The 56,893-nt window shown below is 52.1% G+C and carries 53 protein-coding genes, 2 tRNA genes and 1 pseudogene (1 of these 56 cut by a window edge); 38 read left to right on the plus strand and 18 right to left on the minus strand.

All coding sequences use genetic code 11. The annotated features are described in order from the left end of the window. Nucleotides 1-125: 125 nt before the first annotated feature. Together DWB84_RS14550 and DWB84_RS19115 are read right to left on the minus strand one after the other, a co-directional pair. Nucleotides 126-1,352 (minus strand): annotated as a pseudogene (locus DWB84_RS14550) (MFS transporter); the annotation flags it as partial. After that, nucleotides 1,234-1,599 (minus strand): hypothetical protein, encoded by a 366-nt coding sequence (locus DWB84_RS19115; RefSeq protein WP_255429042.1) that lies wholly within the window; start codon nt 1,597-1,599, stop codon nt 1,234-1,236. The pseudogene DWB84_RS14550 and the gene DWB84_RS19115, both read right to left, overlap by 119 nt. Nucleotides 1,600-1,738: 139 nt before the next feature. Between DWB84_RS19115 and DWB84_RS14555 the strand changes: the two genes are divergently transcribed. Both DWB84_RS14555 and DWB84_RS14560 read left to right on the plus strand, forming a co-directional pair. Then, a complete protein-coding gene (locus DWB84_RS14555; protein WP_370589725.1) occupies nt 1,739-1,909 on the plus strand; it encodes a DUF3012 domain-containing protein in 171 nt (56 codons plus the stop codon). A 61-nt stretch (nt 1,910-1,970) separates the two neighbouring features. Next, on the plus strand, nt 1,971-2,750 hold the full coding sequence (locus tag DWB84_RS14560) for a DUF1461 domain-containing protein (RefSeq protein ID WP_187410550.1): 780 nt from the start codon (nt 1,971-1,973) through the stop codon (nt 2,748-2,750). A gap of 37 nt (nt 2,751-2,787) precedes the next feature. On the opposite strand, the gene DWB84_RS14565 is transcribed toward DWB84_RS14560, so the two are convergent. From DWB84_RS14565 to mobA, 3 genes are all read right to left on the minus strand, one after another. Beyond that, a complete protein-coding gene (locus DWB84_RS14565) occupies nt 2,788-3,996 on the minus strand; it encodes an alginate export family protein (RefSeq protein WP_187410551.1) in 1,209 nt (402 codons plus the stop codon). A gap of 631 nt (nt 3,997-4,627) precedes the next feature. Then, nucleotides 4,628-5,440 (minus strand): RICIN domain-containing protein, encoded by an 813-nt coding sequence (locus tag DWB84_RS14570; protein ID WP_187410552.1) that lies wholly within the window; start codon nt 5,438-5,440, stop codon nt 4,628-4,630. A gap of 260 nt (nt 5,441-5,700) precedes the next feature. Continuing rightward, a complete protein-coding gene (mobA, locus tag DWB84_RS14575) occupies nt 5,701-6,303 on the minus strand; it encodes a molybdenum cofactor guanylyltransferase MobA (protein ID WP_187410553.1) in 603 nt (200 codons plus the stop codon). 205 nt (nt 6,304-6,508) lie between these two features. Between mobA and pdxH the strand changes: the two genes are divergently transcribed. The 3 genes from pdxH (at nt 6,509) to DWB84_RS14590 (ending at nt 8,624) form a co-directional block, all read left to right on the plus strand. Further along, on the plus strand, nt 6,509-7,147 hold the full coding sequence (gene pdxH, locus DWB84_RS14580; RefSeq protein WP_187410554.1) for a pyridoxamine 5'-phosphate oxidase: 639 nt from the start codon (nt 6,509-6,511) through the stop codon (nt 7,145-7,147). Continuing rightward, nucleotides 7,144-8,142, plus strand: coding sequence for an NAD(P)H-quinone oxidoreductase (locus DWB84_RS14585; RefSeq protein ID WP_370589726.1), 999 nt, complete (start codon nt 7,144-7,146; stop codon nt 8,140-8,142). Before pdxH ends, DWB84_RS14585 begins: the two co-directional genes overlap by 4 nt. Before the next feature lie 164 nt (nt 8,143-8,306). After that, a complete protein-coding gene (locus DWB84_RS14590) occupies nt 8,307-8,624 on the plus strand; it encodes an STAS domain-containing protein (protein WP_187410555.1) in 318 nt (105 codons plus the stop codon). Between the two features lie 57 nt (nt 8,625-8,681). Here the strand turns inward: DWB84_RS14590 and DWB84_RS14595 are convergent, their stop codons facing one another. Then, on the minus strand, nt 8,682-9,785 hold the full coding sequence (locus DWB84_RS14595; protein WP_187410556.1) for a phosphoribosylaminoimidazolesuccinocarboxamide synthase: 1,104 nt from the start codon (nt 9,783-9,785) through the stop codon (nt 8,682-8,684). A gap of 263 nt (nt 9,786-10,048) precedes the next feature. Between DWB84_RS14595 and DWB84_RS14600 the strand changes: the two genes are divergently transcribed. The 4 genes from DWB84_RS14600 to ggt all read left to right on the plus strand — a co-directional run bounded on the left by DWB84_RS14600 (nt 10,049) and on the right by ggt (nt 17,009). Continuing rightward, entirely contained in the window at nt 10,049-11,419 is a 1,371-nt protein-coding gene (locus tag DWB84_RS14600; protein WP_187410557.1) for an MATE family efflux transporter, read from the plus strand. 34 nt (nt 11,420-11,453) lie between these two features. After that, entirely contained in the window at nt 11,454-12,836 is a 1,383-nt protein-coding gene (locus tag DWB84_RS14605; RefSeq protein WP_187410558.1) for a PQQ-dependent sugar dehydrogenase, read from the plus strand. A gap of 11 nt (nt 12,837-12,847) precedes the next feature. Beyond that, entirely contained in the window at nt 12,848-14,899 is a 2,052-nt protein-coding gene (locus tag DWB84_RS14610) for a TonB-dependent receptor (RefSeq protein ID WP_187410559.1), read from the plus strand. Nucleotides 14,900-15,299: 400 nt separating this feature from the next. Then, nucleotides 15,300-17,009: a gamma-glutamyltransferase gene (ggt, locus tag DWB84_RS14615; RefSeq protein WP_187410560.1), complete on the plus strand. Its 1,710-nt coding sequence runs from the start codon at nt 15,300-15,302 to the stop codon at nt 17,007-17,009. Nucleotides 17,010-17,063: 54 nt separating this feature from the next. On the opposite strand, the gene DWB84_RS14620 is transcribed toward ggt, so the two are convergent. Further along, the gene (locus tag DWB84_RS14620) at nt 17,064-18,017 is read right to left on the minus strand and encodes a tRNA-dihydrouridine synthase (RefSeq protein WP_187410561.1); all 954 of its coding nucleotides are present in this window, start codon (nt 18,015-18,017) and stop codon (nt 17,064-17,066) included. Nucleotides 18,018-18,258: 241 nt separating this feature from the next. On the opposite strand from DWB84_RS14620, the gene DWB84_RS14625 reads away from it, so the two are divergent. The 4 genes from DWB84_RS14625 to pyk all read left to right on the plus strand — a co-directional run bounded on the left by DWB84_RS14625 (nt 18,259) and on the right by pyk (nt 23,354). Next, on the plus strand, nt 18,259-18,510 hold the full coding sequence (locus DWB84_RS14625) for an OadG family protein (protein WP_187410562.1): 252 nt from the start codon (nt 18,259-18,261) through the stop codon (nt 18,508-18,510). 76 nt (nt 18,511-18,586) lie between these two features. Beyond that, nucleotides 18,587-20,371, plus strand: a complete 1,785-nt coding sequence (oadA, locus tag DWB84_RS14630; protein WP_187410563.1) for a sodium-extruding oxaloacetate decarboxylase subunit alpha — start codon at nt 18,587-18,589, stop codon at nt 20,369-20,371. Between the two features lie 10 nt (nt 20,372-20,381). Further along, nucleotides 20,382-21,695 carry a sodium ion-translocating decarboxylase subunit beta gene (locus DWB84_RS14635; RefSeq protein WP_187410564.1) on the plus strand — a complete coding sequence of 438 codons (1,314 nt, stop codon included), beginning with the start codon at nt 20,382-20,384 and terminating at the stop codon, nt 21,693-21,695. A 204-nt stretch (nt 21,696-21,899) separates the two neighbouring features. Then, nucleotides 21,900-23,354, plus strand: a complete 1,455-nt coding sequence (pyk, locus tag DWB84_RS14640; RefSeq protein ID WP_187410565.1) for a pyruvate kinase — start codon at nt 21,900-21,902, stop codon at nt 23,352-23,354. Nucleotides 23,355-23,562: 208 nt separating this feature from the next. Here the strand turns inward: pyk and DWB84_RS14645 are convergent, their stop codons facing one another. Next, nucleotides 23,563-23,781, minus strand: coding sequence for a hypothetical protein (locus tag DWB84_RS14645; protein ID WP_187410566.1), 219 nt, complete (start codon nt 23,779-23,781; stop codon nt 23,563-23,565). 195 nt (nt 23,782-23,976) lie between these two features. On the opposite strand from DWB84_RS14645, the gene DWB84_RS14650 reads away from it, so the two are divergent. Beyond that, a complete protein-coding gene (locus DWB84_RS14650; protein WP_187410567.1) occupies nt 23,977-24,288 on the plus strand; it encodes a BolA family transcriptional regulator in 312 nt (103 codons plus the stop codon). Nucleotides 24,289-24,561: 273 nt separating this feature from the next. Here DWB84_RS14650 and DWB84_RS14655 read toward each other — a convergent pair whose 3' ends face one another. Both DWB84_RS14655 and DWB84_RS14660 read right to left on the minus strand, forming a co-directional pair. Continuing rightward, nucleotides 24,562-24,771, minus strand: coding sequence for a cold-shock protein (locus DWB84_RS14655; RefSeq protein ID WP_187410568.1), 210 nt, complete (start codon nt 24,769-24,771; stop codon nt 24,562-24,564). A 365-nt stretch (nt 24,772-25,136) separates the two neighbouring features. After that, nucleotides 25,137-25,670, minus strand: coding sequence for a DUF3806 domain-containing protein (locus DWB84_RS14660; protein WP_187410569.1), 534 nt, complete (start codon nt 25,668-25,670; stop codon nt 25,137-25,139). Nucleotides 25,671-25,888: 218 nt separating this feature from the next. Here DWB84_RS14660 and DWB84_RS14665 point away from each other — a divergent pair, with 218 nt between their 5' ends. After that, nucleotides 25,889-27,289, plus strand: coding sequence for a YdgA family protein (locus tag DWB84_RS14665; RefSeq protein WP_187410570.1), 1,401 nt, complete (start codon nt 25,889-25,891; stop codon nt 27,287-27,289). Beyond that, complete coding sequence (gene rrtA, locus DWB84_RS14670) at nt 27,261-27,887, plus strand: rhombosortase (RefSeq protein ID WP_187410571.1); 627 nt, start codon at nt 27,261-27,263, stop codon at nt 27,885-27,887. The genes DWB84_RS14665 and rrtA overlap by 29 nt, the downstream gene beginning before the upstream one ends. A gap of 139 nt (nt 27,888-28,026) precedes the next feature. On the opposite strand, the gene DWB84_RS14675 is transcribed toward rrtA, so the two are convergent. Further along, nucleotides 28,027-28,311 (minus strand): pyrimidine/purine nucleoside phosphorylase, encoded by a 285-nt coding sequence (locus tag DWB84_RS14675; protein WP_187410572.1) that lies wholly within the window; start codon nt 28,309-28,311, stop codon nt 28,027-28,029. Nucleotides 28,312-28,431: 120 nt separating this feature from the next. Between DWB84_RS14675 and DWB84_RS14680 the strand changes: the two genes are divergently transcribed. Then, nucleotides 28,432-29,220 carry a methyltransferase domain-containing protein gene (locus tag DWB84_RS14680; protein ID WP_187410573.1) on the plus strand — a complete coding sequence of 263 codons (789 nt, stop codon included), beginning with the start codon at nt 28,432-28,434 and terminating at the stop codon, nt 29,218-29,220. Between the two features lie 6 nt (nt 29,221-29,226). Here the strand turns inward: DWB84_RS14680 and DWB84_RS14685 are convergent, their stop codons facing one another. Together DWB84_RS14685 and DWB84_RS14690 are read right to left on the minus strand one after the other, a co-directional pair. Beyond that, entirely contained in the window at nt 29,227-29,910 is a 684-nt protein-coding gene (locus DWB84_RS14685; RefSeq protein WP_187410574.1) for a molecular chaperone DnaJ, read from the minus strand. Nucleotides 29,911-29,921: 11 nt separating this feature from the next. Continuing rightward, complete coding sequence (locus DWB84_RS14690; RefSeq protein ID WP_187410575.1) at nt 29,922-31,403, minus strand: Ppx/GppA phosphatase family protein; 1,482 nt, start codon at nt 31,401-31,403, stop codon at nt 29,922-29,924. 178 nt (nt 31,404-31,581) lie between these two features. On the opposite strand from DWB84_RS14690, the gene msrA reads away from it, so the two are divergent. Then, nucleotides 31,582-32,208: a peptide-methionine (S)-S-oxide reductase MsrA gene (msrA, locus tag DWB84_RS14695; RefSeq protein ID WP_187410576.1), complete on the plus strand. Its 627-nt coding sequence runs from the start codon at nt 31,582-31,584 to the stop codon at nt 32,206-32,208. On the opposite strand, the gene DWB84_RS14700 is transcribed toward msrA, so the two are convergent. Both DWB84_RS14700 and DWB84_RS14705 read right to left on the minus strand, forming a co-directional pair. Further along, nucleotides 32,205-32,516, minus strand: a complete 312-nt coding sequence (locus DWB84_RS14700; RefSeq protein ID WP_187410577.1) for an EscU/YscU/HrcU family type III secretion system export apparatus switch protein — start codon at nt 32,514-32,516, stop codon at nt 32,205-32,207. The two genes, msrA and DWB84_RS14700, sit on opposite strands and share 4 nt — an antisense overlap. After that, nucleotides 32,516-34,144 (minus strand): flagellar hook-length control protein FliK, encoded by a 1,629-nt coding sequence (locus DWB84_RS14705; RefSeq protein ID WP_187410578.1) that lies wholly within the window; start codon nt 34,142-34,144, stop codon nt 32,516-32,518. Before DWB84_RS14705 ends, DWB84_RS14700 begins: the two co-directional genes overlap by 1 nt. 309 nt (nt 34,145-34,453) lie before the next feature. On the opposite strand from DWB84_RS14705, the gene ccmA reads away from it, so the two are divergent. The 11 genes from ccmA (at nt 34,454) to DWB84_RS14760 (ending at nt 43,811) form a co-directional block, all read left to right on the plus strand. Then, nucleotides 34,454-35,116, plus strand: a complete 663-nt coding sequence (gene ccmA / locus DWB84_RS14710) for a cytochrome c biogenesis heme-transporting ATPase CcmA (protein WP_187410579.1) — start codon at nt 34,454-34,456, stop codon at nt 35,114-35,116. Further along, nucleotides 35,113-35,805: a heme exporter protein CcmB gene (gene ccmB / locus DWB84_RS14715; RefSeq protein WP_187410580.1), complete on the plus strand. Its 693-nt coding sequence runs from the start codon at nt 35,113-35,115 to the stop codon at nt 35,803-35,805. Before ccmA ends, ccmB begins: the two co-directional genes overlap by 4 nt. 40 nt (nt 35,806-35,845) lie before the next feature. Beyond that, nucleotides 35,846-36,586, plus strand: a complete 741-nt coding sequence (locus DWB84_RS14720) for a heme ABC transporter permease (protein ID WP_187410581.1) — start codon at nt 35,846-35,848, stop codon at nt 36,584-36,586. A gap of 3 nt (nt 36,587-36,589) precedes the next feature. Beyond that, entirely contained in the window at nt 36,590-36,811 is a 222-nt protein-coding gene (gene ccmD / locus DWB84_RS14725; RefSeq protein ID WP_187410582.1) for a heme exporter protein CcmD, read from the plus strand. Between the two features lie 27 nt (nt 36,812-36,838). Then, a complete protein-coding gene (locus DWB84_RS14730; RefSeq protein ID WP_187410583.1) occupies nt 36,839-37,303 on the plus strand; it encodes a cytochrome c maturation protein CcmE in 465 nt (154 codons plus the stop codon). Beyond that, a complete protein-coding gene (locus DWB84_RS14735; RefSeq protein ID WP_187410584.1) occupies nt 37,293-39,269 on the plus strand; it encodes a heme lyase CcmF/NrfE family subunit in 1,977 nt (658 codons plus the stop codon). Before DWB84_RS14730 ends, DWB84_RS14735 begins: the two co-directional genes overlap by 11 nt. A gap of 28 nt (nt 39,270-39,297) precedes the next feature. Further along, a complete protein-coding gene (locus DWB84_RS14740) occupies nt 39,298-39,819 on the plus strand; it encodes a DsbE family thiol:disulfide interchange protein (protein WP_187410585.1) in 522 nt (173 codons plus the stop codon). 8 nt (nt 39,820-39,827) lie between these two features. After that, the gene (locus tag DWB84_RS14745) at nt 39,828-40,304 is read left to right on the plus strand and encodes a hypothetical protein (protein ID WP_187410586.1); all 477 of its coding nucleotides are present in this window, start codon (nt 39,828-39,830) and stop codon (nt 40,302-40,304) included. A gap of 120 nt (nt 40,305-40,424) precedes the next feature. Then, on the plus strand, nt 40,425-41,426 hold the full coding sequence (locus DWB84_RS14750) for an agmatine deiminase family protein (protein ID WP_187410587.1): 1,002 nt from the start codon (nt 40,425-40,427) through the stop codon (nt 41,424-41,426). 23 nt (nt 41,427-41,449) lie between these two features. Next, nucleotides 41,450-42,370 carry a carbon-nitrogen hydrolase gene (locus DWB84_RS14755; RefSeq protein WP_222868205.1) on the plus strand — a complete coding sequence of 307 codons (921 nt, stop codon included), beginning with the start codon at nt 41,450-41,452 and terminating at the stop codon, nt 42,368-42,370. A gap of 148 nt (nt 42,371-42,518) precedes the next feature. Further along, the gene (locus tag DWB84_RS14760) at nt 42,519-43,811 is read left to right on the plus strand and encodes a polyhydroxyalkanoate depolymerase (RefSeq protein WP_187410588.1); all 1,293 of its coding nucleotides are present in this window, start codon (nt 42,519-42,521) and stop codon (nt 43,809-43,811) included. Between the two features lie 74 nt (nt 43,812-43,885). Here DWB84_RS14760 and DWB84_RS14765 read toward each other — a convergent pair. Together DWB84_RS14765 and DWB84_RS14770 are read right to left on the minus strand one after the other, a co-directional pair. Further along, a tRNA-Asp gene (locus tag DWB84_RS14765) sits at nt 43,886-43,962 on the minus strand. A gap of 36 nt (nt 43,963-43,998) precedes the next feature. Then, nucleotides 43,999-44,074, minus strand: a tRNA-Val gene (locus DWB84_RS14770). A 133-nt stretch (nt 44,075-44,207) separates the two neighbouring features. Between DWB84_RS14770 and DWB84_RS14775 the strand changes: the two genes are divergently transcribed. From DWB84_RS14775 to DWB84_RS14815, 9 genes are all read left to right on the plus strand, one after another. After that, on the plus strand, nt 44,208-44,696 hold the full coding sequence (locus tag DWB84_RS14775) for a cytochrome c-type biogenesis protein CcmH (RefSeq protein ID WP_370589727.1): 489 nt from the start codon (nt 44,208-44,210) through the stop codon (nt 44,694-44,696). 15 nt (nt 44,697-44,711) lie between these two features. Next, nucleotides 44,712-45,959 carry a c-type cytochrome biogenesis protein CcmI gene (gene ccmI / locus DWB84_RS14780; RefSeq protein ID WP_187410589.1) on the plus strand — a complete coding sequence of 416 codons (1,248 nt, stop codon included), beginning with the start codon at nt 44,712-44,714 and terminating at the stop codon, nt 45,957-45,959. A 132-nt stretch (nt 45,960-46,091) separates the two neighbouring features. Beyond that, nucleotides 46,092-49,598 (plus strand): chromosome segregation protein SMC, encoded by a 3,507-nt coding sequence (smc, locus tag DWB84_RS14785; RefSeq protein ID WP_187410590.1) that lies wholly within the window; start codon nt 46,092-46,094, stop codon nt 49,596-49,598. Nucleotides 49,599-49,610: 12 nt separating this feature from the next. After that, nucleotides 49,611-50,633, plus strand: a complete 1,023-nt coding sequence (gene zipA, locus DWB84_RS14790; protein WP_187410591.1) for a cell division protein ZipA — start codon at nt 49,611-49,613, stop codon at nt 50,631-50,633. Between the two features lie 5 nt (nt 50,634-50,638). Continuing rightward, nucleotides 50,639-52,663 carry an NAD-dependent DNA ligase LigA gene (ligA, locus tag DWB84_RS14795; protein WP_187410592.1) on the plus strand — a complete coding sequence of 675 codons (2,025 nt, stop codon included), beginning with the start codon at nt 50,639-50,641 and terminating at the stop codon, nt 52,661-52,663. After that, nucleotides 52,660-53,268, plus strand: a complete 609-nt coding sequence (locus DWB84_RS14800) for a transglycosylase SLT domain-containing protein (RefSeq protein ID WP_187410593.1) — start codon at nt 52,660-52,662, stop codon at nt 53,266-53,268. The genes ligA and DWB84_RS14800 overlap by 4 nt, the downstream gene beginning before the upstream one ends. 3 nt (nt 53,269-53,271) lie before the next feature. Next, entirely contained in the window at nt 53,272-54,126 is an 855-nt protein-coding gene (locus DWB84_RS14805) for an HAD-IIB family hydrolase (RefSeq protein ID WP_187410594.1), read from the plus strand. Further along, nucleotides 54,123-54,374 carry a hypothetical protein gene (locus DWB84_RS14810; RefSeq protein WP_187410595.1) on the plus strand — a complete coding sequence of 84 codons (252 nt, stop codon included), beginning with the start codon at nt 54,123-54,125 and terminating at the stop codon, nt 54,372-54,374. Before DWB84_RS14805 ends, DWB84_RS14810 begins: the two co-directional genes overlap by 4 nt. 176 nt (nt 54,375-54,550) lie before the next feature. After that, nucleotides 54,551-56,329, plus strand: coding sequence for an acyl-CoA dehydrogenase C-terminal domain-containing protein (locus DWB84_RS14815; protein WP_187410596.1), 1,779 nt, complete (start codon nt 54,551-54,553; stop codon nt 56,327-56,329). Nucleotides 56,330-56,398: 69 nt separating this feature from the next. Here DWB84_RS14815 and egtD read toward each other — a convergent pair whose 3' ends face one another. Further along, nucleotides 56,399-56,893: the 3' portion of an L-histidine N(alpha)-methyltransferase gene (gene egtD / locus DWB84_RS14820; RefSeq protein ID WP_187410597.1), read on the minus strand. 483 nt of this gene lie beyond the right edge of the window; the window shows 495 of its 978 coding nt (coding positions 484-978); its start codon lies beyond the right edge, outside the window — the gene reads right to left on this strand; its stop codon occupies nt 56,399-56,401.

Raw genomic sequence — 56,893 nt, forward strand, 5'->3', positions numbered from 1 at the left:
GTTCAAACATCAGCCCAGAGCGAAAACCGTGGAGGATGTGGAAAAGCTGCTGCCGTGGAATGTGGATATCGAGCAGCTGAAGCAAAGCTTTGGGGCTGTCAACCGGGTGCTTTGTTGAGCGCTTACCGTTTTACTAGGGGGACTACGGCGAAGACGGCGCCGGCGCCGGCTTGGACGAAGAGGGAGCAGAAAATAACGGTGATTACCGCGAATAAGAGGGGCCATTCGGGGGTGATTTGGGATAAGGCGAAATAGCCGAGTCCGGAGCCGATTACGCAAATGGAGAGCGCTTTTCTTCTGCCGATTTTATCGCTGATGTAACCGCCGCCGGGGCGCGCAACTAAATTCATAAAGGCAAAAGAGCCACCGAGTAAGCCGGCAATGGCCAGGGACATGTTGGGGAATGTGTCGATAAAAAATGCGGGCAGCATGGAAACCACTGCCAGTTCGGAACCGAATGTTACGAAATAGGACCAGTTGAGCACGGCTACTTGGGAGAATTTATATGGTTCCTGCGTGGTTACACCTTTCAGCATGTCTTTATTGACTTTGTAGATTTGGCTGAAGTGGTAGACGCATAAGACAACTAAAATCGCGTACAAAAAATAGGTTGTGGTATTGCTTAATAGGCCTATTTCCGCTGGCGAAAGCTTCCAGGCCAGAACGGCTAAAATCAAATACATAGGGATATTCATCGCTAGGTAAAAATAAAAATCCCTGCGATTGCTGACGGCTAATCCGCCGGATTTTTTAGGTTTTAAATAGGCGGTGTTTTTGGGAGTATTGCGAGCTCTTAAGTAAAAGAAAATGCCGTAAGCGATAGCTACAACGCCGATCATTCCTATCGCATAGCGCCAGCCGTTTTTTCCACCAAATACCATGACAGCAATAGTTGGCAAAATAATGGCTGCCGCTGCCGCGCCGAAGTTTCCCCAACCGCCATATATGCCTTCTGCAAGACCTACCTGACGTTCTGGAAACCATTCGCCCACCAGGCGAATGCCTATAACAAATCCGGCGCCGACAAAACCGAGTAGAAACCGAAATAGGGCGAGTTGTTCGAATGTTTGTGCGGCTGCGAATGCGATGCACATTAATCCGGAGATTGTTAGAAGCACACTGTAAATAATTCTGGGGCCAAATTTATCGACGAGAATGCCTATTACGATTCTGGCCGGTATGGTGAGTGCCACGTTTAAAATCAACAGCGCCTTCCATTGATCCGCTGTCATATTAAAACTTTCCATAATCAATGGTTTCAGCGGGGCGTGGGCAAACCAAATGACGAAGGTTAGAAAAAACGCGAACCAAGTGAGATGTAATAAACGAATGTTGGCCTGAGAAATATCCAGTAAGTTGAGTTTGTGCGATTTCATCGGATTGCCCTGTCTGGCTGTGAAACGTGCATTCCATGTCGTTTTGCCGTTGCGACAAATCAGGCTGGAACACATTGGTGCGAGTTACTGGGGAAATTGCGATTGCAAGCTCTACGCCAGGGCGGATAAAAATTAAAATAAGCGCCAAAAATGGGCTTTTTTGTAGCAATTTGATTGAAAATAAGTCACGAAAATTTCTATTTGATGATTTATTTGTGTGCATATATGGCTTGCCTGCACCTTTGTAGAACTCTTGTTGGCGGCTATTTCTGCGTAAACGTTAACTCTTTTGATCTCTCGATTTGCCGACTTCCGCCTCGGCCATTAATATGAGGCTCCCGTTAAACCTGGAGTTGTCTAAAGTGATCCGAAGAGTTTTGAGCAGTTTGATGGTGGTTTGTGTATTGGCCCTGACGGCTTGCAGCCCAGAGGTTGGCAGCCAGAAGTGGTGTGACAATATGAAGAAGAAGCCAGAAAAAGACTGGACCATGGCGGAAGCGAAGGATTTCGCCAAGCACTGTCTGTTCAAATAAGCATGCTTCGCCTTGCCTCATCTATCTCATCCTCAGTCAACCGGAATCACGAACATTGACCATGAAGTCATCCAAGATTCACCCTAAGCCCAAGTCGAATGCCGTTCGGTGGAGCAATCTCTGGCGAGATCTCTTGAGAGCCACGCCGCTGGCGCTCAGCGGTTTGCTCGTGGCTTTGGCGGTCAGTTGGATCCTGTTAGCGCTGGCCAACTTTTCCTATGGGTTTTGGCATGACCACGGAGGGGTAGGTGAGGCAATCGATCGGTTCGCGTCTTCCAATCAATACCGCTACGGATTTGATCAGACCACCCGCGAGCAGCGCATAGAGCTGTTCGCAGGGATTGTTAAGGCGATCCACCAAGGCGGCAAAGGATTGGAGGACCTGAGCTATACAGTTCCTGGACATGCGCCCCAGACCTTGTTGCGTGAGCCGGAGATTGTCCATTTGCAAGACGTTGCCAATCTGATTGATTCGGCAATTTATCTGGTGGTGGTTGCAGCAGTTATTTGGATTGGTTTGTTGGTTTATTTCGCCAAAGCGAGAAAACCTGTTCCGTCTCTTAAACTTCAATTAATAGGCACATTTATATTAATTGCGTTGATCACAGTCGTTGTGATGCTGATAGGCCCGGTTAAAGTTTTTTACGCTCTGCATATCTGGTTGTTCCCGCCGGATCATCAATGGTTTTTTTATTATCAGGAATCCTTGATGGCGAATATGATGCGGGCGCCTATTTTATTTGGCTGGATCGCGTTGGAGTGGTTATTGGCCGCATCAATCTGTTTTGTATTGCTTCAGACTGCAGCAGCCAAACTAGTTGCTCGTATTCAATCATCTTAATTTGACAGCGCATCCTGCGCCGCCAATCTTCCTTCTATTAAAAGGTTACAGCTGCCATCAGCCACAATTTTTTGGTGTCGTGGGTAAAGCCGACGGCTGTCGGTGCATCCGCGTCTGCGCTGTAGTCTGCGTATTTCAAAGTCAGCCCCACTGGACCCGCTTTTGTCTCTGCCACCAGTCCGTATTCCTTGCCGTAATTCAAGTAGCCTTCATTTGCGGAGTAGGTGTGATACACAAAACCCAAGGTGACACTTTTGACGGTGGTGCCGATACTGAAGTAGATGTCTTCAATTCCCGCAGCTGGAGTCGTCAGGAATTTGTCCGCCCATCCTTGAAACGCGTGCAAGGTGGCCAATGAGGTGGTAAATGCGGCTACGCCATCATCAGAACCCAGCACTTCGTAACCAACACCCAAATTAATTTTGTTGGCGGCAACCGGAATGCTGCCGTTGATTTCCGCCAGCATGTAGTCGGTGGAATAATCGACGGGATTTTCTGCGGCGTCTTTTTGCTGTGCGTATTCGAGGTTATAGGTGAGGTAGGTACCGGCTTTACCTTGCCAGCGCAAGCCGAAGGTATCGCTGGACAGTGTTTGGTTGGTTTTGTTTTCCAATAAATATCCGTAACCAATCACGGAGCCAAATGGTGTGTCATAACGTGCATTCAATAAATGGCTTTCGTGGTTGTGGTCTTGTGCTTCGGCAAATACACGGTTGACGTCGGTGATATAGCCGTAAAAAAGTGAAAGTCCTGCAACCGGTTTGCTCGCAATGGTAAAACCGTCAAAAGTCTGCTCGTCCTGGCGCCAGCCGACGCCGCCAACAAAACGTTGGTTATCGAGGATAATGCGCTGACGACCGTATTTTGCTGTGGTTGCGCCGTGGGTATAGCTGATAAAAGATTGGTTAACTTCTGTGACTTCTGGATCGCCTATAACCGCTGTGCCGCGATTGGTGACGCCATCGCTGTAATCCTGTTTGCCTATTTCGGATGTGTCGTCCATTTCCAGTGTCAAGCCAAATCCTTTGTAGCTTCCGGATGTGTAGGTCAAGCGAGTTTTTAACGTTGTCGCTGCAGCATCTTCCAGAGTGTCTTCGTCGACACTCTCATAGCGAAAACGCAGATGGAGTTGGGTTTTTCCGGATTTAAGGGCCTCAGTAATCGACGCTGCCTCTTGCGCAAAAGCGGGTGTTGACGCAGCAACGGTGCAGGCTAAAGCAAGAATTTTTTTGCAAAACGATCTCATGGATATTCACCCCAATGGACAAGTCAAACGGATTTTTTAAGAAGTGCAGAAGTGGATTTTTCCGATTTCTATTTCATAACAGCTCCAAATGTGAAGCTCGGAATTATCACGCCGGGTTTATCATTCGTTTTGCACAACAATTGATGTACAGCTTTTTAATTGCTGTTTAAAAATTGAGATGCATTTAAGAATGCCGCTCACTGAATCATTTTCGTGCGCGGGATATGATTGGCTGATAACAAAATTCACTGGCGCAATTTTCTTGCCAGCTTGAAAGAAAAATTGGGGTGGGAAAATTAATTCCCAAAAATCAAAAGCTTGGTGTTGATTTTTCATCACTTGAGCAAATCGGAAGAAGAAAATCTTCGCACCAAAAATGTGATTATTAGGGGAGGTAATGAATCAAAAAATTGCGTTTGGGTTCGCGAGATATGTTCTTTTTTGGTGCTCTGACCAAAAATGATTGTGCGCACTAGGCAATATAGTGGTGGGAGCAAAAGGCAATAGGTACGAAAGGTAAAGTATAAGAGTGAGAAACAGCCCCTATAAGAGGGGCTGTGAGAGAGATTTAAGGGGCCTTTAACTTTAAGGGGTAGGTGCGTTTAACTTTATGGGGTAGGTGCGTTTAACTTTATGGGGTAGGTGATAGCTGCGCGGGTTCAGCGGTAGTGGCTTGGGCAACTTCAATGGGCAGCAAGCGCCATTGTTGGTTTTCGCCACCCCAGTAGGTCCAGAGGGAGACGGGGCCGCCGTGTTTTTTGTTCAGTTCGTACACATCCAGCACTTGGCTGCTGTGGCGTGCGCTTATGCGGTAAAAACCGCCGTTGAGTTTTTGCAACGACCAGTGCTGATCCCAGCCATTTATCCACGGTTGTTGCAGCACTTTGATGCCATCTCTATTGGAGAAGTCCTGAATTTCCAGGGCTTTGGCGCTGTGGTAGGCGGTCAGGGAGTAATAACCGTTGCCGAGATCTTCCAATTGCCACAATTGATGTGGATCTTCGATAAAGTCTTGTTGCACCAGGAGTGCACCGTCTCCGGTGCTGCCATCAGCTATCGCCAGGGCTTTGCCACTGGAGCGGGAGACAATGGCATATACCCCACTGGGCACTTTGGCATCCGCTTCGGCCACATCTTGAACCGTGCCAGAGCTGGATGAGCTGGCGACGCTGTTAATGGCAGGGTCCAGTGTCATACAGGTGGAATTAGCTGCAGGCTTGCCTGCCACACCAAAGGTTTTGCCGTTGCAAATGAAATTTCCGGACAGGGTTCTATAGGAAAACTTGCCGTTGTTGTTGAACGCAACCAAAGTGGAGGATTCAACGGCGCAGCTCTCGTCAAGCGTACAGATAGTGGTGAAGCCTTCAGGGGCGGCGGCGTAGGCCGCATAAGATGTGGCAAGAGCAGAAGTGGCAAGAGCAAGGACAGACAAACGACTTTTCATGCTGTTTTCCCGGTTCGCTGGGGCTTATGGTTATTCAATTTTTCATCGGTGGTAGACATGGTGAGTATGGCCTAAGTTTCTTCGGCATACCCAGCATTCGCTGTCTTCCATCGTCAGCGTTGGCCTGTTTTAGCACGATTTTATTTAAAGGAATACATAGACCCGGTCTTGTCAGGTCGAATTATGATCAGTTCGTGAAGGAGTAAACATTTCGGCATAAAAATCTGTGGTGGCTGCTTGAAAAAGGATAAGGCTGGCTTCTAGGGCGCTTGCTTTCCTTTTAACCGGTCCCAGTCATCCGGAGTATTCAGATTGAAAAAACAAGCTTCTTCCGCAAAGAAAACATAGCTGGCCTTGAGCTGCTGAATAACCCGGTGCAGACTTCTCTCCCCGGAATTAAAGGCTTCCAGAAGGTTCGGCAGCAATGACATAGACCAGAGGGCAAAGGTGTAATGAGCGTCCTCCTGGCTGCGAGCGACGGCTACCAGGCTCTTGTTGGCGTCGATGCTTTGGCGCAAACGCAGAACCAAATGGGCGGGGAAATTGGGTGTGTCTGTCGCGAAGGTCGCCAGCCAGGCGTGACGCTTTCGGGCTTTTTGCGCCCACGACATTACACTTATAATGCCGGCCAGCGGGCCAGGGTGGTCTGGCCAAAGATCGGGCACAATGGGCAGCATGTAGTTTGCCAGGCGGGTAGGGTCGCCATTGGCGTTGATGACCAGTTCTCCAACCTGAGGACGGGCCAAGTCCAAGCAGTGCTGCAGCAAGGTGCGGTTGTTGTGCTGCAGGAGAAATTTGTCCGCTTGTCCCATACGCAGACTTTGTCCTCCAGCCAAAAGCACTCCCAATGTATCGTTGGCCAATTTTGTCTCCGTATTGAATTGTTAAGCGGGAATTTTGCTACCGCGAAAATTATTTATTCAGATACATAGAAGCAAACAACAAATAGAAGTAAACAACAAGTAGAAGCAACAAGGTGGCGCATCAACTGGTGACATGCGCATAACAAGAAACGCCGCTCTGCTGTAAGGAGCGACGGTTCATCTATTGATAAAGAAGAGAGAATCGATGGATCTTGAACAGATTCGGCGTGAGTATCTATTAGGCGGTTTACGCCGCGACCATTTGAACGACAATCCCTTTATTCAGTTTAAATCTTGGCTCGAACAAGCCGTCGCCAGTGGAATTCCCGATCCGACTGCGTTGGTACTTGCGACTGTGGATGCGGATGGCCAGCCGGATCAGCGTATCGTTTTGCTCAAGCACCTGGACGATCAAGGTTTCGTTTTTTACACCAATTACAACAGTAAAAAAGCACGCGACATTATTTCCAACCCTAAAGTCAGCTTGCACTTCCCTTGGCATATGATGGAGCGTCAGGTGCGGGTTAACGGTACGGCTTCGCGGTTAAGTGCAGCTGAATCGCTTAAATACTTCGTTTCCCGCCCGCGAGATAGTCAAATTGCCGCCTGGGCGTCGCAACAAAGCCAACGCATCAGCTCCCGGCAGTTTTTGTTGGAGCAATTTCAGCGTATGAAGGAAAAATTTGCCGATGGCAAAGTTCCTTTGCCGGATTTTTGGGGAGGTTATCGAGTGGTACCTCATCGTTTCGAGTTTTGGCAGGGCGGCGGAAGCCGCTTACATGACCGCTTCGAATATGTGTCGACGTCTACCGGAGATTGGGATATCGGGAGGTTGGCGCCATGATGAGATTTATTGATATCGAAAGACCCGGTGGTCCCGAGGTTCTGCAATTAAAGCGCGGTGCTCTGCCGACATTTGAGCAGGACGAAGTCTTGATTCAGGTAGCGGCGATTGGCGTTAACAGGCCAGATATTATGCAGCGCCAGGGGCGTTACCCTGCACCTGAGGGCGCTTCGCCCATTTTGGGGTTGGAAGTGGCGGGGGTTGTGGCTGCCGTTGGACGCGACGCGGGACCTTGGCGAGTCGGCCAGCGCGTTTGCGCACTGACTAACGGCGGAGGTTATGCGGAATTTGTCAGCGTGCCTGCCAAGCAATGTATGGCGGTGCCGGAGGCGCTGGATTTTGTTGTCGCTGCAGCTTTGCCAGAAGCGTTGTTTACAGTGTGGAGCAATGTTTATGACCGCGGTGCATTGGGCGTTGGCGAGACATTGCTGATTCACGGCGGCAGCAGCGGCATTGGCACTATTGCCATTCAAATGGCTCGCATTACCGGTGCACGTGTTTACGCAACGGCAGGCAGCGAGGCCAAATGTCGTGTATGCGAAAAATTAGGTGCACTGCGCGGAATTAATTACAAGGAAGAAGATTTTGTTGAAGTGATGAAACAAATCACTGGTGGCCGCGGTGCAGACGTTATTCTCGATATGGTAGGCGGCAGTTATATTCAAAGAAATATTCAAGCTGCTGCTAAAGATGGTCGCATCGTCAATATCGCGTTTCAGGAAGGTGCTGTGGCGGAAGTCAATTTTATGCCGGTGATGATGAAACGCCTTACCTTGACTGGTTCGACTTTGCGCGCGCGCAGTAAAGATGAAAAGGCCAGCATAGCGCGCCATGTCAGTCGAAAAATCTGGCCCGCCGTTTTAGCGGAACGTATAAAGCCGATTATTCACAAAGTATTTCCTTTGGAAGACGTTGCGCTGGCGCATAAAGAATTAGAGGCAGGCAACGTTATTGGCAAAATTGTTCTGGTAACCGATAAATACGGCGTTTTTTGATTTTGTGCGCCAGCTTTGCTGGCTTTTTGGCGGCGCGTCAAATATTCCGCAAAAAATCTGTGTCAAAAATAAAATATTGACACTCTCTTCCTCTTTACTCCCTTCCTTACATGGAGCGGACCTCGGTGATGAACTAGGCTTTTTGAATAAGCTGAGGATCCGCCATGCAGATCAAATACGATAAAGACTTGGGAATTGTGATTCGGCCTGACCGTTTGTTTGATTACATGGCAGGTAATGAATGCATCGAGAAAACCGAGGCGTATTTGAGAGCTCATGGGTGTGTGCAGATCACCATTGATTTCCGCGAAACCCTATTTATGGACAGCTCAGGTATAGGTGCGCTAATCGCGTTGATGCACAAACTCCCGCCTCAATCCCCAGCAATTCGCTTGATTCATCCCAGCAAATCCATTCACAAGTTAATTGAAGTGTGTTGCTTGCATCGATTGTTTGCGATTGAAGCGGAGAGTGATATTTAAAGGTGGGATTGAATGGGCGAGACCCCTCCCGTCGTGGGAGGGGTGGAGAAGGCGGATTTAGTCGATCAATTTATATTCACGCCGCAAAATATCGCAAATTTCCGCTTTGGGATTTTCTGGCACTGCAATTTTTTCACCCGTAATACGCTCGGCGATGTCCAGATAGGTGCGTGACACTTCCATCAAAATGTCGCGTGGCAGAGCATTGTCGCGCGCCAGCGCGATTCGTTCGCGCATGCGGTTTTTATTCAACAGAATATCTGGATCTGGGAAATAGCTGAGCAGAAGCTGGCGGAACGCTTCTTTGGATTGCTCAACGATTTTGCCTTCGCGGAAGGAAGGGCCATCCCAAATGCGGGAGGAATCCGGCGTGCCGACTTCATCCATATAAATCAATTTTTCTTCGCCGTTTTTATCCGTAACGTAACCGAACTCGAATTTGGTATCGACAAAAATCTGATCGAGTTGCGCGAGTGATTCCGCAATTGCGGTAAAGCCTTGCTTCAGCAATTTTTCATACAGGTCGATATCGGCGGTGGAGCGGAAGTTAAATGCAGCGTAATTGGCGAACAGATCGTCGCGCGTAATATTGGCGTCATCTTGTTCGGGTACGCCAGGAATGCCGCGCAAGATGCCCTTGGTTGAAGGGGTGATCAGCAGCTCTGGCAAACGCTGATCTTTTTGCAAACCGTCGGGGAGACGGATGCCACAGAATTCCCGTTCGCCATTAGCGTAGGCGCGCCACATGGAGCCGGTGATGTACTGGCGGCAGATGGCTTCGATTTTGATCGGTTTGGCTTTTTGTACGACCCAGACAAATGGGTGAGGAATATCGAGAATATGGCTATCGGCCAGACCCTTTTCGCGGAACAGGCGGAACCAATGGTTGGAAATGGCATTGAGCGCTGCGCCTTTACCGGGAACGCCGCGCATACCACCTTCGCCGTGCCAGATGCAGTCGAATGCAGAGATGCGGTCGCTGATCACCATAATGGCGAGCGGGGCATCCGCCGGGACTGGATAGTTTTTCTCCTGAATCAATCGTTTGCTGTCAGCTTCCGTCAGCCAGTACACCGAGCGCACCTTGCCGCTGTGGACAGGTTTGTCGGTACGGATAGGAAGATCGTCATTGACGGCGAGAACTTGATCGGCAAGATTCATGGAGATATTCCGCTGAGCTGATGAACTGAAGGGGCAATGGACCAAAAAAACGAACGCGCGATCATAGCAGAACTCAGCTGTGTCGCCCAAACGCAGGCCGCTTATCGGTATGGAAAACGAAGCGCAGTACATGCTTTCTTGTGGTGGTTTATAAAGCTTCTATAATTTGTGCCAAATTGGCTTTACCACTCTATAAATTGTCAGCTGCCAAGCGAGATCGGACTTGCTTGAGTGCCGGCAGAGTCTTCCGGGTTCCCTTTATTATGCAAACTGCTTTTTGGCGGCGTATCGCCGTACTTGCCATTCCTGTAGCCTTGCAAAGCTTGTTACAGGCGCTTCTCGGAATGGCGGATGTGGTGATGGTCACGGGCTTGGGGGCCAATGCGGTGGCGGCGGTTGGCCTTGCGGCCAAGTTGCACTTTTTGATGCTGGTTATGGGCTTTGGCATCGCGGCATCGAGCAGTATCTTGATTGCGCAACACTTTGGTGCCGGCAATCACGAGCAGTGCCAGCGCACCCTGGTGATCGCGTTGTTCTGGGGAACCCTCATAACCTTGCCGTCGGTGTTGTTGTTTGCCATATCGGCCTATTGGCTCGGATGGATCAACCCCGATCCCGAAGTGGTTCGTCTCACGGCTCGCTATCTTTTAATTACTGCGCCTGCGTTGTTGTTGACGCAATACATCATTGTTTACGAAGCCTCTCTACGTTCGACTGGCAATGCCATCATGCCTTTGCTTGTGGGTGTAGGAGCTGTACTTAGCAACGTCTTTTTTAACTATGTGCTGATTTTCGGCCATTTCGGCTTTCCCGCCTTGGGTGTCGAAGGGGCCGCCTGGGGTACTCTGATCTCCCGAATTCTGCAGCTGTTGGCGATCTGGTTAGCCTTGGCTTATTCGCACCATTTGTTTGCTCTCAGTCGCCACCATCTGCGTTATTTGTCGAACAAAAATGCAGCTAAGCACTTCCTGCAGTTCGCATTTCCCGTGATGCTCAACCATGTGCTTTGGGCTGTAGGCAATTCGACCTATCACATAGCAACCGGATTCGCCGGCACTGAAGCGCTCGCCGTTATGGGCGTTATGGTGCCGGTGGAGAGCGCGTTTTTTGCCTTATTTATCGGGCTGGCAAGTGCTGCGTCTGTGATGATCGGGCAGGCATTGGGGGCGGATCGCCAAGAGCAGGCATTACAGCTGTGCAAATTGTTTAATCGCACAGTAATTGTTTTAGTGATAACGCTGGCCGCTATCTTGTGGTTAGCGCGCGGCTGGATTTTGCATGTATTCGACGGGTTGGATGCGCAAACTTCCAGCCTGTTGGTCTATACGCTCGCCATTTTCTGTCTGGGCGTGTGGGTGAAAGTACTGAATATGCTGCGTATTCTCGGCATTTTGCGCGCGGGTGGCGATACGCGTTTTTGCCTGATCACCGACACGATTGTGATGTGGGGAGCGGGGGTGCCGCTGTTCCTGTTGGCCGTGTGGTTTGGAGCTCCATTCCCGATTTTGTATGGATTGATGTTTTTAGAGGATTTTCTCAAATGGATTCCGGTCAGACTGCGCGTCGGGAAAGGCATTTGGATGAAAAACCTCACTGTCGATTCTGATCCGAAAGCCGGTGTTGTGGCCGTTTAACGACTCCGATAATTCAAAAAAGCAGGAGAATCTTATGCATTTGAAGTCCATTGGCTCGATAGGAGCCTGGTTGTTTGCTTTGGCTGCAACTGGCATTTGTGGCAAAACCTGGGCAGCCGGTTCTGCTGAGCAGATGTATCAAAGCTTTTGCGCCAGCTGCCACGGTCCGGATATGTCAGGCGGCTTGGCGCCGCCACTGGCCAATGGTCAATGGAAATACGGCAAAACCGATGAAGAGATTGCACAGGTGATCAAAAAAGGCATACCGAAAGTAGGTATGCCGGCGTGGGAAAAAAGTCTTTCCGATGCGGATATTCGGGCGCTGATCATTCTGATTCGCGAACGCGTGGCGCAGGGCGCAGAGAAGAAAGCAGCAAAACCGCAAACTTCTACCATTACCGCTGCAGGCTACTCTTTTGCATTGGAAAAAATCGCCGAGGCCCCGGGCGAATTGTGGTCCATGGATTTTCTCGCTGATGGGCGCATTATTTCTACGCAAAAAGACGGCAAATTATGGGTATTTGATAAAGGCCAGCGCACGGAAATAAAAGGTATTCCGCAGGTCTGGTCGAAAAGCCAAGGCGGTTTGCTGGAAGTGCAGCAGCATACGAGTGGATGGATTTATTTGACCTTTTCTCACCCAGATAAAAAAGGCGCTATGACCAAGGTTGTGCGCGGCAAAATCGATGGCGATCGCTGGGTGGATGAGCAGACAATTTTCGCCGCGGACAGCAAGTTTTATACGGACTCCGGTGTGCATTTTGGTTCCCGTCTGGTATTTCAGGACGATTATGTTTTCTTCAGTATCGGTGAGCGCGGTCAGCAGGAATTGGCGCAAGATCTCAGTTATCCCAACGGCAAAATTCATCGCTTGCATCTCGACGGGCGAATTCCCGCGGACAATCCCTTCGTAAAAGATGCGAAAGCATTGCCTTCCATTTGGAGCTATGGCCATCGCAATCCGCAAGGTTTGGCATTGCAGTCGGGTACTGGTCTGCTGTGGGATGCTGAGCACGGCCCGCGCGGTGGCGATGAAATCAATTTGATTATCAAAGGCGCTAATTACGGCTGGCCGGTGATTACCTACGGCATGAATTACAGCGGCACGCCTATTACCAATCTCACTCATAAAGAGGGGATGGAGCAGCCTAAACATTATTGGGTGCCCTCCATTGCAGTTTCCGAAATCGATTTTTACACCGGTGAGCGTTTTCCGAATTGGCGTGGTCATTTGCTCGTAGGCAGTTTGGCGAAAGAGCAACTTCGCCTGGTGCGTGTGGACGGTGATAAGGTGGTCGGTGACGAGCTGCTATTTCAGGGGCGCGGGCGTATCCGCGATGTTGCCGACGGTCCTGATGGATATCCGTACGTTGTGATTGCGGGTGAGATTTTTAGATTGGTACCTACTTCTAAATAGGGTATTTCTCAATGATGAAAAGGAAGGGTTTCATCAGAGCTTTAACTGCAATGGCGAGCGGTGTTGTTGCTGCAACCGCTTTAGCCTCTGAACGTTTGCAGACCGTGGTGGTGTTAGGTGAGCGCAGCGAGCGCTTTTTGAGTGAAACCTCGTCGCTCAGTCATGTATTAGACCGGGAACCACTGGAGCATCCGGGTTTGGAACACGCAAGCCAAGTGTTATCCACGGTTCCCGGCGTATGGGTCAGCCGCGGCGGCGGGCAGGAACAACTTGTCGCCATACGTTCGCCGGTGTTTACCGGTTCCGGCGCTTGCGGAGCTTTTTGGTTGGCGGAAGATGGTATTTCCTTGCGTGCCATGGGCTTCTGTAATGCCAATGAATTTTTTGACAGTCATTACGAAGCCGCCGATCAGCTCGAAGTTTTTAAAGGTCCTCACGCATCCATTGTCGGCGGCAATGCGCAATATGGCGCGATTAATGTGCGTTTGCCGCAGGCAGGGGAGATAGAAGATCAAATCTCTCTCACGGCAAATTCCCAAGGATATAGACGTTTGCAACTGCTCGGCGGTTTTTCCGGCGAGCGCCACTCCGCCGGATTGTTGTTTACCGGCATCGAAGATGATTCCTACCGCGCTGAATCCGGAGTCAAACAGCAAAAACTGTCTTTGCGGCATCAATGGGAAGGCGACGACTGGATTACCGTGGAAAACGGCCTGACGCTTATGCATCTGGAACAGGAGTCGGCTGGTTATCTGGAAGGTATCGATTCCTATCGCGATAAATTGCAGCGCCGCGGCAATAACTTTCCGGAAGCTTATAGAGATGCAGATTCGCTGCGCGCCTATAGCCGTTTGCGCATGCGCAAATTGGATTCGCAATGGACATTTACGCCATTCCTGCGCAGCAATCGCATGGATTTTTTGATGCACTTCGTGCCCTGGCAGCCGACCGAGCGCAATGGTCACGATTCAGTTGGCTGGCAATTGCAATGGAAGCGTTTTTTAGCGCGCAACACCGAGGTGTATTGGAGCCACGAGTTCGAGCAGACCTGGGGCGATCTGGTGGAAGTGCAACACAACCCCGCGCCGTTTTCGCCTGCGCAGATTCCCCAAGGCGATCATTACGATTTCGGCGTTCGTGCGCGCACCACGGCGTTTAATGTCGGCGCTTATTGGCAGATCACCCATAGCCTTGCCCTGGACCTCGCCGCTCGTTGGGACCATACCTTTTACGATTACACCAATCATTTATCTACGGGCAGCGCATGCGCGCCCGGCGTCAATGGCTGTCGGTTTTATCGACCGGAGTCGCAGAACAATCACTTCAGTGAACCGTCGCTGCACACGGGTTTTGTCTATCAAATCTGGAATGGCCTTTTCAGCTTCGGCAAATTCTCCACCGGCTTTCGCATCCCTCAGGTAACCGAGCTTTATCGCACCCAGTCGCCCGATCCGACAGATGTTGAGCCAGAGCACATCACCTCATTCGAATTGGGTATGCGAGGGGAGAGCGGTCCCTGGTTTGCGCAGGGGGCAATTTATTGGATGCGCAATCGCGACGGTATTTTTCAGAATACCGATCGACTCTACGTCAATGGCGTGGATACGGATCACCGCGGTTTTGAATATGAAGTCGGCTTTAACAACGGCGTGGTTTCGGCGGCCTTTAACGGCCAAATTGCCGATCACACCTATCGCAACAACCCGCAATTATCCGGTGCGCCTTTAAATCTGCGTGGCCTACAAGTGGATACAGCGCCTGAGCATATGCATCAGTTTGCGGTGCATTGGCGAGGGGGCTCGCGGGTCAGATTTGGTTCCCAGGTGTATCACATGGGGCGCTATTACATGGATGTTGGAAATCAATTTTCCTATCCCGGACATACCCTGGTTGATTTCGATGTGGTGGCCGAACTGTCGCCGTCACTGGAATTGCGCTGGGCGCTGCTCAATGCATTTGATAGGGATTATGCCGAGCGCGCGGATATCGCCAACACCGATACCCATCGCTACTTCCCCGGCCTTGAACGGCGGTTAAGTGCCAGTGTTCGTTACAGGTTCTAGTGATCTAAGCAAAGACAAAAACGTCTTTGCTTAGATTGAAAGCCGCTGTCTTATTTTTCATCAATTTTGTCTTGCAATTGCTCTTCGGTTTTGTAGAATTGCGCGCCGCAGCGGGACCCGGTCCTGCGTCTCACCGATGTGTCCAGATCTGGTTGTCTCATTTCTGATCGAGTAAGCGAGGTTGATGTGTTTTACCTGCAAGAGTTGTTGTTGCAGCACCGTGTTTTAAGCCGTGGAAAATTGGTCGGCAGCTTACAGATAACCGGTCATCGTGCTGGCAGTTTCTGGTTCTAATATCTCCCTTTCTTCTGATGCAGCCGTTTTCGGGTTGCACTCTTTATTTCGGTTGCACTCTCTTATAAGGCTGTTACCCTTGCGCCTTTCGGCGAGGAGACGACCTATGGCAACGGCTTTACGTATTTGGCTTTTATTTGTCGTCGTTTGTACTGCAGCCTGCGCGCATCAAACGGCAGAGCTCCAACCTCAAGTTCCGCAATATGCCGCTGTATATGGAAATAACAAAGGCGCCATTGCCAGTGTTAATCCTTTTGCTACTTCTGCCGGACTGGCTGCATTTGCTGCGGGTGGCAATGCTATAGATGCCGCTCTCGCGGTGGCTTTTACTTTGGGAGTGGTGGATAGCCATAACTCCGGTATTGGCGGTGGCTGTTTTATTCTTGTGCGCTTGGCGGATGGCCGAGTCCTGGCGATTGACGGGCGGGAGATGGCTCCCATGGCCGCCACGCCGGAAACCTTCCTTGTCGACGGCAAAGTCCAGCCAGCACTGAGTAGAACCGGGCCTCTGGCGGTTGGCGTACCGGGTTCTGTTGCGGCTTATCACCATTTGCAATCTCTCGGCGGTCGTCTGTCGTGGAAGGATGTGATTCTTCCGGCTGCGCATCTGGCGGATCAAGGCTTCCCCATCGACCGTACTATGTCTCTTCGTTTGAATGGGGTGAAAGGGGATTTGCAGCAATTCCCTGCATCTGCCTCGATTTATCTTTTGCCCTCCGGCGAAGCTCCGCAACCGGGTTATCAATTGCGTCAGCAGGACTTGGCTGCGAGCTACAGAGCACTTGCCCAACAGGGACCGGATTGGTTTTACAAAGGTGATTTTGCCCGGCGCCTCGCGAATTGGATGAGTGCGAACGGTGGCCTGATCAGCTATCAGGACTTTGCCAACTACCAGTTGAAAGTCCGTGAACCTCTGGTCACCCATTTCAAAGGTTTTGAAATCTACGGCTTCCCGTCACCGAGTTCGGGCGGCACTCACGTTGCCCAGATTCTCGCCATGCTCGAACCCTTGCCTCTGCAGGAAATGGCGGAAGCCGATTTTTATCATGTGCTCGCGGAGGCTATGCGTCTGGCGTTTGCCGATCGCGCTCACTGGATGGGCGATGCGGACTTTGTTCCTGTGCCGGCAGGTCTGTTGGATGCGGACTATCTGCGTAAACGCGCAGCCCAGATCGACCGCTCCCGCGCAGCCCCTTCCGTTCAGCACGGTCTGCCGCCGGATGCAGAAGCTCTGTTCAACAAACACACCACCCATATAGCTGCGGCGGATGCCGAAGGTAACTGGGTCGCCATTACCACTACGCTCAATACCAGCTTTGGCAGCAAGGTGGTTGTTCCAGGCACAGGTGTATTGCTCAACAACCAGATGGACGATTTTTCCCTGGATCCAGGCTTGGCCAATGCGTTTGGTTTGGTCGGAGCTCACGCCAACAGCGTCGAACCTGGCAAGCGCCCGTTATCCAGCATGTCGCCCACCATAGTGACACGCGCTGGCAAGCCGGTGATGACGCTGGGGGCTGCAGGTGGGCCCACGATTATTTCCCAGGTGACCCAGGTGCTATTGCGTCATCTGGCGCTGCAGCAGCCTTTGGAAGACGCCATGGAAGCGCCGCGCATTCATCACCAGTGGAAACCGGAGTTGTTATTTGTTGAGCCGGGTATTTCAGATGCGGTGCGCAAGTCGCTGCAGGAACGCGGTCATGTATTGAAGGATATGGGTTCCTTTGGCGGAACCCAGGCGATTGTGGTGGAAGAGGGGCGGTTTCTGCCGATGGCTGAGCCTAGAGTTATTCGGCGCAATCAGGAAGAGAATTAGTCATCTCAAAAATGCCGTGTTCGGCTGATTTTTGAGATGACTCACGCTAGGAGATTAAGCGGCGCAGGCCAAGTCGCGGGCGTCGCGAACGGCGCTCTCGATAATGTGTGGATCGCGGCTTTTCTTAATAGTCTCGAACAGGGTGTGCGCTTGCGGATATTGGCGCTGCAGATACATCAACCACTGCTTTAACCGGTTGCCACAAAATTGCAGCGGGTAAGAGTCTGTGGTTTCGCGCTGGAACTTCAACAGTAGCTCTGCGATATGTGGCCAAGTCATAGGCTGATAGGCTTCTCCTGCTTGATCGGCCCGAATCGCGAGAGCAAGGTCTGGGCAGGACAATAAACCTCGTCCGAGCATGACATGGTCGCAGCCGGATTCTTCCCGGCAGCGCCGATAGTCGTCCACTGTCCAGATTTCCCCGTTGGCGATAACCGGAATGGCTAGGCGTTCGCGAATTTCTCCTATGCAGTTCCAGTAGGCTGGCGGACGGTATCCGTCGGTTTTTGATCGACCGTGGACCACCAGTTCTGCTATACCGCCTTCCGCCAAAGCGAGGGCGTTTTCCACATAGCGCGTCCGGCTTTCATAGCCCAGGCGGATCTTGGCGGTTACCGGGATAGAATTGGGCACGGCTTGGCGGACTTGTCGGGCAATTTCGAACAGCAGCTCCGGCTCATTCAATAGGCAGGCACCACCGCGGTTTTTATTGACGGTTTTTGCCGGGCAACCGAAGTTGAGATCAATTCCCGGAGCACCGTAGCGCGCTGCGGCGTAAGCATTGATCGCCAACATTTCAGGATCACTGCCCAGCAGCTGGACGCGCACCGGAATCGGCAGCGGGTCGCTCATTTCCGGACAGTAGCGCCGGAACATTTTTTCCGGCAGTCGGGTGTGGGTGACGCGGATGAATTCGGTCACGCACAGGTCGATACCGCCGATATCGGCGTAGATCTTCCGCAAGTGGTGATCGACAACGCCTTCCATGGGGGCGAGATAAATACGCATGGAGTTCTGGTCTAGGTAAAAGGCGGCAATCTTACCACTGAGAGCGGCTCAGGTTGTGACGGCGGATAAGATCAGTGATTTGTCACGCGATTTATCACCTTTTGGGTTGTTTGTGGCGCGATCCTGCTGCACTATTCCGCCCCTTCACTTTTTCGAGTAAACCGTCGGCTTTGATTTCGGCGTAGTTGTACGGCTCTGGCCCAGGGACAGAGCCGATTAATCGATGAATCATGAGGAGTTTATGCAAGAGTCGCTTTGGAGCCAGGGTATATCCCTGATGATTTATGGGATGGGCACTGTCTTCGTCTTTCTCGCGATTCTTATCGTGGTGACTTCCGCGCTCTCCAAAATTGTGTCGCGTTTTTTCCCGGAAGCTCCTGCCAGTGCTAAACCCATCCGCACGCCAGGAGCGCAGCCCGCTCCTGTTGTGGAACCCGCAGTTCTTGCAGCCATCAAGGCCGCCATCGAGCAACATCGAGCCAAGCGCCGCTGAGCGCACGTTTTCTCGGGCCCTGAATTGACGGTATTCACGGCCTGTAAGATTCACTCGCTTATAACAAGGTCCTCGTATGACTGGAAACAACTCAACTCGATTGGGTATCACCGAGGTGGTGCTCAGAGATGCGCATCAATCGCTCCTTGCCACCCGTATGCGCATTGACGACATGTTGCCGATTGCTGAGAAACTCGACCAGGTCGGGTTCTGGTCAGTGGAATCCTGGGGTGGGGCGACTTTTGATGCTTGCATTCGCTACCTGGGTGAGGATCCTTGGGACCGAATCCGCGAATTGAAAAAAGCCATGCCGCGCACGCAACAGCAGATGCTGTTGCGCGGCCAAAACCTGCTCGGTTACCGCCACTACGCCGACGACGTAGTCGAAAAATTTGTCGAGCGCGCTGCCGTTAACGGGGTGGACGTATTCCGCGTCTTCGACGCCATGAACGATATCCGCAATATGCGCACTGCGCTGCAGGCGGTAAAAAAGCAGGGCAAACATGCTCAGGGCACCATCTCCTACACCTTAAGCCCAGTACATACGTTGGAAGTATGGCTTGATCTTGCGCGCCGACTCGAAGACAGCGGGGCGGATTCCATCTGTATCAAGGATATGGCCGGTTTGTTAAAGCCTTATGACGGTTACGAGCTGGTCAGCCGCCTCAAGCAGATTTGCTCCATTCCCATCCATATGCAAAGCCACGCCACCACCGGCCTGGCGCATGCGACCATTCTGAAGTGCGTTGAAGCGGGCATCGACAATGTGGATACCGCGATTTCGTCTATGTCCATGACCTACGGCCACAGCCCGACGGAGACTCTGGTGGCGACTTTGGAAGGAACGCCGCGCGATACAGGTCTCGACCTTTCCCTTTTGCAGGAAATCGCGCTCTATTTCCGCGAAGTCCGAAAAAAATACGCCAAATTTGAAGGCTCTCTCAAAGGAGTGGATGTGCGCATTCTCACCGCGCAGGTTCCTGGCGGCATGCTGACCAATATGGAGAGCCAGCTGAAAGAGCAGGGCGCTCTTGACCGATTGGACGAAGTGCTCGAAGAAATCCCGCGCGTGCGCGAGGACTTGGGCTTTATTCCGCTGGTGACGCCGACCTCACAAATCGTCGGCACGCAAGCTGTTATCAATGTCCTGAGCGGTAAACGTTACGCCACTATTTCCAAAGAAACCCAAGGCGTTCTTAAAGGTGAATACGGTGCTACCCCCGCACCAGTGAACAAGGAATTGCAAGCGCGCGTATTGGAAGGCGCTCAGCCTGTTACCGTGCGCCCGGCAGACCTTCTCTCCCCCGAGCTCGCTAATTTGACTGCAGAACTGCGCGAGCTGGCGGCGAAGAAAAATATCCGCTTGGCCTCTGGCGCTGCAGAAATCGATGACGTTCTGACCTATGCGCTGTTTACTCAGGTCGGTTTGAAGTTTCTGGAAAATCGCGGCAATGCTGCGGCATTTGAACCTGCTCCGCGCGGTGACGGGGCAGAACCCGTGAAATCTGATCGCGGCGAGGAAATTTATACCGTTCGTGTAGAAGGCAAGGAATACACGGTCACCGTCAGCGACGGAGGAGATATCACAGGTATTGTTCCTGTGGGTGGACATTCAGCTGTCGCCTCTGCCCCTGGTAAAGCTACTGGCGGAATCCAAGTGAAAGCGCCGCTCGCTGGTTTGATCTGCAATCTGTTGGTGGAGCCGGGTCAGCAGGTGGCGGCGGGTGAGCAGGTTTTGTTGCTCGAAGCCATGAAAATGGAAACCGCAGTGAGCGCGCCAGTTGCCGGAGTGATTGGCGAGATTCGCGTGAGCGAAGGCGATTCCGTCGCCGTCGGCGATCTGTTGATGACGATTGTCTGAGGTTGAGAGCATGAACGATCTGTACAACCTCTGGCTCAGTACCGGTGTCGCCCAGGCGTCCTCCGGCCAGATTTTGATGTTGGGCGTATGTCTGGTGTTGTTATTCCTCGCCATTCGCAAAGGGTTTGAGCCGCTCTTGTTGGTGCCAATCGGATTTGGCGGCTTGTTGGCCAATATTCCCGGCGCAGGCATGGCATTTTCCGCCACGGAATTTGCCATTCGCCACGGTGATGCTGCTCTACTGGCACAGATGGCAAACGTCCTCCAGTTGCCCGAGTGGAATTCTTCTGCCGATATTCTCGCCGCTCTGAACAAAGCGACCTTTTCCCAGATGGATGCCCTTAAAACGCTTGCCAGTGATGCGGGATATAGCAATGGCATGTTGTACAACTTCTATCTTGTCGCGATCGCGAGTGGCGCTGCGCCTCTGATCATTTTTATGGGGGTGGGGGCCATGACGGACTTCGGCCCACTGCTTGCCAATCCCAAAACTCTTTTGCTCGGTGCTGCGGCACAGTTCGGAATTTTCGCGACGGTTCTGGGGGCGCTCGCGCTCAATGCGACCGGCCTGATGGAGTTCAGTCTTGCCGATGCTGCCGCGGTGGGCATTATTGGCGGTGCCGATGGCCCGACGGCGATTTATGTCGCCAGCAAATTGGCCCCGGATTTATTGGGTGCAATTGCCGTGGCCGCCTATTCTTATATGGCGTTGGTGCCGCTGATTCAGCCGCCGATTATGCGCGCTCTGACTACCGAAGCTGAGCGCAAAATTGTGATGACCCAGCTGCGCCACGTCAGCAAATTGGAAAAAATCATATTCCCCATCAGCTTGCTGATTCTGGTTGCGCTATTTTTACCGGACGCAGCGCCGCTGCTCGGTATGTTCTGCTTCGGTAATTTGATGCGCGAGTGCGGCGTTGTCGGTCGGCTTTCTGATACTGCGCAAAACGCGCTGATCAATATCACCACGATTTTTCTCGGGCTTTCCGTGGGTTCCAAATTGGAGGCCGATAAGTTCCTCGATCCGAAAACCCTGGGCATTTTGGTGCTCGGCATAATCGCTTTTGGAATCGGAACCGCTGGCGGTGTGTTGATGGCCAAGCTGATGAATGTTTTCAGCAAGCAGAAGGTCAACCCGCTGATAGGTTCTGCCGGCGTTTCCGCTGTGCCTATGGCGGCGCGCGTATCCAATAAGCTCGGCTTGGAAGCGGATCCGCACAATTTCCTGTTGATGCACGCAATGGGACCCAACGTAGCAGGGGTCATTGGTTCGGCGGTCGCCGCCGGGGTAATGATCGCCATGGTGGCAGGTATGGGATCTTAATGATTCGGTCTGCTGCGTCATATGAAGGCGCAATGAAATGATCAAATATTGCACCTTTCAAACATTTTTTTAGCCTTTTTTAAAGGTTTTCAAAAAGATCGACTATTGTTTTAAACCTTCATTTACGGCTTTCAACCATTTCGCCTAAATAGTGTAGAATGGCCCGCCGTTTTTAGAGCCTACCCGTTTTTTTGGAGAGCATATATGCTGAGACGTACGAAGATCGTCAGTACTTTGGGGCCAGCGACTGATGAACCTGGGGTTTTGGAAAAGCTGATCATTGCTGGCGTCAATGTCGTACGTTTGAATTTTTCTCACGGTTCTCCGGAAGAGCACCGCCGCCGCGCAGATGCTGTGCGGGAGTACGCAGCCAAGCATGGTCGATATGTCGCCGTTCTGGGCGACTTGCAAGGGCCGAAAATCCGCATAGCCCGTTTTGCCAATGGTCCCATCAAATTAGCCGTGGGCGACAAATTCGCCCTGGACGCAGATCTGCCTACCGAAGCTGGTGATCAGCACCAAGTCGGTATCGACTACAAAGAATTGCCTCGTGACGTTAAACCCGGCGATCTGTTGCTGTTGGACGATGGTCGTGTTGTGTTCAAAGTCGATTCTGTTGTCGGCAATCGCGTGAATTGCACCGTTACCGTTGGCGGCAAGCTGTCCAACAATAAGGGTATCAACCGTCAGGGTGGCGGTCTGACCGCTCCGGCGTTGACCGATAAAGACCGTGCAGATATCAAGACTGCCGTCGCGATTGGGGTGGACTACCTGGCTGTATCCTTCCCGCGCAGCGCTGAAGATATGAATCTGGCTCGCGCATTGGTGAAAGAAGCGGGCGGTGATATCGCATTGGTTGCCAAAATCGAGCGCGCAGAAAGCGTCGAGAGCGACGAAGTTTTGGATGCAATCATCCGTGCATCAGACGCGGTGATGGTTGCTCGCGGTGACCTGGGTGTTGAGATCGGTGATGCTTCACTGATCGGTGTACAGAAGCACATTATTGCCCGCGCTCGCGCCCTGAACCGTTGTGTAATCACTGCAACGCAAATGATGGAAAGCATGATCAACAGCTCACTGCCGACCCGTGCTGAGGTGTTTGACGTTGCCAACGCGGTTCTGGATGGTACTGACGCTGTGATGCTGTCTGCCGAAACTGCGGCAGGGCAGTTCCCGGTTGAAACCGTTGAAGCTATGGTGCGTGTCATTATCGGGGCGGAAAAAACCGAAGAGCACCACAAAGCACTGCAGCGCGAACCTGTGGTACGTGTAGCCATCGATCAAGCGATCGCCGCGGCTGCCATGTACACCGCTAACCAAATGCCGGGTGTCGCTGCCATTATCTGTATGACCGAAACGGGTTCCACTCCGTTGCTGATGAGTCGATACGGTTCTCGCTTGCCGATTTTTGCGCTGTCTCCCCACGAGAAGACTTTGCGCCGTGCTGCTCTTTATCGTGGCGTGGAAACGGTTCTGTTCAAAAACGACAACCTCACATTTGCCCAGTCCAATCAAAAAGCGATCGATACTCTGGTCAGCAAAAATATTGTGAAAGAGGGCGATTTGGTCATTATCTCTAAAGGTGATGTTGCGCATGTTCATGGCGGTACCAACACCATGAAAATCCTCGAAGTTGGTAAGCCGATCGTCAACGCGTAACCAGATCCTTTCTCTTCTCCTTGTTGGCGGCTTCTTGCGGAGTCGCCAACTATTTCCATTGCAATTGCTTTTTTCTCGCAATTAATCGTTCGTTTTAATTAGATTGCTATTCATCTAGAAGCTTTATGCAGCTGGCAAGTGCGCATATGTGGGCGCTTTTCGCTGTGAGGGAAGGGAGCTATCGCATCCATGCGAAATAACTCAAATATCAATTTGCGAGAGTATCAGAGGTGCCTTGCAATTCATTAGACAGGCTTGCTTGATAGGCAAAATAATCGTCGATCAGGCTGCGGGCTGGGGCGCGGCGCTCCTTCGACTTGCGGCGTTTGCGATGGTAGAGATCGAGTGGAAGATTCTTGCAGGGATCCGCATCCACGCGGCGATCGCCACCTTTGCGTCGATTGATAAAGACAACTTCAGGATTCATAACTACGCACTTCCGAGAGACAAATAGTAATCCAGCGGGAGCCCTGGTAGGTGGTACATAGAGTACACCTACGGAGGCCACCTGCTAAGCCTAGCTTTTATTTCCCAGTTTTCCAGTCGAAGGGCCAAATTTTAGCGAGGTTCTGGATTTTGCGCTGGTGCGAACGATAATAGAACCCTTCTTCAGGAGAGGCCTATGAAATTAGAAAGTCTGATCGTACAAAAGCTAACAGAAACCTTTCGTCCACTTGAGCTGCAGGTGATTAACGAAAGTCACGGCCACAGTGTGGCTCCCGGGTCGGAGACGCATTTTAAGGTTGTCGTGGTTTCGCAGGAGTTTGACGGGCGCAGTCGCGTGCAGCGGCATCGTATGGTCTATCAGGCACTCAGTGAGGCTCTGGCGAGCGGCGTTCATGCTCTGGCAATACACACCTATACCCCCGCTGAATGGCACGAAACTGGTGCAGCGCCGACTTCGCCACCCTGTCTAGGTGGCAGCAAGAGATAAAATTCTTGGATGTTGTTTGTTTTGGAAGGCTTGCGACGGGGGCTGCATTTAATTTCAGCAGCATACCGAACGATATTGATTAACTTTTAAAACTAAAAAATTGTTCTAAAAATAAAAAAGGCGAGTTACTAAGAAATAAAAATGAGAAGAAAAATGTTGAAAAAAGATTAGTGGTCTCGGATGAGACCACTGGGGACTTGAGCTATCTCAGTCAATCCTCGCACTTCCTGAACAACTGAGAGCAATTTCTAGGTGGAGATTTCCAGATATTTCTCAGGCAACCTCAACATTTTCGGCTTGTGGACCTTTTTGGCCAACGCCTTCGGTAAAGGTAACTATCTGACCTTCTTTCAAAGTTTTGAAACCAGATCCGATAATATTGCTGAAGTGAACGAACAGGTCTGCACCGCCTTCACGACTGATGAAACCATAACCCTTGCTCTCGTTAAACCACTTAACGGTTCCGCGTAACTTGTTTGACATAACTTCTGTTTAACCTTTGCTGAAAAACTTCTGGAAAACCTTACTCAAAGAGAACGGGCGGTCTAAATGAAGTGCGATACTGCTCCCAAAAAAACGAAATGACTTTAAAAGGATGAGGCAACGTCTTGAAATCTAAGGGGAAGTGAAACTTGCTTTGCGGCTGTCTACTTTCTCTCTGATTCAAATTCCTAATCAGCTTTTACTTTCAAAGGTTTTTCAGGCTCAAGTGGGCCCCCACATTCTTTGCCGATTCTAGGCGGGATTTATGACAATAGCAATACAACGCGCGCGCGAAAACGAGCGTTGTATTATGCGGAAATAGCGGGGGAAATCGTGGATAAAGTGCCCCTGTAATCGTCTGTGGTTTAGCGCGCATTTGGTGCGTTTGACGATACACTGTAGGGCAATTTCGGCAGGTGATCGGAAATAAGTGCAATCCCTTTTTCGTAGAGCTCGCGAATATTGGGTTTTACGCCGAGAGAAGCCCGTTTGGAGATCATAGTGATGGGAAATAAACAGTGTTGTGTTTTAGGGACGCATACGGCTCGGCTTTTGCCATCTTGGTCTTTATAAACTCGCCATTCCAGTTTGAGTTCGTTGACGTAGACATCTCCGAGCACCACTCCCATGGCTTGTAATTTGACGAGTTCGGTCTGATTGACAAGCCCTTCATCAAAAATGCGCTGCAGAAGGCGTAAATCGCCGATGTCTTTGCGAAGGCGAGAGCCGAATTCCTGGCGGCCGATTTCATCGATCAATGTGCGTTGGCGCTCAAGGTAGCCTGTGTCCACCCAACGTAACTCCTCTACAACCGTCGGTACTGGCTTTTGCGACGCGGAGGTTTGGCTAAAAGCGGGGCCGCTGAGTAACAAAGCGAGCAATGGAATAAGCGCTTTCATGGTGCATCTATCTCAAATTAAAAGAAAACGGAATTCTACCCGGAGCCTCCGGGGGGTAGAAGGCCCTCTGGGCGCGCTATATCGCTAGACGTGTTTCATGCCGCTGAGTTCCCGGGACTTCTGTCGCGGAAAAGGCTGTGATTGTGGAATCTCAGGCTATGGTTTTAAATAGCGCGCCCGAACGAGAAGCGTATCAGCCAGGCTTTAGAGAGATTCTTATGAAAAAAACCTTATTGCTCATTGTCGTGATCCTGGCTATAGCCTTGGTCGCATTGCCTTTTTTTGGGGCTTATAAGACCGAGGAGGCATTTAACGGCTGGATCGCCGAAGTTAATCAAGCGGGAACCTATGAATTGGAATGGGAGCGTTATGAGAAGGGCTGGTTGAGCACGAATGCGGTGTTGAAAGTCGGATTCAAACAGCCGGAATTAACGGCGCTGTTCGCCGCTTCCGGGGAAGAATTCGCTATCCCGTTAAATGTTGTGCTCCATCATGGACCAGTTTTGTGGCGCGATGGCGCAGGGTTGGGATGGTTTTCAGGGCAAATTTTTCTCGATAAAGAGCAAGAAATTTGGATTCAAAATAATTTGCAGGTAGATGGCGAAGAGCCATTTTATCTTATGCGAATTTTCATGAATCTGGCTGGCAACTCTTCTTTTAATGATCGCAGTCTGCCGTTTTCGATTTCTGCTGCTGATGATACGACTATTCAGGTAACGGCTTATGCTGGTGAAGGAAAAATCAGCCGCAATGGTCATCTCCAATACACGGGGAATTTGCCTCAGCTATCTGTAGTCGATGAATCTGGAAAGATTGCTGTCGACGATATGCGGATAAAAATCGACTCCGACTTCGGTAAAAAAGTGGGAAGATATGTGCTGCCAAGTTCAGGAGAATTCTCGGTTAGCTCTATTTCTTACAACAACGAAGAAGGCACTGGTTTTTCTTTGCAGAAATTGGCTGCATTTAGTGATATGCAAATCAATGAAGAACAAACCATGGCCAATATGGTGATCAAAATTGGTTTTGGACATGTCAATTTCCTTGGTGAATCAGTTTCGGACGCAGCGTTGCAATTTCGCTTTTCCAATGTGGGCGTAGAATTTTTGGAGCATTATTTAGCGCTTATTCAACAGGGTTACGATTCTGGCGAAAATTCTGCGCAGCTCGCCATGCAATCTGCCAGCCTGGCAACAACTCATTTAATCCCCTTCGGTCCCGAATTAAAAATTGATGCTCTGAAATTTACCACCGCCGAAGGTAAGTTAAATTTTGCGGGCAGAGTGGCGGTGGCTCCCGAAGCCTCGCAAGCACTGAGTCCTTTTGAAATTCTTGCTTATTTGTCTGTGGATTCGTCATTGCTGGTAGATAAGCCCCTGGCATTCCGTCTGATGCGGCAGTCTACGTTGCGCGACTTAAATGCCGCTCAATTTGAAGGTGGTGAACAATTGACTGACGATGAAAAACAGGCGCAGGCAGACAATCAGGCGCAAATGACCCTCGATATGCTGACTGTACAAGGGATGCTGATCGATAAGGGCGAGCAGTACTCCAGTGAATTTCATTTTAAAGATGGTAAGGCAGAGCTGAATGGCCAACCTGTTCCACTTCCGTTTTGATTTGGAGAAGCTTCGGCGGCGCTGGCTGTTACTGGCCACCTCCGTCGTTGCCATAGCTGTATTCGCATTAGTCGAATTGACCGGCAGCACAGCGGTGGATTGGTTTGAATTCCGCCGTCAGGATATTGCATCCGGAGACCTCTGGCGTCTCTATACCAGTCAGTTTGTACATTTCGGCCTTTATCACACGGTTATGAATGCCGCCGGATTGCTTTTTATGGTGGTGGCTTTGTATTGGTTTCTGCCCTCGATCTGGCTGGTCATCGGTGTGACTCTTATACCGCTGATGGTCGGGCTAGGCATGTATATCCTGGCTCCCGATGTGGAATTTTATCGCGGCTTTTCCGGCGTTAATTACGGTATGTTGGCGATGGGGCTTTTGCTGGCAGTGCCACAACAGCGTTGGCTGTATGGGTTCGCTTATTTGGTTGTTTTGGGAAAAATTCTGTATGAGCAGCAGCCGGGTTATGACGTGGATTATTTAAGGGAGGAAATTGGCGTGGCTGTTGCCATTGAAGCGCATTTGGCCGGTTTTTGCGCTGGGAGTTTGCTGGGGTTTGTTGGGCTGATTAGGCAAAGTTTTACAAAAGCGTCTTGACTTTGAAGTGCCTCAAAAATCAGCCGAGTGTAGGCAGATTGGTTGCCGCCAGCGCGGAAGAACCGCAGTGTACAAGTAGTACATGAGGATTCCGAGCACTGCCGGCAGCCGAGAGGCCAAGTGCAGGCATTTTGAGAATTTATTGCCAAAACTTACACAGGTAGGCGGTATCGCGCACTGCCTTTACCTTGAATTTTGAATTGCCTTCAACTTCGAATGTTTGTCCGTCGGTAAAAGACTGCCAAGTCTCTTCGCCAGCAAATTGCACGGACAGTTCGCCGCTGATCACAACCATGGTTTCTTTGGCTCCGGTGGAAAACTCGTACTCACCTTGCAACATAACCCCTACAGTGGCAGGCTGCACGCCGGTATTGAAACCGATGGATTTAACGTTTCCAGAAAAGTATTCATTGACTTTCAGCATAAAAGCGCCCTCAGATTGGAGGCGCGCATTATAGCGATTGCGGGTGTAAAACCATACTGGTTTTGTCGGCTGTGGTAATCCTGTAGCAATGAGTGATAAGACGTATCAATAGGTAGTGAGATGGCTAAACATCCGCAAGAAGATCGCAATTTTGACGATCTTGCGAAGCGCTTTCAAAGCAAAATTTATGATTCCATGAAAGGCCGTTTGCGCTTGGCAGTGCTGCGTCGCGACATGGAGCTGCATCTGCCGCAGCAGCCATTGAATATTCTGGATGTCGGTGCAGGGCAGGGGCAGTGGGCGCTGGAAATGCTGCGCAAGGGCAACAGGGTGCAGCTGACAGATATCTCCGCCGAAATGTTGGCGCTCGCCAAGAATAATATTGGCCAGTCAGATTTACCTGAAGACCAAAAAGTCGCGGTTCGTTACTTGCAAACGCCTTTGCAGGAATTGAGTTCATCTCTGAGTGAAAAATTTGATCTGGTAGCCTGCCATGCTGTGTTGGAATGGTTGGATGAACCGGAGAAAATTTTTACCTGGATTTCTCCCTTGCTAAAGGAAAATGGCTGGTGCTCGCTGATTTTTTATAATTTAAACGGTTTGATTTTTAAAAATCTTTTGCGGGCGAATTATAAAAAGGTCATCAAACGCGATTTTCGCGGCTCAGTTGGCGGGCTTACACCGCTTAATCCTCTGGTTCCCCAGGATGTGATCGAATGGGCGAAAAATGCGGGTTATGAGGTGGTTTGTCAAAGCGGTATTCGCGTTTTTCACGATTATGTACTGGACAAAAACAACTATCAAAAAGACCCGGATACGGTAGAAAAATTGGAGCTTTTATATTCTCAGCAAGAACCCTATCGCGATCTTGGGCGTTACATGCACTTGTTGTTGCGGCGAATAGCCTAACGATCATTATTTATCATTGAGCAAAATGTCGCGCGCTTGATTGACGCGCGCGGCGAGAAAATCGCTGCCGCCCCTGTCAGGATGCAATTTATTGATCAGCCTTCTATGCGCTGCAATGATTTCTTCACGTGTTGGATTGCCGGATAAACCCAAAATTTGTAAGGCTTCATCGCGGCTGGGATTGGCAAAAGACGGAGCCTGTTGTTGTGTGCCGGAAAATTTATGGCCTTTGCGCGCGAAACGGATAAGGTAATAGGATTTTATATCGCGGTCGCGATAATAATTTTCCAATTCCGTCAGCTCATCATCGGTTAGATCTTCAATGTTTTTTCCCGCGCATGGGCCTTGAATAATTGAACCGCGCACTTGGCCGCTTTGTACGGTGATTTGGACGTTTAGATGTTCGGTTTTAAACGATGCTACTCCGCCAGAGCGGGAAAGCCAGAGAGGCAGAAGCCGCATCGCGGTCTGGATGCCGAATTTCAACAGCGGCAGAATTCCCGCGATAACCGCACCCATCCAATGCATTCTGCCGGTGATAACGCCAATCAACAAAACACCCGCCAGCCCAAATATCAAAACCTTGAGCAACATAGAACGTTGGCGCTCAGGCGAGAGCTTCTTGTATTTTTTAATTCCACTGAACAATAAAAACAGTAGAGCGACGAGAAATAGCAGTTTCACAATCATAATGAGCTGCTTTAGGACTCTAGAATTTTTAGATCGATGCCCATTTCGCGGAAATATTCCGCTTCTTTTTCCAGACCTGCGGTGGTGAGGGGATTTTCTTCCAGCCAGCCTTTATGGAAGATCAGGGAATAGTGATGATTTGTTTGTTTCAATATCGGAAGTTCGGCCTGATCTTCGCGCCGCCGGTGGAGAACCACTGCCAGACGCAAGCAAACCAGCATGGGTAACAATGCCTGACGGACTTTCTTTTCCAATCCATCAAAACGATCGTCGTGAATTTTTTTGCGATGCGCCCGCACCAGACAAGCCAAAATATGTTGTTCGTAACGGCCAAATCCGGCGAGGTCGCTATGACGAAGAATGTAATAGCCGTGGTTGTGATAACCCGAATGTGAAATACCGAGCCCGACTTCGTGCAGTTGCGCCGCCCACGTGAGAATTTTGCTGCGCGATACGCCGGGGATGATCGGTGCGTTGACTTGTCCCCAGAAGGTAATAGCTGTGCGGGCTACGCGTTCGGCTTGGGCGATATCGACGTTGTACTGGCTTTGCAATTTGGCAACGGCGGCGTAACGCGCATCGATATTGTTAAAGCGGCCAACCGTGTCGTAAATCAATCCTTCTTTTAAAGAAGCGTCGGCGACGTGGACTTTCTCTATTTTTAATTGGTCGAATATGGCTCGCAGAATTGCTATGCCCGCAGGCAATACGTCTCTGCGCAGCTTGGGCATGGAATCCAGAACCTTATCGCTGTCGTCGATCACGGCAGCGCTGAGTTCTCGCAGGGAAGAAGCGCGGATCATGGTACCGCCGTCCACCGGTGCGAGAAGGTCGGCGATTGCGCGCATGGTGCCGGAGGTTCCATACACCAGGTCCCAGCCTTTTTTCAGGTAAACGGGGCGGACGGATTCCAGTTCGGCACAGGCGGCGAGATAGGCAGCGCGCATGCCACGGGCGCTGACGTGGTGTTTGAGATCGTATTTTTCGGCATAGACAACACAGCCGAAACTGGCGCTTTCCAGAAGCTCGGGCTCTAAATCCCGGCCGATGATCAGTTCAGTACTGGCGCCGCCAATGTCGATGACGAGGCGGCGGTTTTCATCGCTGGCGACGCAGTGGGCGAGGCCTTTATAGACGAGACGCGCTTCTTCGAAGCCGGAGATGATCTCGATTGGGTGGCCTAATGCCTGTTCGGCTTCCTGCAGAAAATCTTCGGCATTTTTGGCGGAGCGCAAACTTTTGGTGCCGACGGCGCGAACCTGTGATGTGGGGATGTCGCGCAGTCGTTCGGAGAATCGTTTGAGACACTGTATGGCCCGTTCCCGGGCGTCTTCGGCGAGGGTTCCGGATTGCATGCCGCGCGCGATCTGCACCATATCCTTTTCCCGATCCACCGTTTCCACTGTATCTTGGTTTACGCGACAGATAATCATGTGAAAACTGTTGGATCCCAGATCCACGGCGGCGAAGTAGGGGGATTCAAAACTTTGCATGAAAAGCAATCGCGGCTGAAATGGGTATAGAGAATAACAACAAATAGCTGCGCTCGTAACCGCAGGCGCGGTAAAAAGTCTAATAATTGATCTTTCGATCAGGTACTTATAACGGCCTTTCAGAGGCGGTTAACAACGAGGAGGCGATATGTGGGGTTTCGATACAAGAAAGATGGTAATGCCACGGCCTGAGGACGCTTTGCCTGGGCGCTCTGAGGCGATGCGGGTTCCCGAGCGACATGCCGTGCTCGGCACATCCCTAAAGGATTACCCACCAGGTACCGCCAAAGCCTTGTTTGGTATGGGGTGCTTTTGGGGGGCTGAGCGGCTGTTTTGGCAACAGGAAGGCGTGTACTCCACGGCGGTTGGTTATAGCGCTGGTTTTACGCCCAATCCAACCTATGAAGAAGTCTGCTCCGGTCAAACCGGCCACAACGAGGTGGTGCTGGTGGTCTATTGGACCGACAAACTGGCGTATACCGATTTGCTGAAGCTGTTCTGGGAAAATCACAATCCCACCCAGGGCATGCGCCAGGCAAACGATAGAGGCACACAGTACAGGTCCGGCATCTACTATTTCGACGCTGAGCAGCAAAGCGCCGCAGAAGCGTCGCGGGCGATCTATCAACAGCTGTTGGCAGAGCGGGACGCAGGCACTGTGACCACCGAGATTCTGGCGGCGCAGCCCTTTTATTTCGCCGAGCCTTACCACCAGCAATATCTGGCCAAGAATCCGAATGGCTATTGCAACCTGCAAACCCTGGCCAAATCCGGCCTGCCGGCTTTTGCAGTGGAGAAAGTCTAAATCTGCGGCCCCGAATTGAGAGGCGGTATAGGGGGGACGGAATCCGGCATGCGCAGGCGATAGGCGAAGGCAATTACATGGGCGACGGCGATATATAACTCTTCTGGGATATGGTCGCCGATTTCGATCTGGGTCAGCAGTTCCACTAACGCCGGGTTATCGCATAGCGGCACTCCGTGCTCGCGAGCGAGTGCAATAATCTGCTCCGCCTCGGCTCCTTCTCCCTTGGCTGTGACCTGCGGAGCGCCGCGCCCGTCGTAAAACAGGGCGACCGCTTTTTCAAGTTTGGGGCGCAGCGACTGGCTCATCAGGTTTTGATATCGATCAGTGAATAATCAAGGCGAATTTTTTGTTCCGGTGGCGGATTTTGCGAGCAGCGCAAGTCTTTGACGATCATTCCCTGCTTCTCCAGGTCTTCTTTCAGTTCCATCAGATGTTCGCTCGCCAGTTCACGCAGCGATTTTTGTTCAGTCCAAAGGGTTGCTTCGACATTTTTCTCATACACGCTGATTTCCGCAGCCAACTCGCCCATGTGATCCAGCTCCAGCTGCATAAACACTTTCCAGCGACCGGTTTTGGTCCTTTCTTTTTTGTTCCGCTTTTTGCCCGGTTCATCTTTTTCCGCAATACGGGGTTCGACGATATTCAGGTAGAGATTGCCGTAGGCGTATGGCAGCTTTAATGGAATATCCAGATGCCATTGCGCGGGTGCCGTTGGGTCGTTGAGTTGATTGCTCAGAGTTCTGATCTGCTGCAGCTGCACCTGGGCCAGGCTTTTCCCCACCAGTTGTTGCACGGCTTGCGCCAGCCCTTGACGTTTGTCTGCCGCCTGCATTTGGCGCTTGTGATGGGGCGTCAGAATCTCAAGCAGGCCGGAAAACAACTGCTCCAGAACCCCCGCTGCGGGAAGTGCTTTTGCTGAAATTGGCGGCGTGCTAACCAAAGAGGGAGCCAGTTGAGTTAATTGAGCCAGCGTCCCTTTCGTATCTGTATCCGCTAGCGATGATGGACGACTCGGGCGCGGTTGCTCTGCCAGTTCGACCAAACGTCGCTCATAAAAGATGCCACTTTCAATCACGGCTTTTTGCAGAAGGGATGGGCCTTTGGGCAAAGCAAGAACCGCCGGGTCGACCGCTAATTGCTTGACATTGTCCAGCAATTTGCCGAGCTGCCTCAGTGGTGATTGGGGCGGAAGCTGCGGTGCAGCTTGCAAGCGCTGTTGCACTTGATCACTCAGTTGCAGCAACGTTTTCAATGGTTGTGCGGCAGGCAGGGCTTGCGCAAGCGTAGTTGTTATCGCCGTTTGCTGAGTTGGCGTTAATGGCGCAGATGTTGAGGCTTTGGCTGGTGCCGAGGCCAAAGGTAAGTGGGGCGAAGGCGCTGCCTTGACCTCATTGCGTATTGGTAGCTGGTTGATTGGTAACGGTTTGCCATCCGGGACTAAAGCTCTGCCATCCGCTACCGGGATTTTCCCGGAGATTTCATTCGTGATTGAAGGCAGGGTTGCGTTGGTCGTGGTGGAATTGCCAGTGGCCGACACTGGTGGCGCGAGAGCGGAATTCTGTATTTGCGGTGGCAGAACCAATAAACCGCGCGGAGTGACCAGCACCTGCACCTGAGCTGAACGGGAAATCGCCAGATTGGTCAGGGTGGTAACAGTCTGGTTCTTGATCGACAGCTCCACCAGCTTGACCTCCGGATCCTGCAAGACGGATTGCAGAGTCTTTTGCGCTGGGGTGTTTTTCGTCGGGTTCTGCTGCAGGTCCTGCAACAATTGTTGTCGTTCCTTATCGGCGATCACCACAATCTGGGTGACTTCTGCATTCACTCGCTGACCGATTTGCAACTTAAGGTCCGTCAGTATCTGCTGTAGCTCAGGCGCTATCACCTTGGCTGCTGATGGGTCACTGGCGGTTGGTTTGGGGTCGATGAGCATGGGGAAGCAGGCTGCTGGGATGTGTATTTAACCATAGCACCCGGAAGCGTTCGCCAGCTGAGATCTATGGTTTTTCTAATGGAAAACATTGCATTTCTTATCTGTAGGGCTAGGGAAATTTTTTGAGAGAACTTTCAATTCTCTGATATAAGCACTTGAAACCATTGGGATTTGCGACGATTATGCCGCACTTGTTATGCGCCAGGATGGAAAGAACAACCTGTTGCGCTGAGCTAAACTGACCTGGCGGTGGCATAATCCGCTGCGTTGCCCAAGGGCCCTTAATCCATCAATTGACCGGAAGCTTGCGTGCCGAGTTTAGAATTCCACCAATTCACGTGCCTGCGGGACGGTCATCCTCTATTCCATCCTTTGACGTTTTCACTCAGCGGCGGCGAGATCGTGCAAATCTCCGGGCCGAACGGCGCCGGCAAAACCACCTTTTTGCGCGCTATGTGCGGATTGTTTGACGAATGGAGCGGGGAGATGCGCTGGCGAGGAGAATCCCTGCGCACGCCCAACTTTTCCATGCGCAGTGAGCTGCTTTATCTCGGTCACCAGCCCGGAGTGAAAAAGTCGCTGACGGCGGCAGAAAATTTGCGCTGGTTTTTTGGTGTGCAGGGTTTGTCGTTCCCGGGAGATATTCACTCCGCGCTCGCTCAGGTCGGTCTGGCAGGGTATGAAGATACCTTTTGTTATCAGATGTCCGCCGGTCAGATGCGGCGGGTGGCATTGGCCCGTTTGTACGTTACCCAGGAACCAGTTTGGATTCTTGACGAGCCGTTCACAGCAATTGACCGTTTTGGCGTGAAGCATCTCGAAACTTTGCTGCAACGGCACGTCTCTAATGGGGGCTTAGTGATACTAACCACGCACCAGCCTCTGGCAATCGATGGGGTGCGTTTGATCGAATTGCAGCCTTTTGCCGGCGCCAGCTTGGCGAGCGATGAATTGGTAGAGGGCGAGCAATGACGGTTGAGACCTTTAGCCTGCGCCGGGCATTTGTTGCCGGGTTGCGTCGGGAACTGGTGTTGTCGTACCGACACAAGGGCGATTTGGCAAACCCGCTGATCTTTTTCCTTATGGTCGTTGTCTTCACACCGCTTGGTATTAGTGAAGATCCGCGTATGCTGACTAAGATCGCACCCGGGATGTTGTGGGTGATCGCTCTGCTGGCCACCTTGTTATCCCTCGATGGATTGTTTCGCAGTGACTATGACGATGGGTCGCTGGAGCAGATGGTGCTCAGCCCCCAGCCTTTGGGACTGTTGGTATTGACCAAGGTTTTTGCCCATTGGTTGTTGACCGGGGTGCCTTTAACATTGCTGGCCCCGGTGCTGGGTGTGATGTTGCAGATGCCCGGTGATGGCTACGGTGTGCTGGTGTTGTCGCTGCTGGTGGGCACCGGCAGCTTGAGTCTGATTGGTGCTATAGGTGCGGCTCTGACCGTGGGGTTGCGCAAAGGTGGGTTGCTGCTGTCTTTGATCATCATGCCGTTTTACGTGCCGGTTTTGATCTTCGGCAGCGGCGCGGTCAAGAATGCCATCGAAGGTTTTCCGGTAGGGGCGGAGCTGGCGATACTGTGCGCCATGCTGGTTGGCTGGTGTATGTTTGCGCCTCTCGCTATCGCCGGTGCCTTGAAAATTAGTGTGCGCGCGTGATGGCGTGCTGAACAGATTCCAATAAGAGAAGGTTAATAACGTGGCTTGGCAATGGTTTCACCGCTTGGGGTCCCCGAAATGGTTTTACGAAAAGACAGGGCCGTGGTTGCCCTGGCTTGGTTTTATTTCCATCGCCTTGATTCTGATCGGTTCCACTTGGGGGCTGGCCTTTGGTCCGTCGGAAGCCAAGCAGGGCAATAGCGCGCGCATCATTTATATCCATGTACCCACGGCTGTATTGTCGATGGCGGGCTATTACGTGATGGCCATTGCTGGAGCCATAGGTTTGATCTGGCGGATGAAGCTTTCCTTTATGGTGATGAAGGCCGCTGCTCCCATAGGCGCGATCCTGACGTTTTTAGCGCTGTTTACCGGCGCGGTCTGGGGCAAACCAACTTGGGGCACCTGGTGGGTGTGGGATGGGCGCATTACGTCGATGGTGGTGCTGTTCCTCTTGTACCTCGGCATAGTGGCGTTGCAGGAGGCGTATCAGAATCAGGATACAGCGGACAAAATCTGCGCTGTGTTGGCCTTGGTTGGTATGGTGAATATCCCGATCATCTATAAGTCGGTGGACTGGTGGTACACCTTGCACCAACCCGCCTCTTTGAAACTCACCGGTAAATCCAGCATCGACCCCAGCATGGCCTATCCGCTGCTGTTGATGATCCTGGCGTTTTACATTTTCTATACCTGGGTATTGCTGATGCGTACGCGTGTGGAGATTTTGAAGCGCGAGCAGAAAACAACCTGGGTAAAAGACTTGGTGGCGCGAGGCTAGACCATGAAATTTCAATTCGCGGATTTTTCGTCGTTTCTTTGGATGAATGGCCATGGGCCCTTCGTCTGGGGTTGTTATCTGGTGGTATTTATTGGATTGGCATTCCTGGCGTTGGAACCTCGTTTTCAGCGTCAAAGATTTATTAAACAACAGAAGAATTTAGCCCGCCGTAACGTGTCACAAGCAGTTAGCGAGCAAGCGTCGGGCTCCAGCGAGGGAGCTTAAGGTTTCAATGAGAGGTAAGTGCTAAAAATGCATCCAGTCAGAAAACAGCGGCTCCTGTTGGTGCTTGCGTTAGTTGTCGCCAGTTCGACGATCATTGGTTTGAGCGTGTACGCGATGCGTCACTACGCCGACTTTTTCTATCCTGTGTCGAAAATCGTCTCCGGTGAAGCCCCGCTGCATAAATCCATTCGCGCTGGCGGGTGTGTTGTGCCGGGCACCATAGTTTCCGCCAGCGATCGTCTGCACACTGAATTTGTCATTACCGATGGTATTGAGCGAGTCAAAGTTGTTTACGACGGCTTGCTGCCGGATATCTTTGGCGAAGGTGAGGCGGCTGTCATCACCGGCAAGCTCAATGACGAGCGAGTTCTGGTCGCCACCCAGGTATTGGCCAAACACGACGAAAATTACGTCCCACCCGAGGTGGCATCTTCCATGTCACCGGTTGAGCGCCACAACGAAGCATGTAAGGGTATGAATTATGGTTCCTGAGTATGGCCATCTGGCGCTCATCATTGCGTTTGTTCTTTCCATAGTGCTCTTCATAGTTCCGTTGCTTGGTACTTTTACGGGGCGAGTTCTTTGGATGAACTCTGCCCGACCTCTTGCGGTAGGTCTGTTTGTTTTTACGGCGATTTCGTTTCTTGTCCTGGTCTATGCGTTTCTACAGGACGATTTCACCGTCAAATACGTCGCCAGCCATTCCAATACCCTTTTGCCAACCTACTATAAAGTGACCGCGGTTTGGGGTGGACACGAAGGCTCGGTACTTTTGTGGGCCTTGGTTTTGACCGGCTGGACTGTCTCTGTCGCCTTGTTTTCGCGCGAATTGCCGCTTCAGGTTGTAGCGCGGGTGTTGTCGGTCATGGGCTTTGTCGCCGTCGGTTTTATTGCTTTCATTCTGTTCACCTCCAACCCTTTCGATCGCCTGCTGCCCAATCCGGTAAAAGAGGGTAATGACCTCAACCCGCTGTTGCAGGACATCGGCATGATCATCCACCCGCCGACCCTGTATATGGGATATGTGGGCTTTTCCGTATGTTTTGCCTTTGCGATTGCGGCTCTTATCGGCGGTCGGTTGGATAGCGCTTGGGCGCGTTGGTCGCGTCCTTGGACCAATATGGCGTGGGTTTTCCAGACACTTGGCATCATGCTCGGCAGCTGGTGGGCGTACTACGAACTGGGCTGGGGCGGCTGGTGGTTCTGGGATCCGGTGGAAAATGCGTCCTTTATGCCCTGGTTGGTCGGTACCGCATTGGTTCACTCCCTGGCCGTCACCGAGAAGCGCGGAGTTTTTAAAAGCTGGACGATTCTTTTAGCGATTCTGGCGTTTTCGTTGAGTTTGCTCGGTACCTTTATCGTCCGTTCCGGTGTTCTCACATCGGTGCACGCATTTGCCACAGACCCGACCCGCGGTCTTTTTATTCTGGCGTTCCTGGGTGTTGCCGTCGGCGGATCTTTGCTGCTCTACGCGCTGCGTATTCCGGAAATTCGCAGTGTGCAGGGATTCGGTCTCTTTTCCCGCGAAAGTTTTTTGCTGGTCAACAATGTGCTGTTTGCGGTTGCCGCTGCAGGCGTTCTGTTTGGCACTCTTTATCCTCTGCTGGTAGACGCTCTTTGGGGAGTGAAACTGTCTGTAGGACCGCCGTTCTTCAATTTGATCTTTGTTCCGCTGATGTCGCTGGTGGCGATATTTCTGGGTATTGGAGTCGCGCTTAATTGGAAAAAGACTCGTATGGAAACTTTGACCGTTTGGCTGGGTGTTCCTGTGCTCGCAGCCGTCATTTTGGGATTGTTATTCCCGTTGCTCGCCAACGAGTACCACTGGGGTACGGTGGCTGCGGTTTTCCTGGGCAGTTGGGTGATTTTGGCCTCCTTGAGCGATCTGCTCCGCAAACTGCGCAATAGTCGTCCCATGTGGGCAGGCTTGCCCAAACTGAGCGTGAGCTATTGGGGAATGCAGCTTGCTCACGTAGGTTTTGCGATGGCTCTGATAGGGGCCGCAGTCAATACCATAGAGGCAGATCACAAAGACGTGCGCATGGTATTCGGTGAGCGTCAGACTATCGGAGGCTATGAATTCGAATTGGTCGATGTGTTCCCCAAACGCGGTCCGAACTACGAAGCCCAGGTTGGCGAGGTCAATGTCTATCGCGACGGTAAACTCGTGACCACATTGATGCCCGAGAAACGCCACTACCTGTCTGACCGCGGCAACGTGATGACGGAAGCTGGTATTGAAGCGGGCTTCTTGCGCGATTTGTTCGTTGCCTTGGGCGATCGACTCGACAACCGCGCCTGGTCGATGCGCATTCACCACTTCCCACTGGTGCGTTGGATCTGGCTCGGCGCGATCCTGATGGCTTTGGGTGGTGGTTTGACAGTGTTCGATAAGCGCTATCGTGCGAAGCGCACAGCAGAGCGCGGTGTGGAAAAAGCTGCAGTTGTCGCTACCTGATGGATTTTTCGAGGAATAAAAAGGCGCAATGAAACGTTTTAAATTATTTATTCCATTCGCCGTTTTTGCGGTGATGGCCGGTTTGCTTTATATCGGTCTGAGTCTCGATCCCAATGAATTGCCGTCGGTGTTGATCGATAAACCTGTGCCGGAATTTGCATTGCCGGATCTGGATAATCCGGAAAAGGTGATCACCCCGGCTACCATGAAAGGCAAACCTTATCTGTTGAACGTTTGGGCCACCTGGTGCCCGTCTTGTAAATATGAGCACCCTTATTTGCTCAAATTAGCAGAGATGGGAATTCCGATTTACGGCGTCAATTACAAGGATGAATCGGAAAAGGCCCGCAAACTGCTGCGCGATACAGGCAATCCGTATCAGGCGAATATCGTCGACGAGGAGGGCACGCTGATTATGGCCTTAGGCGTCTATGGTGCTCCTGAGACATTTATTGTCGATGCCGAAGGCATTATTCGTTACAAGCTGGTTGGCGTGGTTACCGAAGAAATTTGGACGTCCACCATGGCGCCTATCTTTTTTGGCGAGTAATCCCCGCTGTGAAACGCTGGATTTTTGGTTGGCTATTGATACTGCTGTCAGCACCTGTATACGCACAGGTGCTGACAGGTCCGGGCACGCAGTTGGATGTGCTGCAGAAAATCCAAGGTCGCTGGCGATCTGACTGTCATCCGGTGGAGGCGGGACCTCGATACGGCTATCAGCGCATCAATCTAACTGTCAATTTCACCCACTTTAAATTTTCCGTGGATGAATTTCCCTCTGCGGAATGCGCGACTCCGCGCTCGACTACCGAAAGCCGCTTTCGTTTTGCGCTGCGCGAACCAATCGTTGCTCGCGATGGCACTCCGGCATTTGCCATTGATTTTGCTGCAGATGGCGCAGTGAAAATGAATTTATATCCGCTCAATATCATCCACTACAAAGCGGGAACCTTGCGCTTGGGTGAGCCTCCAGTGGTGGAGATTGAAGACCGCTTGCAGGAACTCGATCGCGAATTGATTTTCAAGCGCTAAAACCATTTCTTAATGTTCTATGCCTGCGATGCCTTTGCCCGTGGGCATCCATCTGTTTCACCAGTATACTGCCGGCTTTTTTAAACCTTGGCCGGTGCCAAGCTTTTCCAGGTGCAAGTCATGTCTAATTCAGGTCGGTTTCTGCCCGAGTGGGCTCCCGTCAAGTCCGTTGTTTTGGTTTGGCCCTATCCGCACGGTGACTGGCAAGTCAACTATTCCGCCATTGTCGACTGTTATTGGGGAATTCTCTCCGCGCTGAGCGCCGAAATTGAAGTGTGGTTATTGCTCCATCCGTCGCTTGATCGAGCTGCATTTGAAGAAGAAGTGCGCCAGAAAATTGCGCAACCAGAGCGCGTTCGCATCCGCGAGACGCTTTACGATGACACCTGGGTGCGCGATTACGGCCCTCTGTCCATCGCCAAAGGCTACATTTCCTATACCTTCAATGGTTGGGGCGGCAAATATTCCGCGCACAATGACAATGCGGTACCTGTAGCGCTTGCCGATTGGCTCGGTTCTCCCGTGCAAAAATTCGATTTTGTGTGCGAAGGTGGCGGGTTGGAAACCAATGGCGAAACTCTGCTGTTGAACGCCAACTGCATCATCGACGAGCACCGCAATCCCGGTTGGGATAAAAACGCCATCGAGCAGTTTTTCCGCGAAACGCTCGGCGTTAACAAGTTTGCCTGGGTGGAAGATATCTGTCTGACCGGAGATGATACCGATGGTCACATAGATACCATAGTGCGCTTCGCCTCTGCCGACACTGTGGTCTACGCTGGACCGAATCCGTCGCACATAGATGCTGCCATCCTGGAGAATTTGCACACGCAAGTACAGCAATTGGCGGCGCAACACGGCTGGCGCACTTTTGCCTTGCCCAGCCCCGGTTATCAAAGCTTGATCGACGGTCGCGACCTTCCTTGCACCTATGCGAATTTTTTAATCGCCAATGATTGTGTATTCGCGCCAATTTATGGTCTTACGGAAGACTCGGCGGCGGTGAAGGTTCTCTCCGAAGCTTTTCCCCGCCACAAAATCGTTCCGGTACGCTGTGAGGCACTGCTGGAACAGCATGGCAGTCTGCACTGCGCCACCATGCAAATCGCCCGTTTAGCCTAACTTAACTTTGCCAGGTGTCACTTATGAGCCAATCCATTACCGCCGCAGTTATTCAGCAGGCCGTCGACAGTAATGACAAAGAGCAAAACCTTGATCGTACCGAGGCTTTGATTAAAGAAGCCGTGGAGCAAGGGGCGGAGTTGGTGGTGCTGCAGGAGCTTCACGCCACGCAATATTTCTGTCAGGTGGAAGACACCAACTATTTCGACCTGGCCGAGCCGCTCGACGGCTACACCTACCAGCGTTGCGCTGACATCGCAGAAGCCCACGACATAGTTCTGGTGCTGTCGCAATTCGAAAAACGTGCGACCGGCCTCTACCACAACACCGCGCAGGTGATCGATGGCGATAAGGGCCGGGTAGGGGTGTTCCGCAAGATGCACATCCCGGACGATCCGGGCTTTTACGAAAAATTCTATTTCACGCCCGGCGACGCCGAAGGTTTCCTGAAAGGCTTTCAGCCGGTGCAAACCCGCGTCGGTAAGTTAGGTGTGTTGGTGTGCTGGGATCAGTGGTATCCGGAAGCAGCTCGTTTGATGGCTCTGGCAGGTGCCGACATGCTGATTTACCCAACGGCAATCGGCTGGAATCCGGAAGACGACACCGAAGAGCAGAATCGCCAGCGCGATGCCTGGGTCACCATCCAGCGCGCTCACGCAATTGCCAACGGCGTTCCTGTGCTGGTTGCCAACCGCACGGGTTTCGAGTTGTCACCCAGCGGCTCAGGGGAGGGCATCGAATTCTGGGGAACCAGTTTTATTGCCGGGCCTCAGGGGGAGTTTCTGCTGATGGCGGATTCCGAAAGCGAAGGCGCCTTCTGTGCGGAGATCGATCTGGAAAGATCGGAAAATGTCCGCCGAATTTGGCCCTATCTGCGCGATCGCCGCATAGATGCCTACGATAATCTGACCAAGCGTTGGCTGGCGGATCGCCAATTACCCTAATTGGTGCCCAAACGACTAATTAACGGATATGTGGGGAACTTAGCTGCACTGCAGCATGGTTATGCTATGATCAATTAAGACGTGTACACAATTTGAGCGTGTACATGGTGCATTAACGTGGCGCACGTGAGTGCCTTAAGAGATCCCTATGCTTTACCACGCTTATGAGCTAAGCCATGCCGCCGTTGCGCCGCTGCGTCAGATAGCGGACTACCAAAAACGGTTGTATCGATCACCCTATAACCCTGTCGCCTATACCTGGACAGGTCGCTCGATTGTAGCGGCCTGCGATCTCTTCGAATCCCTCACGCGCCGCTACAGCAAACCTGCGTGGAATCTTCCCAAGACATTGGTCAATGGTTATCCGGTCACGGTTATGCCCGAGGTGGTGTGGCAAAAGCCCTTTTGCGAATTGATGCACTTCCGCCGCGATGCGGAGGAGCTGAAGCACGCCCGCTCAGGTTCGGTCAGGGATCCGCGTGTATTGCTGGTCGCGCCTCTGTCCGGTCACTATGCCACCTTGTTACGGCGTACAGTCGAAGCTTTTTTGCCGGAGCATGAAGTGTTCGTGACCTGCTGGGCGGACGCCCGCGAAGTGCCGCTTGCCAAAGGACGCTTCGATTTGAACGACTATATCGATTACATCATCGAAATGATCCAGATCGTGGGTCCCCAGGCTCATGTGGTGGGTATCTGCCAGCCCGGTCCGCCTGTACTGGCGGCTATATCCTTGATGGCTGAAGTGGACGATCCAGCTTTGCCCGCCACTATGACCTATATGGGCTCTCCCATAGATCCGCGCGAATCGCCGACAGTCCCCAATAAGCTCGCGCTGGAGCGTTCATACGGTTGGTTCAAGGACAACGTCATCTACTCAGTCCCCTGGCCCAACAAAGGTTTTATGCGGCGCGTCTATCCAGGATTTCTTCAGCTCGGCGGTTTTATCAGCATGAACCGCGACCGCCACTTTCTGGCCCACAAAGAGTATTTCGAGCATCTGGTGCAGGGCGATTGCGACAGTGTGCATAAGCACCGGGAGTTTTACGACGAATATCTCGCCGTCATGGATCTGACGGAAGAGTTCTATCTGCAGACCATTCGCGATGTATTCCAGGAATTCAAACTGGCGCGCGGAGAGTTTTTCCATCATGGTCAGCGGGTGAAACCCGAAGCGATTACCAAGGTTGCCCTTATGACGGTGGAGGGCGAAAAAGACGATATCTCCGGCATAGGCCAAACCCAGGCAGCCCATAGGCTTTGCACCGGTATTCCGAGCGAGATGAAGGTGGACTATATCCAACCCGGGGTAGGGCATTACGGTGTTTTCAGCGGTACTCGGTTCCGCACGGAAATCCAGCCACGGATGCGGCAATTTATGCGGAATTACTGGGACCCGAAAAAAGAGTTGGTCTACCGAAAAGCCACGCCGTTAGCCGAGTAGTGGGATTGTAGAGGGATTATTGGCGTAGCCTAGAAATGAAAAAGCCCCGCAAAGCGGGGCTTTTTACTGAATGATGGCGGACCGGACGGGGCTCGAACCCGCGACCTCCGGCGTGACAGGCCGGCATTCTAACCGACTGAACTACCGGTCCGCGAATGACTAACTATTTACTGCAACTTCCCTGCAATGGTGGGTGGTACAGGGATCGAACCTGTGACCTACGGCTTGTAAGGCCGTCGCTCTCCCAACTGAGCTAACCACCCGAGGGAGCGGCGTATTCTAATGAAATTGCCTTTGGCGTCAATAGGACGCGCAAAATAATTTCCGTTGATTTACTCGTTTGGCACGCTGTTATAATCCCCCGCTTGTCCATAAATCGCCGGGAGAGTTCTCAAAGTGCCTAAGTTTCTGTTGATTCTCTGGATCATCCTGATGGCGCCTTATCAGGTGATGGCGGCGATCGACGTATACGAGTTTACGGATGAAGACGATCGCCGGCGCTATCAGAAATTTCTGGAAGAGCTGCGCTGCCCCAAGTGCAAAAACAACAACTTGGCAGGGACCAATTCGGAAATCGCAGAGGATTTACGTCGAGAACTGCACAAAATGGTGATCGAGGGAAAAAGCGATGAAGAAATCATCGACTTTATGGTGTCTCGTTACGGTGATTTTGTGCTTTATCGCCCCCGCCTCCAAGGCAACACCATCGCGCTCTGGGGTGCACCGATTGTTTTTCTGTTGATTGGGCTCGGTACCGTTGGCTGGATTGTGGCGCGTCGCCGCAACTTGGTAAACGCCAGGGCGGAGTTGAGCGAAGAAGAACAAAAACAATTAGCCGCCATTCTTGCAAGCGAAAAAAATGGCTCAAAAAAATCCAAAAATTGACGGTGTATTTCACTCATGGCGTTTTGGCAAATAATTGTAGTGTTCAGCATCGCGGCCATTTTGTTCGTTATTTGGCCATTGCTTAAAGCTCCTTTCTCCCGCAAATCCAAAGTGCAAGGCAGCGGTCGCGATGAAACTCAAATCGAACTTTACCGCGAACATCTAGCCGATTTGGAACAATCCTTTGCACGCGGCGAAATAGATCAAACCCAGTTCGATGAATTGAAACTGGAATTGCAAAAGACCCTGGTGACCGAAGGCGCAGGGGAGACTGCCGACAACTGGCGCTCCGGCGGTAAAAAATTATTGGTGGCTGCAGCTGTATTGGCGCCGGTATTGGCTCTCGTGTTGTACAGCCAATGGGGGCAGAAAAAAGACTGGGACATTTATCAGGCGCTGGAAGCCATCCCCAAATCTGAATCCCGCGAAGAATACGATAAACGCCTGCGCGAATTGGCCGTGATGGTGCAGGCGCGTTTGAACCAGACACCGGATAACCTGCAATTGCTGAATTTGCTGGCTCAGTCGGCCATGACGCTGCAGGATTACGACCAAGCCGTTCACGCTTACCGCAAAATCCTCGATAAATTTCCGGATTCCCCGCGCATTATTGCCAACTTGGCCCAGGCGATGTTTTACCGCGCAGGCAATACAGTCACGCCAGAAGTGCGCGAATACACCCATAAAGCGCTGAAGCTTGCGCCCATGATGCCGGAAATGCTCGGTCTTGCCGGTATCGATGCAAAAAATCAGGGCGATTACCGCTCGGCGATTCGCTACTGGAAAACCGCGGTCCAATATATGGACCCGAATTCCCGTGCCGCGCAGGGATATTTGAATGGTATCGCCAGTGCAGAACAGGCTTTGGCAGCAGCCGGGGAAACGATTTCCGATGAAAAACCGGCGGGCGCGTCCTCATCTGCCAAAATTGAACTCAGCGTCAGCCTGGGTGAGTCGGTGCAGATCAGCGGCGGCGAAACTCTTTTCGTCTACGCCCGTGCCTGGCAAGGACCGAAAATGCCTCTGGCCATCCAAAAATTATCAGCCTCTCAATTGCCGGTCACTTTGACACTCGACGAAGGAATGGCGATGGCACCAGGAATGACGATAAAAAGTTTTCCCGAATTGGAGTTGGTCGCGCGGATTTCCAAAACCGGTAGTCCGACGGCGCAATCGGGAGATTGGCAGGGCAGTATCGGACCCATTAAATTGGACGCCTTGGACGGCGTGCAACATATCGTGATCTCTGAACAGTTGCCCTAGTCCATTCGTCTCCGCCAGAATCGCGGAATTATTCTTGATGGTAGGTCGGACCGGCGGATATGCACTATGCTATCCGCTTTTCTGTCAGTCTGGATCGTTCATCCGGCCCCACAAAAAATAAGCGAATAGAGCATGCGGTTAAAAAGCATTAAGTTGGCTGGATTTAAATCTTTTGTGGATCCCACCACAGTCAACTTCCCAAGTAATTTATGTGCAGTCGTCGGTCCTAACGGGTGCGGCAAGTCCAACATCATCGATGCGGTGCGCTGGGTGATGGGGGAGTCTTCGGCCAAAAACCTGCGCGGCGAGGCCATGACTGACGTTATCTTCAACGGCTCCAACACGCGCAAACCGGTTGGTCAGGCGTCCATCGAACTCGTCTTTGATAACAGCGACGGCAAAGTGACCGGCGAATACGCCCGTTACGCGGAAATCTCCGTCAAGCGCAAAGTCACCCGCGATGGCCAGAATGTTTATTACCTGAACGGCAACAAATGCCGTCGGCGTGACATCACCGATATTTTCCTCGGCACAGGTCTCGGTCCCCGCAGTTACGCCATCATCGAGCAAGGGATGATTTCCCGCTTGATCGAAGCAAAACCTGAAGACCTGCGGACTTACGTCGAAGAGGCTGCGGGCATCTCCAAATACAAGGAGCGCCGTCGCGACACGGAAAACCGTATGCAGCGCACCAAGGAAAACCTGGAGCGCCTGACGGATATCCGCGAAGAATTGGAGCGGCAGATCGTGCGTTTGGAGCGCCAGGCGCAGGCTGCGGAAAAATATAAAGAACTGAAACAAGGCGAGCGCGAATTAAAAGCGCGCCTGCAAGCCGTCCGCTACCGCACTCTGCGCGGTGAGGCGGATCAGAAGCGCGAAATCATTCGCGATCTCGAATTAAAAGTTGAGTCGGTGGTGACACAGCAGGTCCACCAGGACTCGACCATCGAAATTCAACGCACCCGCCATTTGGAATTGAGCGATAAGTTTAACGACGTGCAAGGCCGTTTTTATGCGGTCGGTGCCGATATTGCGCGTATCGAACAAACCATCCAGCACATCAACGAGCGCGAACGCCAGCTCAAAACCGATCTCGAACAGACCGTGCGCGACTGCACCGAGGCCGAAGAGCACTTGGCGCAAGATCTCCAAAAAATGGAAGGCTGGCAGGCTGAATTAGCAGAAATCGAGCCTGAATTGTCACTGCTGAGCGAAGCCGAAGAAATGTCTTCGGAAACGCTGCAAACCGCAGAAGATGCCATGCAATCCTGGCAGCAGGATTGGGACACCTTCAACCAGCGCGCCGCGCAACCTCGCCAGCAAGCCGAAGTTCAGCAGTCTCGCATTCAGTATCTGGAGCAAGTCCAACAGCGCCTGTTGGAGCGTATACGCAAGCTTGAAGACGAAAAGCAGGGGTTGGTTATTGGCGATGTGGAAGACCAGATCGTCGAGCACGAACAAGCCTTGGCCGAATTGGAATTGGAACTCGAAAGCAAACAGCAAAAGTCTCTGGAAGCAGCGGACAGTGTGCAACAGCTGCGCGAGCGCGAACGTGAGCTGGCGGCGGAACTGGATGAATGGCGAAGCCGTCATCAGTTGGCGCGCGGGCGTCAGGCTTCATTGGAAGCTCTGCAACAGGCAGCGCTGGAGCAGGGCAGTTCCGAGACGAAAAACTGGTTGCGCAATACCGGTCTGGAAAATGCCAAGCGTGTTGCGGATGCCATTACGGTTGTCAGCGGTTGGGAAAAAGCGGTTGAAACTGTTTTAGGGCAGGACCTGCAAGCGGTTTGTGTGACCGGTGAATTTGAACGTATTGCCGAGCAAGCAGCACAGCTGGAAAAAGGCGTGCTCACGCTGATCGACGGCGCTGCATCAGCAGCTGCGGAAAAATCGCCTCAGTCGTTGATAGAAGTAGTGTCGGGTGCGCCCGAAATCGAAAATCTGCTCGCCGGAATTTATCGCGCTGAATCTCTGGGTGAAGCATTTGAGCGCCGCAAAAATTTGCAAGCGGGCGAATCCATCGTCACTCGCGACGGCATTTGGCTGGGACCCAATTGGGCGCGCGTCACCCGCGCGAGCGATGCCACTGCTGGTGTTATCGAACGTAAACAGCAGCTGGAAGTGTTGGCGGCGGAAATAGAAGAACAACAAGAGCGAATTTCTGCTCTCACCGACGAGCTGCAAGAGTGCAAAGCCCGTCTGGCCGAAACCGAAAAAAATCGCGATCTTTTGCGCTCGGAATCAGACCTGTTGTTGCGCAAACAAAGTGATATGCGCAGCAAGCTCAGCGCCATGATCGCTAAGGTGGAGCAGGTGTTGGAAGGTCGCCGCCGCGCCACAGCGGAAATAGCTGACGCACGCGAGCAACTGCAGGTAGAAGCGGAAAATCTCGCGGAAGCGCGTGCGCAATTGCAGGAAGCCATCGAGTCGATGGAGCACGACACGCAAGAGCGCGAGCGTTTGCTGTCGAAGCGCGATGAATTGCGTATGCAGTTGGATCAGGCGCGGCAAAAAGCGCGACACGATAAAGATCGCGCGCACGAATTGGCGATGCGTTTCCAATCGGTCAAAACGCAATTGCAAGCGGTCAATCAGGGCATACAGCGTCTGCGCGAACAAATGCAGCGCATGACCGATCGGCGTGCCAAATTGGAAGAAAGTCTGCGCGAAAGTCAGGAGCCGGTGGAAAACTACCGGATGGAGCTGGAAAGCAAACTCGAGCAGCGCATCCAGATTGAAGAAGAATTGCAGCAAGCTCGCCGCAATCTGGAAGAAGTGGAAACTCTGTTGCGCGATGCGGAAAGGCAGCGACAACAAGTTGAACACAGTCTGCAAGAAGTGCGCGGACGCCTGGAACGGGAGCGTTTGGAGGCTCAGACCTTGGAGGTGCAGGCGCAAGGTCTGCAGCAGCAACTGGCTGAAGAAGAATTTGCACTCGACGCCGTGTTGGAATCTCTGACTGATGAAGACACTGAAGCTGCTCTGAGTGAAGAACTCAATGCCATTGGAGCGAAAATCAGCCGCTTAGGGCCGATCAACCTCGCAGCGATTGACGAATATAAAACTGAATCCGAGCGCAAACAGTATCTGGATGCGCAGAATCAGGATCTGCAGGAAGCGCTGGAAACCCTGGAAAATGCGATCCGTAAAATTGACCGGGAGACACGCACACGCTTCAAAGAAACCTTTGATCAGATCAACTCCGGTTTGCAGGAGCTGTTCCCCAAAGTATTCGGTGGTGGCCACGCTTATCTGGAACTGACTGGCGAGGATTTGCTCGACACTGGTATCGCCATCATGGCGCGTCCGCCGGGCAAGAAAAACAGCACCATCCATCTGTTGTCAGGTGGTGAAAAAGCATTGACGGCGATAGCCCTTGTATTTTCGATCTTCCGCCTCAATCCCGCACCTTTCTGTATGTTGGATGAAGTGGATGCGCCGCTGGACGACGCCAACGTGGGCCGTTATGCCCGCATGGTGGAAGAGATGTCCAGCCAAGTGCAATTTATTTACATTACGCACAACAAAATCGCCATGGAAATGGCCCATCAATTGATGGGTGTCACCATGCATGAGCCTGGTGTTTCCCGAATAGTTACAGTCGATGTCGAAGAAGCCGCAGAGCTGGCAGCGGTCTAGGAACAAGGTCTTATGAAAGAAGAGTGGATAACGGTCATAATCGTTTTGCTGATTCTTGCCATACTGCTGGATGGCATGCGCCGTATGCGTAACCACAGGCGCGACCACTTGCGTATGAAGCACCGCACGGTGGCCAAAGCGGACAGCGAAACCACAAGTGATTTAGATCCGGCGGGAAGTGAATTTCCGTCCGGCGGCGCCCGGGTTGCGGCTTATCGCGATCCTGACCACGCCGTCACGGTCAACAAAACCGTCAAACAACTGCACACAGCCTCCCGCTGGACCCGCGGTGCGCCGGCGAATCGTATTCCGGAGCAGGTCAGCCTCAATCTCGACACCCCGGTGCCTATGTTGATGGATTCGGTGGAAGACTCTGCAGAGCATTCGCAGCAAGAGCAATCGCCTCAATTGAATGAAGTCGAGCCGACCATTGGCGATCTGAGCAACCTCGAGGACGACGATTTGCAACAGAGCTTGGACCATGCGGACGACTATTCCGAGATCGAAGAACCGCAATCTGAGCCCGAGCCTGACCCCGTCAAAGTTGAAAGCAAAAAGCCTGCGGAAAAGCCGCGTGAGCAACAACCGGAAGCACCGAAAGAGCCCGATGAGGTCCTGATCATCAACGTGATGGCGCGCCGCGGCGAGTTGTTCCCTGGTCCCGCGCTGCTCGAAGCATTTGTCAGCAACGGTATGAGATTCGGCGATATGGATATATTCCATCGCCATGAATCCGAAGACGGTCGCGGCCGTATTCTGTTCAGCGCCGCCAATATGGTGGTGCCCGGAACTTTTGACCTGTCCGCGATGGATGATTTCACCACGCCTGGTATCAGCATGTTTTTGTCCCTGCCGATTGCGAGTGACAGTCTGGCCGCTTACAACCTGATGGCCAGTACAGCTTACGCAATCGCAGAAGCCTTGGGCGGTGAGCTGAAAGATGAAAACCGCAGTGTCATGACCCGACAAACCATAGAGCACGGTCGCCAACGAGTTATTGAATACGAACGCAAGCGCCGCCTCGCCAAATCCTGATCCCAATGCCAGCCAATTCAGCCGATTTTCAGCGTTTGCAACAGCTTCGCCAGGAGCTGTTGTACCACGCATACCGCTATTACGTTCTCGACGATCCAGAGGTTCCGGATGCCGAATACGACCGCTTGATGCGCGAGTTGCAGGAGTTGGAGAGCCGCCATCCCGAATGGATTACGCCGGATTCACCTACTCAGCGCGTCGGCGGGGAAGCTCTCACTGCCTTTACGCAGATAACGCACCTGCGCCCCATGCTGTCGCTGGACAACGCTCTGAACGCGGAAGAATTCATCGCCTTTGATAAACGCGTGCGCGAGCGACTGCGTACTCAGGAACCGATTGAATACTCCTGCGAGCCTAAGTACGACGGCATTGCCATCAGTCTGCTGTATCGCAATGGGGTGCTGGAAAGAGCGGCAACCCGGGGGGATGGCACAGTAGGTGAGGACATTACCGCCAACGTCCGTACTATCAAGTCCGTCCCATTGCGCTTGCTCGGCGACAATCATCCAGAGTTGCTGGAAGTGCGCGGCGAGATCTATATGCCGAAGGACGGCTTCGAGAAGATGAATCAGGAGGCATTGGCTTCCGGCAGCAAAACTTTTATCAACCCGCGCAATGCGGCGGCAGGTAGTCTGCGCCAGCTCGACCCGCGTATTACCGCCAAGCGGCCCTTGAGACTTTGCGCCTATGGCATAGGTGAAGTGGAGGGGGGCGAACTGCCCAAATACCACACCGCCATTCTCAATCAGCTCAAGGACTGGGGTTTTGCCATTAGTTCGGATGTGGGGGCTGCGCGGGGTGTTGAAGAATGTCTCGAATTCCACCGCAACCTCGGCGAAAAGCGTCCGTCCTTGCCCTATGACATCGATGGTGTTGTCTACAAGGTCAATTCTATAGAGCTGCAAGAGACGCTCGGCTTTGTCGCCAAAGCACCGCGCTGGGCGGTGGCATTCAAATTCCCCGCGCAGGAAGAGATGACCGTTCTGCGCGCCGTAGAATTCCAGGTTGGCCGCACTGGCACCATCACCCCGGTAGCCCGGCTGGAGCCGGTATTTGTTGGTGGTGTGACAGTATCCAACGCCACGCTCCATAACAGCGATGAAGTGGCCCGCTTGGGGGTGAAAATCGGCGATACCGTGATAGTGCGCCGTGCGGGCGATGTGATTCCGCAAGTGGTTTCCGTAGTGCTGAGCAAACGCCCGTCGGACGCCGCAGAAATCCATTTCCCCAACGAATGCCCGATTTGTGGTTCACCCGTGGCAAGGGTGGAAGGCGAGGCGGCGGTTCGCTGTACCGGTGGTTTGATCTGCCCAGCGCAGCGCAAAGAGGCCATCAAACATTACGCCAGTCGCCAGGCCATGGATGTTGAAGGGCTGGGCGATAAATTGGTGGATGCGCTGGTAGAGAAGGGCATGGTGCACGGCCCGGAAGATCTTTATCTGCTCACCGTAGAGCAATTGGCGGCGCTGGATCGTATGGGACAAAAGTCCGCGCAAAATCTGATCAATGCCCTGGAGCGTAGCAAAACCACCACCTTGCCCAAGTTTCTTTTTGCGCTCGGTATCCGCGATGTCGGCCAAGCCACTGCAACGACCTTGGCGCGCCATTTCGGCACTTTGGAAAAGCTGATGGCGGCAGACGAAGTCGAGCTGCAGGAAGTGCAGGATGTCGGCCCGGTGGTGGCCAAGCGGGTAGCGACCTTTTTCCGTGACGAGCGTAATCTCCATGTGATTGCGTCACTGCGTGAGCGCGGTGTGCACTGGCCGGATATGCAAGTTGTTGCGCCAGAAGCCTTGCCTTTGGCTGGCAAAACCTACGTTCTGACCGGTAATCTCGAAGCCTTTAGCCGTGACGAAGCCAAAGCCCGTCTTGAAGCGTTGGGCGCCAAGGTGGCGGGTAGCGTGTCCAGCAAAACCGATTGTGTGGTAGCGGGGCCGGGTGCGGGTTCTAAGCTGAGCAAAGCCGAATCCCTGGGGATTCCGGTGATCGATGAAGCGGGTCTTCTGGAATTGCTGGAGCATCCTGCATGAGGTGGACGCCTCTATTCGGTGTGATGTCCTGCTTATTGTTATCCAGCTGTATTGTCACCTCTCCACCGCGACAGGCGGACAATATCTGCTCGATCTTCAAGGAAAAGCGCAGCTGGTACAAACAAGCCAACAAAGCCGCCCAGCGCTGGAACACGACTGTGCCCATCATTATGGCCATCATCCACCAGGAGTCCGGCTTTGTCGGCAATGCCAAACCGCCGCGGCGTAAATTCTTGAAAATCATTCCCGGTCCACGTATCAGCGATGCCTATGGTTACGCCCAGGCCAAAGACGCCACCTGGGAGTGGTATCAAAAATCAACGGGCCGGTGGGGTGCTGATAGGCGCGACTTTGGTGATTCCGCAGACTTTGTCGGCTGGTATAACCGGCAGAGCCTGACCATAAGCAAAATCCCCCCGCACGACGTTTACAACCTGTATCTGGCCTATCATGAAGGGCACGGCGGTTTTAACCGCAAAACCTATAGCAACAAACCCTGGTTGAAAGGCGTCGCCACCAAAGTCCAGCAACGCGCCTCGCGCTATCAACAACAACTGTTGAATTGCGAAGAGGACCTGCAAAAGCGTCGCTGGTGGATCTTTTGATGTATGCCGCAGAATCTAACCGAACTTGATTCATTGGCCCTCGAGTCCGATATCAAAGTCGCCTTCTTTGATATTGACGGTACGCTTTTGCATAACGATGGCCATTACAGCGAACGACTGCGACGCGAATTCGCGCGCATACAGGCTTTAGGGGTGAAGACGGCGATTGCCTCCGGTCGCCCGCACTTCGCCGCCAGATTTCTGATAGATGAACTCGGTTTGACCTCTCCCGGGGTTTTCTGCACGGGTGCACAAGTGTATGCGCCGCTGGAAAACCGCACCTTGTTCAGTGCGTCCCTCCCGGTAGAAGTTAGTCTGCGGCTGCTGTCCCGTTTGCGCGAGCTGGAAATTTATTACGAACTTTACGGCTACGATGATTTCTATTTGGAAACCCAATATGCCGCTGAGGTCCGCGATATACACTCACATCATTTGCGACGCCGCCCGGTGGAATGTGCGCTGGATGACGTCGTCCGCCACAAGCCCATGTTGAAATGGGTGCTCGGCTTGCGCCGCGATGCGAAGCATGATTTGCTCGGTATGCTCGAAGCAGAATTTCCGGAGTTCAATTTTGCTTATGCTGCCTTTCCCGCCTGCGCGGATTGGCGCTTCGTCAATGTGATCGCCAAAGACGCATGCAAGAAGCGGGTGTTCGCCTGGTTGCTGGATCATTACCAAGTGCAGCCGGAGCAGGTGGCAAGTTTTGGCGATTCTCACTCGGATGAGACATTCCTTCGCCTGGCTGGCGTTGGCGTTGCCATGGGCAACGCGCCGGATGACGTCAAAGCCGCGGCCCGATTTGTTACTAAGACCGCCGAAGAAGACGGCGTTGCTTACGCATTAGCGAGGTTGTTTTGATTAAATTCCGCATCCGCAATCGCGCTCGCATCTGGATGAATCTGGTGGCGAGTGGGGCGTTTATTGCGCTGGCCATATACGGTTGGGATCTCCCAGTGGAAACGGCTATCGCGTTTCTGGTGATTTGTATTGTGTTTCTGCTGGCCATAGTTGCATTAGGGATTGTTGCCGGATGGCTGCTGCGCAAATTGCGCCAGTTGCGCGGGGCGGATGATGATTCATGGGGAAATACAGACGGCAGGGAATGACCGGAACGCGTCGCAGCCTAAGTTTTACAAGTCGCAACATAAGCTTTAAGTATAAGAAGCTATCTGGCGCACGACTTAAAAGCGCTATGACTATACTGAAATGGCCAGGAGCACCCGAGCTAAGCAGATTCTCTGCCAAGGAAATTATTTAATACTGACTATGAGGACATTCGATTATGGCGGACTTCAAACTTCCTGTTCGTGACATGCAATTCGTGTTGTTCGATTTATTCGACTTCGAAGGGCATTGCAAATCCTTTCCAGCGCTGTCGGAAACGAGCGCTGACGTGGTGAGCGCCATCATCGAGGAACTGGCGAAATTTTGTGAAAACGTATTGGCGCCGTTACGCGCCGTTGGCGATCAGGAAGGGTGCCAATTAAATGGCCACGAAGTGAAAACCCCCACCGGCTTTCGCGAAGCCTACCAACAGTTTGTTGCCGCTGGCTGGCCCTCCATGTGCAACGACCCCGAATACGGCGGCCAAGGCCTGCCGGAGTCCCTCGGTTCGTTGATGAATGAAAGCGTGGGTACTGCCAACTGGGCCTGGGGCATGTACCCTGGTCTGTCCCACGGCGCCATGCGCACAATCGCTCTGCACGGTACTGACGAGCAGCGCCAGACCTATCTCACCAAATTGGTGGAGGGCGTTTGGACCGGTACCATGTGCTTGACCGAAGCCCACTGCGGCACCGATTTGGGCATGCTGAAAACAAAAGCAGAACCTCAAGCTGACGGCAGCTACACAATTACCGGTACCAAGATTTTTATTTCCGCGGGTGAACACGATCTTGCCGAAAATATCGTGCATATAGTTTTGGCGCGCCTGCCGGATGCACCGGAAGGCACCAAAGGAATTTCCCTGTTTATAGTTCCGAAATTTCTCCCGGATGGAACACGCAACAACGTATTTTGCGGTTCCCTGGAACACAAAATGGGTATTCACGGTAACGCTACCTGCGTGCTGAATTTTGACGGCGCCAAAGGCTTTTTGATCGGTCAGCCCAACCGCGGCCTCCACGCCATGTTTACCTTTATGAACCGCGCGCGTTTGGGAACTGCGGTTCAAGGGCTTTGCCACGCGGAATTCGGTTATCAAAAATCCCTTGCCTACGCTAAAGACCGTCTGCAAGGACGAGCTTTATCCGGGCCGAAAAATCCTTCTGGTCCTGCAGATCCAATCATCTCTCATCCAGATGTCCGCCGCATGCTGCTCACGCAAAAAGCGCTGACAGAAGGCGGTCGTATGCTGGCGTATTTCGTCGCTATGCAATTGGATATCGAAGATCACAGCACTGACGAAGAAGTCAAAAAAGAAGCGGGCGATTTGTTGGCACTGCTGACACCGATTGCCAAAGCCTTTATGACAGAAACCGGCTTTGAATGCGCCAACCTAGCCATGCAATGTTTTGGCGGCCACGGCTACATTCGCGAGTGGGGCGTGGAACAGAACGTGCGCGACGCGCGCATTGCCATGTTGTACGAAGGTACCACCGGTGTTCAGGCGCTGGATTTGCTCGGCCGCAAAGTGCTGATGACCCAAGGCGAAACTCTGCGACGCTTCACCAAAATCATTCACAAATTCTGCAAAGCCAATGCGGAAAATGCCGAATTCAAAAACATCATCGACACCCTCGCGCAACACAATAAAGAATGGGGCGATCTCACCATGAATATAGGTTTGAAAGCCATGGAAAATGCTGAAGAAGTCGGTGGTGCGGCGGTGGATTATTTGATGTATTCCGGCTATGTCACCTTGGCGTACTTCTGGGCATTTGCCGCTATTAAAGCGCGCGAAATCATTTCTGCGGGAACTGCGGAAGCAAGTTTCTATGAGGCAAAAATCAAAACTGCTGAATTCTATTTTGCTCGCCTTTTGCCGCGCACACGGACTCATGTTGCGGCAATCCATTCTGGCGTGAACAATCTGCTTGCGCTTGATGTAGAGCAGTTCTAATTTGTGAACGACCAGGCGGCAGCCTGGTCGTTTTCTGCATATCCCTTCATAAATCCTGTCAAAAAATCCCTAAACAGCTTGCAAATAGTGAATGCTGAATAGCTTTTCTCCATCGGTCCATGCGCGCAGGTGAGAAAAACCGCAGTTTTGTCCGAGGCGTGTGATGGAATCCAGGGAAAATTTATAGGAGTTTTCCGTATGAATGGTTTCGCCCTGAGAAAATGAAAAATGATGCGGGCCGATTTTGACGGTTTGATCGATTAGACTGATCAGATGCATCTCAATCCGGGACAGAACAGGATTGAAAAAAGCGTAGTGTTCAAATTGGTGAAGTTTGAAATTTCCTCGTAGTTCGCGATTAATTCTCTGCAAAATATTCAGATTAAATTCCGCGGTTACACCATCGTAATCGTTATAGGCTTGATGCAAACGATTGGGGGATTTGATTAGATCAGCACCTAATAACAGTCCGTCACACGGGCGTAAAAAGCTGTGCAGATTGCAGAAAAATGCGTTTGCCTCAGCAGGCGAAAAATTGCTTAGAGTGGAACCAGGGAAAAACAC

This window comes from Saccharophagus sp. K07 (genome assembly GCF_014336955.1).
GTDB lineage: Bacteria > Pseudomonadota > Gammaproteobacteria > Pseudomonadales > Cellvibrionaceae > UBA5868.

Excerpts from the sequence above, each read along its gene's own strand:
- DWB84_RS19115 (WP_255429042.1), bottom strand. The coding sequence starts at position 1,599 with ATGCACACAAATAAATCATCAAATAGAAATTTTCGTGACTTATTTTCA.
- DWB84_RS14560 (WP_187410550.1), top strand. The coding sequence starts at position 1,971 with ATGAAGTCATCCAAGATTCACCCTAAGCCCAAGTCGAATGCCGTTCGG.
- DWB84_RS14565 (WP_187410551.1), bottom strand. The coding sequence starts at position 3,996 with ATGAGATCGTTTTGCAAAAAAATTCTTGCTTTAGCCTGCACCGTTGCT.
- DWB84_RS14570 (WP_187410552.1), bottom strand. The coding sequence starts at position 5,440 with ATGAAAAGTCGTTTGTCTGTCCTTGCTCTTGCCACTTCTGCTCTTGCC.
- pdxH (WP_187410554.1), top strand. The coding sequence starts at position 6,509 with ATGGATCTTGAACAGATTCGGCGTGAGTATCTATTAGGCGGTTTACGC.
- DWB84_RS14585 (WP_370589726.1), top strand. The coding sequence starts at position 7,144 with ATGATGAGATTTATTGATATCGAAAGACCCGGTGGTCCCGAGGTTCTG.
- DWB84_RS14590 (WP_187410555.1), top strand. The coding sequence starts at position 8,307 with ATGCAGATCAAATACGATAAAGACTTGGGAATTGTGATTCGGCCTGAC.
- DWB84_RS14595 (WP_187410556.1), bottom strand. The coding sequence starts at position 9,785 with ATGAATCTTGCCGATCAAGTTCTCGCCGTCAATGACGATCTTCCTATC.
- DWB84_RS14600 (WP_187410557.1), top strand. The coding sequence starts at position 10,049 with ATGCAAACTGCTTTTTGGCGGCGTATCGCCGTACTTGCCATTCCTGTA.
- DWB84_RS14605 (WP_187410558.1), top strand. The coding sequence starts at position 11,454 with ATGCATTTGAAGTCCATTGGCTCGATAGGAGCCTGGTTGTTTGCTTTG.
- DWB84_RS14610 (WP_187410559.1), top strand. The coding sequence starts at position 12,848 with ATGATGAAAAGGAAGGGTTTCATCAGAGCTTTAACTGCAATGGCGAGC.
- ggt (WP_187410560.1), top strand. The coding sequence starts at position 15,300 with ATGGCAACGGCTTTACGTATTTGGCTTTTATTTGTCGTCGTTTGTACT.
- DWB84_RS14620 (WP_187410561.1), bottom strand. The coding sequence starts at position 18,017 with ATGCGTATTTATCTCGCCCCCATGGAAGGCGTTGTCGATCACCACTTG.
- DWB84_RS14625 (WP_187410562.1), top strand. The coding sequence starts at position 18,259 with ATGCAAGAGTCGCTTTGGAGCCAGGGTATATCCCTGATGATTTATGGG.
- oadA (WP_187410563.1), top strand. The coding sequence starts at position 18,587 with ATGACTGGAAACAACTCAACTCGATTGGGTATCACCGAGGTGGTGCTC.
- DWB84_RS14635 (WP_187410564.1), top strand. The coding sequence starts at position 20,382 with ATGAACGATCTGTACAACCTCTGGCTCAGTACCGGTGTCGCCCAGGCG.
- pyk (WP_187410565.1), top strand. The coding sequence starts at position 21,900 with ATGCTGAGACGTACGAAGATCGTCAGTACTTTGGGGCCAGCGACTGAT.
- DWB84_RS14645 (WP_187410566.1), bottom strand. The coding sequence starts at position 23,781 with ATGAATCCTGAAGTTGTCTTTATCAATCGACGCAAAGGTGGCGATCGC.
- DWB84_RS14650 (WP_187410567.1), top strand. The coding sequence starts at position 23,977 with ATGAAATTAGAAAGTCTGATCGTACAAAAGCTAACAGAAACCTTTCGT.
- DWB84_RS14655 (WP_187410568.1), bottom strand. The coding sequence starts at position 24,771 with ATGTCAAACAAGTTACGCGGAACCGTTAAGTGGTTTAACGAGAGCAAG.
- DWB84_RS14660 (WP_187410569.1), bottom strand. The coding sequence starts at position 25,670 with ATGAAAGCGCTTATTCCATTGCTCGCTTTGTTACTCAGCGGCCCCGCT.
- DWB84_RS14665 (WP_187410570.1), top strand. The coding sequence starts at position 25,889 with ATGAAAAAAACCTTATTGCTCATTGTCGTGATCCTGGCTATAGCCTTG.
- rrtA (WP_187410571.1), top strand. The coding sequence starts at position 27,261 with ATGGCCAACCTGTTCCACTTCCGTTTTGATTTGGAGAAGCTTCGGCGG.
- DWB84_RS14675 (WP_187410572.1), bottom strand. The coding sequence starts at position 28,311 with ATGCTGAAAGTCAATGAATACTTTTCTGGAAACGTTAAATCCATCGGT.
- DWB84_RS14680 (WP_187410573.1), top strand. The coding sequence starts at position 28,432 with ATGGCTAAACATCCGCAAGAAGATCGCAATTTTGACGATCTTGCGAAG.
- DWB84_RS14685 (WP_187410574.1), bottom strand. The coding sequence starts at position 29,910 with ATGATTGTGAAACTGCTATTTCTCGTCGCTCTACTGTTTTTATTGTTC.
- DWB84_RS14690 (WP_187410575.1), bottom strand. The coding sequence starts at position 31,403 with ATGCAAAGTTTTGAATCCCCCTACTTCGCCGCCGTGGATCTGGGATCC.
- msrA (WP_187410576.1), top strand. The coding sequence starts at position 31,582 with ATGCCACGGCCTGAGGACGCTTTGCCTGGGCGCTCTGAGGCGATGCGG.
- DWB84_RS14700 (WP_187410577.1), bottom strand. The coding sequence starts at position 32,516 with ATGAGCCAGTCGCTGCGCCCCAAACTTGAAAAAGCGGTCGCCCTGTTT.
- DWB84_RS14705 (WP_187410578.1), bottom strand. The coding sequence starts at position 34,144 with ATGCTCATCGACCCCAAACCAACCGCCAGTGACCCATCAGCAGCCAAG.
- ccmB (WP_187410580.1), top strand. The coding sequence starts at position 35,113 with ATGACGGTTGAGACCTTTAGCCTGCGCCGGGCATTTGTTGCCGGGTTG.
- ccmD (WP_187410582.1), top strand. The coding sequence starts at position 36,590 with ATGAAATTTCAATTCGCGGATTTTTCGTCGTTTCTTTGGATGAATGGC.
- DWB84_RS14730 (WP_187410583.1), top strand. The coding sequence starts at position 36,839 with ATGCATCCAGTCAGAAAACAGCGGCTCCTGTTGGTGCTTGCGTTAGTT.
- DWB84_RS14735 (WP_187410584.1), top strand. The coding sequence starts at position 37,293 with ATGGTTCCTGAGTATGGCCATCTGGCGCTCATCATTGCGTTTGTTCTT.
- DWB84_RS14740 (WP_187410585.1), top strand. The coding sequence starts at position 39,298 with ATGAAACGTTTTAAATTATTTATTCCATTCGCCGTTTTTGCGGTGATG.
- DWB84_RS14750 (WP_187410587.1), top strand. The coding sequence starts at position 40,425 with ATGTCTAATTCAGGTCGGTTTCTGCCCGAGTGGGCTCCCGTCAAGTCC.
- DWB84_RS14755 (WP_222868205.1), top strand. The coding sequence starts at position 41,450 with ATGAGCCAATCCATTACCGCCGCAGTTATTCAGCAGGCCGTCGACAGT.
- DWB84_RS14760 (WP_187410588.1), top strand. The coding sequence starts at position 42,519 with ATGCTTTACCACGCTTATGAGCTAAGCCATGCCGCCGTTGCGCCGCTG.
- ccmI (WP_187410589.1), top strand. The coding sequence starts at position 44,712 with ATGGCGTTTTGGCAAATAATTGTAGTGTTCAGCATCGCGGCCATTTTG.
- smc (WP_187410590.1), top strand. The coding sequence starts at position 46,092 with ATGCGGTTAAAAAGCATTAAGTTGGCTGGATTTAAATCTTTTGTGGAT.
- zipA (WP_187410591.1), top strand. The coding sequence starts at position 49,611 with ATGAAAGAAGAGTGGATAACGGTCATAATCGTTTTGCTGATTCTTGCC.
- ligA (WP_187410592.1), top strand. The coding sequence starts at position 50,639 with ATGCCAGCCAATTCAGCCGATTTTCAGCGTTTGCAACAGCTTCGCCAG.
- DWB84_RS14800 (WP_187410593.1), top strand. The coding sequence starts at position 52,660 with ATGAGGTGGACGCCTCTATTCGGTGTGATGTCCTGCTTATTGTTATCC.
- DWB84_RS14805 (WP_187410594.1), top strand. The coding sequence starts at position 53,272 with ATGCCGCAGAATCTAACCGAACTTGATTCATTGGCCCTCGAGTCCGAT.
- DWB84_RS14815 (WP_187410596.1), top strand. The coding sequence starts at position 54,551 with ATGGCGGACTTCAAACTTCCTGTTCGTGACATGCAATTCGTGTTGTTC.